Source organism: Sporolactobacillus laevolacticus DSM 442, from assembly GCF_000497245.1.
GTDB lineage: Bacteria > Bacillota > Bacilli > Bacillales > Sporolactobacillaceae > Sporolactobacillus > Sporolactobacillus laevolacticus.
Genome location: NZ_AWTC01000001.1, coordinates 1 through 57,671, shown reverse-complemented (window position 1 = coordinate 57,671; position 57,671 = coordinate 1). Strand labels below are relative to the sequence as shown.

At 40.0% G+C, this 57,671-nt stretch carries 53 protein-coding genes, 3 pseudogenes and 1 riboswitch (1 of these 57 running past the window's edge); of the genes and pseudogenes, 31 read left to right on the top strand and 25 right to left on the bottom strand.

Features of this window, described 5'->3' with window-relative positions; genetic code table 11:
• On the top strand, positions 1-645 hold the 3' portion of the coding sequence (locus P343_RS19635; RefSeq protein ID WP_023508384.1) for a 3-oxoacyl-[acyl-carrier-protein] synthase III C-terminal domain-containing protein. Its footprint begins 342 nt before the window's first position; the window shows 645 of its 987 coding nt (coding positions 343-987); its start codon lies off the left edge, out of view; the stop codon is at positions 643-645.
• A gap of 112 nt (positions 646-757) precedes the next feature.
• Here the strand turns inward: P343_RS19635 and P343_RS19630 are convergent, their stop codons facing one another.
• Positions 758-1,666, bottom strand: a complete 909-nt coding sequence (locus P343_RS19630) for an AEC family transporter (RefSeq protein WP_023508383.1) — start codon at positions 1,664-1,666, stop codon at positions 758-760.
• Positions 1,667-2,491: 825 nt separating this feature from the next.
• On the opposite strand from P343_RS19630, the gene P343_RS36545 reads away from it, so the two are divergent.
• Together P343_RS36545 and P343_RS19620 are read left to right on the top strand one after the other, a co-directional pair.
• Positions 2,492-3,046: a class I SAM-dependent methyltransferase gene (locus P343_RS36545; RefSeq protein ID WP_168371013.1), complete on the top strand. Its 555-nt coding sequence runs from the start codon at positions 2,492-2,494 to the stop codon at positions 3,044-3,046.
• A 90-nt stretch (positions 3,047-3,136) separates the two neighbouring features.
• The gene (locus tag P343_RS19620) at positions 3,137-4,009 is read left to right on the top strand and encodes a PhzF family phenazine biosynthesis protein (RefSeq protein ID WP_023508381.1); all 873 of its coding nucleotides are present in this window, start codon (positions 3,137-3,139) and stop codon (positions 4,007-4,009) included.
• Positions 4,010-4,156: 147 nt separating this feature from the next.
• Here P343_RS19620 and P343_RS19615 read toward each other — a convergent pair whose 3' ends face one another.
• Both P343_RS19615 and P343_RS19610 read right to left on the bottom strand, forming a co-directional pair.
• A complete protein-coding gene (locus P343_RS19615) occupies positions 4,157-4,636 on the bottom strand; it encodes a flavodoxin domain-containing protein (protein ID WP_023508380.1) in 480 nt (159 codons plus the stop codon).
• A 13-nt stretch (positions 4,637-4,649) separates the two neighbouring features.
• Complete coding sequence (locus P343_RS19610) at positions 4,650-5,261, bottom strand: TetR/AcrR family transcriptional regulator (protein WP_023508379.1); 612 nt, start codon at positions 5,259-5,261, stop codon at positions 4,650-4,652.
• 218 nt (positions 5,262-5,479) lie between these two features.
• Here P343_RS19610 and P343_RS19605 point away from each other — a divergent pair, with 218 nt between their 5' ends.
• A complete protein-coding gene (locus tag P343_RS19605; protein ID WP_023508378.1) occupies positions 5,480-5,752 on the top strand; it encodes an IDEAL domain-containing protein in 273 nt (90 codons plus the stop codon).
• Between the two features lie 106 nt (positions 5,753-5,858).
• Here the strand turns inward: P343_RS19605 and P343_RS19600 are convergent, their stop codons facing one another.
• The gene (locus tag P343_RS19600) at positions 5,859-6,476 is read right to left on the bottom strand and encodes a LysE/ArgO family amino acid transporter (protein WP_023508377.1); all 618 of its coding nucleotides are present in this window, start codon (positions 6,474-6,476) and stop codon (positions 5,859-5,861) included.
• 277 nt (positions 6,477-6,753) lie between these two features.
• On the opposite strand from P343_RS19600, the gene pdxR reads away from it, so the two are divergent.
• A complete protein-coding gene (gene pdxR, locus P343_RS19595; RefSeq protein WP_023508376.1) occupies positions 6,754-8,190 on the top strand; it encodes a MocR-like pyridoxine biosynthesis transcription factor PdxR in 1,437 nt (478 codons plus the stop codon).
• A gap of 97 nt (positions 8,191-8,287) precedes the next feature.
• On the opposite strand, the gene P343_RS19590 is transcribed toward pdxR, so the two are convergent.
• Complete coding sequence (locus tag P343_RS19590; RefSeq protein ID WP_023508375.1) at positions 8,288-10,195, bottom strand: acyltransferase family protein; 1,908 nt, start codon at positions 10,193-10,195, stop codon at positions 8,288-8,290.
• Between the two features lie 333 nt (positions 10,196-10,528).
• Between P343_RS19590 and P343_RS19585 the strand changes: the two genes are divergently transcribed.
• The 3 genes from P343_RS19585 (at position 10,529) to P343_RS19575 (ending at position 12,757) form a co-directional block, all read left to right on the top strand.
• Positions 10,529-11,380: a DUF2785 domain-containing protein gene (locus P343_RS19585; RefSeq protein WP_023508374.1), complete on the top strand. Its 852-nt coding sequence runs from the start codon at positions 10,529-10,531 to the stop codon at positions 11,378-11,380.
• Positions 11,381-11,447: 67 nt separating this feature from the next.
• The gene (locus tag P343_RS19580; protein WP_031263476.1) at positions 11,448-12,236 is read left to right on the top strand and encodes a class I SAM-dependent methyltransferase; all 789 of its coding nucleotides are present in this window, start codon (positions 11,448-11,450) and stop codon (positions 12,234-12,236) included.
• A 98-nt stretch (positions 12,237-12,334) separates the two neighbouring features.
• The gene (locus P343_RS19575) at positions 12,335-12,757 is read left to right on the top strand and encodes a DUF2000 domain-containing protein (RefSeq protein WP_023508372.1); all 423 of its coding nucleotides are present in this window, start codon (positions 12,335-12,337) and stop codon (positions 12,755-12,757) included.
• A 63-nt stretch (positions 12,758-12,820) separates the two neighbouring features.
• Here the strand turns inward: P343_RS19575 and P343_RS19570 are convergent, their stop codons facing one another.
• Positions 12,821-13,615 carry an AraC family transcriptional regulator gene (locus P343_RS19570; protein WP_023508371.1) on the bottom strand — a complete coding sequence of 265 codons (795 nt, stop codon included), beginning with the start codon at positions 13,613-13,615 and terminating at the stop codon, positions 12,821-12,823.
• 116 nt (positions 13,616-13,731) lie between these two features.
• Here P343_RS19570 and P343_RS19565 point away from each other — a divergent pair, with 116 nt between their 5' ends.
• Both P343_RS19565 and P343_RS19560 read left to right on the top strand, forming a co-directional pair.
• The gene (locus P343_RS19565; RefSeq protein ID WP_023508370.1) at positions 13,732-14,307 is read left to right on the top strand and encodes a GNAT family N-acetyltransferase; all 576 of its coding nucleotides are present in this window, start codon (positions 13,732-13,734) and stop codon (positions 14,305-14,307) included.
• A gap of 59 nt (positions 14,308-14,366) precedes the next feature.
• On the top strand, positions 14,367-15,065 hold the full coding sequence (locus tag P343_RS19560; RefSeq protein WP_023508369.1) for an aspartate/glutamate racemase family protein: 699 nt from the start codon (positions 14,367-14,369) through the stop codon (positions 15,063-15,065).
• A 17-nt stretch (positions 15,066-15,082) separates the two neighbouring features.
• Here the strand turns inward: P343_RS19560 and P343_RS19555 are convergent, their stop codons facing one another.
• The 3 genes from P343_RS19555 to P343_RS19545 all read right to left on the bottom strand — a co-directional run bounded on the left by P343_RS19555 (position 15,083) and on the right by P343_RS19545 (position 17,582).
• Entirely contained in the window at positions 15,083-15,442 is a 360-nt protein-coding gene (locus P343_RS19555) for a response regulator (protein ID WP_023508368.1), read from the bottom strand.
• 65 nt (positions 15,443-15,507) lie between these two features.
• Positions 15,508-15,595: riboswitch (cyclic di-GMP riboswitch) on the bottom strand.
• A gap of 119 nt (positions 15,596-15,714) precedes the next feature.
• Positions 15,715-16,938, bottom strand: a complete 1,224-nt coding sequence (locus tag P343_RS19550) for an MFS transporter (protein ID WP_031263474.1) — start codon at positions 16,936-16,938, stop codon at positions 15,715-15,717.
• Between the two features lie 68 nt (positions 16,939-17,006).
• Positions 17,007-17,582: a DUF2087 domain-containing protein gene (locus P343_RS19545; RefSeq protein ID WP_023508366.1), complete on the bottom strand. Its 576-nt coding sequence runs from the start codon at positions 17,580-17,582 to the stop codon at positions 17,007-17,009.
• A gap of 170 nt (positions 17,583-17,752) precedes the next feature.
• Between P343_RS19545 and P343_RS19540 the strand changes: the two genes are divergently transcribed.
• Together P343_RS19540 and P343_RS19535 are read left to right on the top strand one after the other, a co-directional pair.
• Positions 17,753-18,328: a nucleotidyltransferase family protein gene (locus P343_RS19540; RefSeq protein ID WP_023508365.1), complete on the top strand. Its 576-nt coding sequence runs from the start codon at positions 17,753-17,755 to the stop codon at positions 18,326-18,328.
• Positions 18,329-18,489: 161 nt separating this feature from the next.
• Positions 18,490-18,696 (top strand): DUF6366 family protein, encoded by a 207-nt coding sequence (locus tag P343_RS19535; protein WP_023508364.1) that lies wholly within the window; start codon positions 18,490-18,492, stop codon positions 18,694-18,696.
• Positions 18,697-18,779: 83 nt separating this feature from the next.
• On the opposite strand, the gene P343_RS19530 is transcribed toward P343_RS19535, so the two are convergent.
• From P343_RS19530 to P343_RS19520, 3 genes are all read right to left on the bottom strand, one after another.
• On the bottom strand, positions 18,780-19,184 hold the full coding sequence (locus P343_RS19530; protein WP_023508363.1) for a YkvA family protein: 405 nt from the start codon (positions 19,182-19,184) through the stop codon (positions 18,780-18,782).
• Positions 19,185-19,267: 83 nt separating this feature from the next.
• Complete coding sequence (locus P343_RS19525; protein WP_023508362.1) at positions 19,268-21,382, bottom strand: heavy metal translocating P-type ATPase; 2,115 nt, start codon at positions 21,380-21,382, stop codon at positions 19,268-19,270.
• On the bottom strand, positions 21,375-21,749 hold the full coding sequence (locus P343_RS19520) for an ArsR/SmtB family transcription factor (RefSeq protein WP_023508361.1): 375 nt from the start codon (positions 21,747-21,749) through the stop codon (positions 21,375-21,377). Before P343_RS19520 ends, P343_RS19525 begins: the two co-directional genes overlap by 8 nt.
• A 393-nt stretch (positions 21,750-22,142) precedes the next feature.
• On the opposite strand from P343_RS19520, the gene P343_RS19515 reads away from it, so the two are divergent.
• Complete coding sequence (locus tag P343_RS19515; RefSeq protein WP_023508360.1) at positions 22,143-22,517, top strand: hypothetical protein; 375 nt, start codon at positions 22,143-22,145, stop codon at positions 22,515-22,517.
• Between the two features lie 166 nt (positions 22,518-22,683).
• Here P343_RS19515 and P343_RS19510 read toward each other — a convergent pair.
• The 4 genes and pseudogenes from P343_RS19510 to P343_RS19495 all read right to left on the bottom strand — a co-directional run bounded on the left by P343_RS19510 (position 22,684) and on the right by P343_RS19495 (position 26,384).
• Positions 22,684-23,309 (bottom strand): annotated as a pseudogene (locus P343_RS19510) (LysE family translocator).
• Between the two features lie 141 nt (positions 23,310-23,450).
• Positions 23,451-24,023, bottom strand: coding sequence for a histidine phosphatase family protein (locus tag P343_RS19505; RefSeq protein ID WP_023508359.1), 573 nt, complete (start codon positions 24,021-24,023; stop codon positions 23,451-23,453).
• Positions 24,024-24,089: 66 nt separating this feature from the next.
• A complete protein-coding gene (locus P343_RS19500; RefSeq protein ID WP_023508358.1) occupies positions 24,090-25,001 on the bottom strand; it encodes a PhzF family isomerase in 912 nt (303 codons plus the stop codon).
• A 225-nt stretch (positions 25,002-25,226) separates the two neighbouring features.
• Entirely contained in the window at positions 25,227-26,384 is a 1,158-nt protein-coding gene (locus P343_RS19495) for an MFS transporter (RefSeq protein WP_023508357.1), read from the bottom strand.
• A gap of 137 nt (positions 26,385-26,521) precedes the next feature.
• Between P343_RS19495 and P343_RS19490 the strand changes: the two genes are divergently transcribed.
• Complete coding sequence (locus tag P343_RS19490) at positions 26,522-26,884, top strand: winged helix-turn-helix transcriptional regulator (protein WP_023508356.1); 363 nt, start codon at positions 26,522-26,524, stop codon at positions 26,882-26,884.
• Positions 26,885-27,069: 185 nt separating this feature from the next.
• On the opposite strand, the gene P343_RS19485 is transcribed toward P343_RS19490, so the two are convergent.
• Positions 27,070-27,831, bottom strand: a complete 762-nt coding sequence (locus tag P343_RS19485; RefSeq protein WP_023508355.1) for a metallophosphoesterase family protein — start codon at positions 27,829-27,831, stop codon at positions 27,070-27,072.
• A gap of 212 nt (positions 27,832-28,043) precedes the next feature.
• Here P343_RS19485 and P343_RS19480 point away from each other — a divergent pair, with 212 nt between their 5' ends.
• Positions 28,044-29,570, top strand: coding sequence for a glycoside hydrolase family 32 protein (locus P343_RS19480; protein ID WP_023508354.1), 1,527 nt, complete (start codon positions 28,044-28,046; stop codon positions 29,568-29,570).
• Between the two features lie 75 nt (positions 29,571-29,645).
• Here the strand turns inward: P343_RS19480 and P343_RS19475 are convergent, their stop codons facing one another.
• The gene (locus P343_RS19475) at positions 29,646-30,485 is read right to left on the bottom strand and encodes an alpha/beta fold hydrolase (RefSeq protein ID WP_023508353.1); all 840 of its coding nucleotides are present in this window, start codon (positions 30,483-30,485) and stop codon (positions 29,646-29,648) included.
• Positions 30,486-30,752: 267 nt separating this feature from the next.
• Between P343_RS19475 and P343_RS19470 the strand changes: the two genes are divergently transcribed.
• A complete protein-coding gene (locus P343_RS19470; RefSeq protein WP_023508352.1) occupies positions 30,753-31,172 on the top strand; it encodes a CBS domain-containing protein in 420 nt (139 codons plus the stop codon).
• A gap of 67 nt (positions 31,173-31,239) precedes the next feature.
• Here the strand turns inward: P343_RS19470 and P343_RS19465 are convergent.
• Positions 31,240-31,639, bottom strand: a pseudogene (locus P343_RS19465) (cytidine deaminase).
• Positions 31,640-31,736: 97 nt separating this feature from the next.
• Here P343_RS19465 and P343_RS37645 point away from each other — a divergent pair.
• Both P343_RS37645 and P343_RS19455 read left to right on the top strand, forming a co-directional pair.
• Positions 31,737-32,373, top strand: a pseudogene (locus P343_RS37645) (VanZ family protein).
• Positions 32,374-32,484: 111 nt separating this feature from the next.
• Positions 32,485-32,784 carry a DUF5316 domain-containing protein gene (locus tag P343_RS19455; protein WP_023508351.1) on the top strand — a complete coding sequence of 100 codons (300 nt, stop codon included), beginning with the start codon at positions 32,485-32,487 and terminating at the stop codon, positions 32,782-32,784.
• 19 nt (positions 32,785-32,803) lie between these two features.
• Here the strand turns inward: P343_RS19455 and P343_RS19450 are convergent, their stop codons facing one another.
• Positions 32,804-34,051, bottom strand: a complete 1,248-nt coding sequence (locus P343_RS19450; protein ID WP_023508350.1) for an MFS transporter — start codon at positions 34,049-34,051, stop codon at positions 32,804-32,806.
• Between the two features lie 119 nt (positions 34,052-34,170).
• Here P343_RS19450 and P343_RS19445 point away from each other — a divergent pair, with 119 nt between their 5' ends.
• Both P343_RS19445 and P343_RS37585 read left to right on the top strand, forming a co-directional pair.
• Entirely contained in the window at positions 34,171-35,118 is a 948-nt protein-coding gene (locus P343_RS19445; protein ID WP_023508349.1) for a helix-turn-helix transcriptional regulator, read from the top strand.
• A gap of 142 nt (positions 35,119-35,260) precedes the next feature.
• On the top strand, positions 35,261-35,395 hold the full coding sequence (locus P343_RS37585) for a hypothetical protein (protein ID WP_023508348.1): 135 nt from the start codon (positions 35,261-35,263) through the stop codon (positions 35,393-35,395).
• A gap of 15 nt (positions 35,396-35,410) precedes the next feature.
• Here the strand turns inward: P343_RS37585 and P343_RS19440 are convergent, their stop codons facing one another.
• Positions 35,411-36,088, bottom strand: a complete 678-nt coding sequence (locus P343_RS19440) for an HAD family hydrolase (protein WP_023508347.1) — start codon at positions 36,086-36,088, stop codon at positions 35,411-35,413.
• A gap of 136 nt (positions 36,089-36,224) precedes the next feature.
• Here P343_RS19440 and P343_RS19435 point away from each other — a divergent pair, with 136 nt between their 5' ends.
• From P343_RS19435 to P343_RS19410, 6 genes are all read left to right on the top strand, one after another.
• Complete coding sequence (locus P343_RS19435; RefSeq protein WP_051384687.1) at positions 36,225-36,560, top strand: NUDIX domain-containing protein; 336 nt, start codon at positions 36,225-36,227, stop codon at positions 36,558-36,560.
• Between the two features lie 136 nt (positions 36,561-36,696).
• Positions 36,697-37,146 carry a GNAT family N-acetyltransferase gene (locus P343_RS19430; RefSeq protein WP_023508346.1) on the top strand — a complete coding sequence of 150 codons (450 nt, stop codon included), beginning with the start codon at positions 36,697-36,699 and terminating at the stop codon, positions 37,144-37,146.
• Positions 37,147-37,223: 77 nt separating this feature from the next.
• A complete protein-coding gene (locus P343_RS19425; RefSeq protein WP_023508345.1) occupies positions 37,224-37,562 on the top strand; it encodes a carboxymuconolactone decarboxylase family protein in 339 nt (112 codons plus the stop codon).
• A 21-nt stretch (positions 37,563-37,583) separates the two neighbouring features.
• Positions 37,584-38,339, top strand: coding sequence for an FAD-dependent thymidylate synthase (gene thyX, locus P343_RS19420; RefSeq protein WP_023508344.1), 756 nt, complete (start codon positions 37,584-37,586; stop codon positions 38,337-38,339).
• Positions 38,340-38,417: 78 nt separating this feature from the next.
• Complete coding sequence (argC, locus tag P343_RS19415; protein ID WP_023508343.1) at positions 38,418-39,362, top strand: N-acetyl-gamma-glutamyl-phosphate reductase; 945 nt, start codon at positions 38,418-38,420, stop codon at positions 39,360-39,362.
• A 286-nt stretch (positions 39,363-39,648) separates the two neighbouring features.
• The gene (locus P343_RS19410) at positions 39,649-41,616 is read left to right on the top strand and encodes a methyl-accepting chemotaxis protein (RefSeq protein WP_023508342.1); all 1,968 of its coding nucleotides are present in this window, start codon (positions 39,649-39,651) and stop codon (positions 41,614-41,616) included.
• Between the two features lie 96 nt (positions 41,617-41,712).
• Here the strand turns inward: P343_RS19410 and P343_RS19405 are convergent, their stop codons facing one another.
• The 3 genes from P343_RS19405 to P343_RS19395 all read right to left on the bottom strand — a co-directional run bounded on the left by P343_RS19405 (position 41,713) and on the right by P343_RS19395 (position 46,880).
• Positions 41,713-44,937, bottom strand: coding sequence for an MMPL family transporter (locus P343_RS19405; protein WP_023508341.1), 3,225 nt, complete (start codon positions 44,935-44,937; stop codon positions 41,713-41,715).
• Complete coding sequence (locus tag P343_RS19400) at positions 44,934-45,383, bottom strand: MarR family winged helix-turn-helix transcriptional regulator (protein WP_023508340.1); 450 nt, start codon at positions 45,381-45,383, stop codon at positions 44,934-44,936. Before P343_RS19400 ends, P343_RS19405 begins: the two co-directional genes overlap by 4 nt.
• Positions 45,384-45,611: 228 nt before the next feature.
• The gene (locus P343_RS19395; protein ID WP_023508339.1) at positions 45,612-46,880 is read right to left on the bottom strand and encodes an APC family permease; all 1,269 of its coding nucleotides are present in this window, start codon (positions 46,878-46,880) and stop codon (positions 45,612-45,614) included.
• A gap of 143 nt (positions 46,881-47,023) precedes the next feature.
• Here P343_RS19395 and P343_RS19390 point away from each other — a divergent pair, with 143 nt between their 5' ends.
• Positions 47,024-47,917 (top strand): LysR family transcriptional regulator, encoded by an 894-nt coding sequence (locus tag P343_RS19390; protein ID WP_023508338.1) that lies wholly within the window; start codon positions 47,024-47,026, stop codon positions 47,915-47,917.
• An 89-nt stretch (positions 47,918-48,006) separates the two neighbouring features.
• Here P343_RS19390 and P343_RS0118330 read toward each other — a convergent pair whose 3' ends face one another.
• The gene (locus P343_RS0118330) at positions 48,007-48,975 is read right to left on the bottom strand and encodes an acrylyl-CoA reductase family protein (protein WP_031263472.1); all 969 of its coding nucleotides are present in this window, start codon (positions 48,973-48,975) and stop codon (positions 48,007-48,009) included.
• 173 nt (positions 48,976-49,148) lie between these two features.
• Here P343_RS0118330 and P343_RS19385 point away from each other — a divergent pair, with 173 nt between their 5' ends.
• The 4 genes from P343_RS19385 (at position 49,149) to P343_RS19370 (ending at position 57,631) form a co-directional block, all read left to right on the top strand.
• Complete coding sequence (locus P343_RS19385; protein WP_023508337.1) at positions 49,149-49,634, top strand: Dps family protein; 486 nt, start codon at positions 49,149-49,151, stop codon at positions 49,632-49,634.
• A 638-nt stretch (positions 49,635-50,272) separates the two neighbouring features.
• On the top strand, positions 50,273-52,897 hold the full coding sequence (locus tag P343_RS37640) for a winged helix-turn-helix domain-containing protein (RefSeq protein ID WP_023508335.1): 2,625 nt from the start codon (positions 50,273-50,275) through the stop codon (positions 52,895-52,897).
• Between the two features lie 156 nt (positions 52,898-53,053).
• Positions 53,054-56,065, top strand: coding sequence for an InlB B-repeat-containing protein (locus tag P343_RS19375; protein WP_168371012.1), 3,012 nt, complete (start codon positions 53,054-53,056; stop codon positions 56,063-56,065).
• 237 nt (positions 56,066-56,302) lie between these two features.
• The gene (locus tag P343_RS19370) at positions 56,303-57,631 is read left to right on the top strand and encodes an IS3 family transposase (RefSeq protein ID WP_031263471.1); all 1,329 of its coding nucleotides are present in this window, start codon (positions 56,303-56,305) and stop codon (positions 57,629-57,631) included.
• Positions 57,632-57,671 lie beyond the last annotated feature (40 nt).

The following is a 57,671-nucleotide window of genomic DNA, read 5'->3' as shown; positions in this document are numbered from 1 at the left end:
CTCAATGGGGACTGTGCGGGCATGATCTTGTCTCTTGAAAATGTAACAAAATACATGTCCGTTACTAAAGAAGTGAAACGAGCGCTGATCGTTGGTTCGGATTACATCAATTCCGTAGTGAATCCGGATAATGAATTTTGCCACGGACATTTCGGTGATGCCGCATGTGCCATTATTTTGGAGAAAACGACGGATGAACGCGGACTGCTTGGATCAAAATGCAGGATCAACTCAGAAGAGCACAATAACATTCTTTTTCCGGGCTGCGGTGCCTCTAACTTGAAAAATGCGGATAAACGCGAATGGCTGCTCGATTGGAAACCATTCGAAAATGTGTCGCTTGAATCAGCTGCAAAAAATATGCTGGATCTGCTTCAAGAAAACCAGCTCACTGTTGCTGATATAAGCATGTTCTGCTTTTCTCAATATGCGTACGCAAATATCGTTGATCTTCGCAAGCTGATGGACATTGATGAAGCTCACTCGATTTTCATTGGTGGCAAATATGGGTATACCGGTACCAGCAGCCCTTTTATTGCATTCTATGAAGCGATTGCCAACGGAAAAGTGAAACGCGGTGATTATGCGATGTTCTGGACAATCGGAGCAGGTTCCCAAAACATTGCCGTTCTCTTCCGTTATTGATATTGTCTTAATCTTTTTATCTAAAAAAGTTTATAACGAATAAAAATGCAGGCTTGCTTTTTGCCTGCATTTTTGTTCGGGTATACAAATTATTGTTCATGTCGTAAATCAATTAGCCGATGTATACCAAAAGAGGGAGATAAATAAAACTGAGAATAGTTGTAATCGACACAATAAGTGAAATCATCTCTGAATCCCCATCGAATTTCTCAGCAAGCATAACGGTGTTAATTGCAGCCGGCATGCTGATTTCGACAAACAATACGGACGCTAACAGGCCATGAATCCCGAGAGTAAACAAGACTACTTTAGCAATAACCGGAACAATGATTAAACGGAGAAAGACACCAATCCACACCTCTGGACGGCGTAAGCCAGAACGTTTGGTATTCGCTAATTTTATCCCGAGAATGAGCAGAACCAATGTCGGATAAGCAGTACCAAGCATTTGTACAGCAGTGGAAATTCCTCTAGGAAGCTGGATATGGGTTAGAGCCAGAAGTATGCCGGCAAGGCAGGCATAGATGAGTGGCGATTTCAGAATATGATTGGCTGCCTGTTTGCCGCTCATCGAAGCGCGCGACGCGATATACATGCCTAGGATATTTACAAGAATGATCTGTCCGATGACATAAACTGCACCTAAGGCAAACCCTTTAGGCCCGAATGCTAAAAGTAGAACTGGCAGTCCATAATTGTTTGAGTTGCTGAATATGGTTGTTAAGGTCAATGCTCGGCTGCTGCGCTCGGAGAAACGGGCAATTTTTGCGGTCAGGATTGCTGTCAGCCACAAGACCGCAGTCATTATAATTGAAAATAAAAAAATATGAATGACATTGTTCTCATGCATATGTGACTCAGACAGGGCGGACAGAATAAGTGCGGGCGCCAGTATGTACAGAGCAATGTCTGCAAGTAATTTTGTATCTACAGGACGATTTTTTTGCAGGATTGCGCCGCAGGTACAAATGATTAAGATTGGAACACTGATCGACATCAGAAGATGCAAGTAAGCGGTCATGAATATGCCTCCAGGAGCAAAGCGATCTATCCCCTGATTCGAGATTTAATAAGAAAATTCAGCTCTATGTAAAAATTTATTATCTCGATATGTGTACGTCAAAATCAGGAGTGATCACTTAAAATTAAGTAACGAAAATATTTTTCTCTATCATACCATGAGATGTCCTTTCATTGATCATTTTGTCGTAACTCATGCATGCTCTTGAAATTCTAAGGGTTTATTTATAGAGGGTGTTCGAAAAGTCCGGGAAAGGGTAAGAAGGATCTTCTGCTAATTACATGCACGTCCTGTGCATAACGCAGAAGTCACCGCATCCTGCGGAAGTNTCCGGGAAAGGGTAAGAAGGATCTTCTGCTAATTACATGCACGTCCTGTGCATAACGCAGAAGTCACCGCATCCTGCGGAAGTTCTCTGTGTCAACTTGCTTCTTCGCTCCTCACGTTTTCATAATAGTGGAACTTCAACTAAGAACGCGTACGTCCTGTACGTAACGTTGAAGTCACTACATCCTGTAGAAGCACGCTCCGGTGCTCGAAACTGCGTTTCCTTGACCTTCTTGGTCCTTTTTGTCCTCCTTTTCGAACAGACTCTTATAGTATAATAAGGTTAAAATTTCATAGATTCATTGTGAGCTAAGATCCTTGCGGAATACATAGGTTAGCATTTAGATAGATGAAAAAATTTAAGCCCGATTGGTCAGGTGATCCATTATTTTTAGGGAGCATTCAAATGTCGTATGGGGAACATTATGCAGCAAATGCGGTTATGCATGTAGCGTGTTGCAGAAGGAGCATCATCCTTGGAATGAGACATCTTTCACTTTGAAGATTAGATGCCCAAGATGCGGCACAGAGAATGTTGTCGACCAGAAAGCTGCTGCTTATTATTACAATCATCGAATTCATAGCTATTTCAATGATCTCTCAGGTACAATACTTGACTTGGGATGCGGAGGGGGATTCCTGAGTAGGTACTTGATGGACAATAAACGTATTAAGGTCATCTATGGACTTGATCAGGACGAAGCGTGTAATGACCAGTTGACGGATATGACAGTTCTTAGCAAGTTTCAGTTTCTTCATTCTGATATTGCTCAATTAAGCAAGGTGTTTGCTGAACAGACTCTGGATTTTTTAGTCAGTCGTGATGTTTTTATGTTTATTGAGGATACAGATCGATACTTTGACGATGTAACCAATCTAGTGACTTCAGGCATTCGACAAATGGGCTGGTTCATCAGTCAAAATGAGAGAATGAAAAACCAACTCACTCCGGAACAGATTGTTGAAGAATACCGAAAGAGAGGATGGAACGTCTACCTTGAGCCTCTCGAGTGGTATAAAAGCGGTTATTTTATTCGTGCGGACCGGCAGTGATAACTTCAACAGGCAAAAAGATGCAATAATCTTATATTTTTGAGTTTCGAAAAATTAGATTAAAAGCGAAAAAAAGGAACGTGATAAAAAATGGATGTCGAGGTATTTACCCTAAATGCTTTTTCAAGTGAGCCTAATGGTGGAAATCCGGCAGGTGTTGTCTTTGGTGGAGATACTTTGAAACCGAATGAGATGCAAGAGATTGCACGCCTTGTCGGTTTTTCGGAAACGGCCTTTGTGCAGAAATCAAAAGTTGCTGATTACAAAGTCAGCTATTTTACTCCGAATGCCGAGGTCGATTTGTGCGGACATGCTACCATTGCCACCTTTTACCTGATGCTGCTGCAAAAGAAAATCGGTTATGGCGTCTATAAAATTGAGACCGGCGCGGGAGTACTGGAAATTACGGCTGAGGAGGGCAACCGAATTTTTCTTTCCCAGGCTTTGCCTTTATTTTCGGATCAGCCAGATCGAAATGAAATTGCTGACTCCCTCAATATTCCCATAGCAATGCTGGATGAAAAGTTGCCGGTCGAAGTTGTCTCCACAGGACTTAGAGATATATTCGTTCCAATTAAAAATCAAGATACACTGAACAGGATCGTGCCTGATTTTAAAAAAATTGCACAAGTAAGCCAAAAATATAAAACAATTGGCTATCATCTATTTACCTTGGATGCTGAGCAAGGTGTTATAGCTTATTGCCGAAACTTTGCGCCTTTATATGATATTCCGGAAGAAAGTGCGACTGGTACATCAAATGGAGCACTGACCTGCTATCTGCATAAATATAAAAAAATAGCCAATCCAAGTGTCCAGCCATATATCTTCAGGCAGGGAGACAGCATGAACCGGCCATCAACTATTTTCACCAAAATCAAATGGAGTGGTGATCATATTCAGAAAATCGAAGCAGGGGGGACGGCTTCAAACATCCAGAAACGCTTGCTTTCCCTTTCGTAAACGTGATCCAAAAATCCGGGCATTTGCCGGATTTTTTTAAATGACAGGAAAGTATAATTTTTTGAGGGGATTACTCATTCAAAAGCGAGACCCCGCAGCGACATGAACTACGGATCAACTAAGGATCGGGCGCTTCTTGTCTAAAATTCATTTATTAAATGCTTGAGAAAATGATGCAATACGGTCATCATACAATTCTGATGTACTGACACTGTCGCCCTTAAAAGCACGTAAAATCAATTTATCAAAGAATCGAAGCTTTTCAAAGTTAAAGACATAACCAAGAGTATCCTTAACTAAAGCATGCTTATATAAGTCTTCTGGAAATGCATTTCTAAACTCGTTAAGCACATAATCTTTGTCAGGATGTCCAGCGCAGATGTAAAGACCGACATTTTTCTTTTTCAGCTCTTCTAAATTTTTGTTGATATAGTTGGTGAGTTGCTTTTGTATTTTGCCCATGTAAATGGAACCGCCAAGAATCACAGTATCATAATGGTTGGGAGTCGGTGCTGGATCTGTCATAACATTAATTAACTCAGTGTTGCCATCCAATTGGTTCTTAATTCTTCGTGCAACTTCAGCAGCGCTTCCGTATTTGGTTGCGTAAATGATTAGTGATTTCATGAATCATTCTCCTTTAACGAAACATTTTTAATATAAGTTCTGCTGCCTGCTCAGCGAGACGTTCTTTCTGGTCTTTGTCTACATCTTCAATAATGATTCTTGTCGCCAATCCGAATAAGGTGCTCCAAATGATTTGCGCGGCAAGCTCAATATCCGCATCGCTTTGGTTCGCGAATGCCGGGCATACGCGAAGATCGCTGCATAGCGCTTCGAGCGCCGGTCTCTCTTGTGCAGCACCTTTATGAAGCACAGATGTACGTTGAAGTATGCGTGGTAAATCGGAAATCATCACGTTTTTATAAAAAGCGCCCATGTCTGTAACAAGCCGGATGTAGGCGACAATTCCATTTTTAAAATCCTTTTTTGAATAGTATTCTGCAGTCGTTTTAACAACCTCAACAATTTTTTCGTAATCCTCTTCTAAGAGCGCGTCAATAATTTCTTCCTTATTATTAAAATAATGATAGACAATCGCCGGAGAATAATCGATTTGCTGCGCAACTTTTCGAATGGATAGATGTTCTATGCCGTTATGCGTGAGTAGCACACGAGCAGATTGAAGAATAGCTGCTCGCATCTCTGCTTGCTGCTTGTTTTTTCTTACAGGAGTGCTGATAATAATCACTTCCCTTTTTATTAAACAGTGTTTAATATAATCTGAATATAATTGTTTTCCGTTTACCTGTCAACAGAAGGAGACCTTCTTAAGTGGCAAAAAAATGAGGATCAGGCAAATGATGTGTGGCATAGAAAGAAAATGATTCATATGCTATTAACAGATCTTCTGATCCTTGGGAGTGTGATGATGGCCAGGCAACCTGAATCATAGTGAGGCGATCAGCCATGAAAGTAGGACAATGGGTTCGTACAAAGTATATGGGGAAACATGATTGCGTTGGGTTTGTCACATCGAATTATCCGGATTTCAAAAGATGCAAGATCAGAGTCACGAAGTGTGAAAACCATCCGCGGATGAAATGGCTGGAGATTTCATACTCGGATGTGATTCCAGACAGTCCTGATTTTACACGTGTAGAATTGGACAGTTTAATTGATCTTGCATTAGCTACTTACGATAGAGACTGGTTCGAAGAGTTGACGATGCAAAATGAATAATAATCCTCTAATTAAGCATTTTGACCTTTAATAATGAAAACACTTACATTATCCCTTGTTAAAGGTCGGAGTGTTTTTTTCTGTGATTCAGCACGTATCCGTTTCATCATTTATTGTGAAGAAGAGCCCAACACAAGTAAACGGCAACGCTCCAAATCATCAAAGCGGAAATTTTGTTGATAAAAAGCATTGTTCTGCTGCTGTTTGCTGCTCTGCCGGTTAGATGCCCTACAAGTGCCAAACAAAAAAACCAGATCCATGATACAGATATACATGAAGCGGCAAACAACCATTTTTCAACACCTGAATAGTGGATGGCATTTGTCCCAATCACGCCTATAGTATCGAGAATGGCATGCGGGTTAAGCAATGAAACAGAAAGAGCAAAGAGTACTTGCTGTTTTGCCGAAAGACGTTCGGACCTTTGATTTTTTTTAGTAGTTGACTCCGACCAAATTGTCCATCCTATGTAAACGAGAAAGACAATGCCAATAATGAACAAAGTTGTAATCAACCATGGAAAAGTTAAAATTAGAAGTGAGACGCCACCTACCGCAAGTACAATCAGTAATGTGTCGGAAAGTGAAGCTGTAATGATTGCAGCCGATACGTCGACAAAACGTCTGGAACGGGCGCCTTGATTAAAAATAAAAACATTTTGCGCACCAAGGGGCAAAATAAGACTGATCGATAAAATAAAACCGTGAATAAACGCTACAAACATCAGTATTCCTCCTGTAAAAAAATCACTTCTCTATTTTTTCGTAAAAATCGTATGCTGTCACCAGCCAAACGAAAAATAACAAACCAGCCAAAATAGTATTGGAAATCATTCATCAGAATGGAAAAGTGCTGAACACCACGACGGATACAGGCTTGATGCTATAATTGCAGTTAAGTTATGTTATATAGGTAATGGTTTACTGCAATGGACAAATCAATATTGATATCTTTTCGACGATTGTGCCATTTTCGTTATTAACCTTTAAGGAGACAGCCTATTGATATTAGACCGAGGTTCATCAGTTCCGCTACATCAACAAGTTGCGGAGTACATAACGAGTCATATCACAAATGGAGAATGGGTGACTGGTTCGCGCCTGCCTTCACAAAGAAAACTGGCAGATCAGCTTCATGTCAACCGCAGCACGGTGACTGCAGCTTTCGAAGAGCTTACGGCACAGGGCTTGATTGAGGGAAAACGAGGCGGAGGCACAAGGGTTGTCAATAACACCTGGGGCCTTATGGCAAAACGGAAACCGGCTGATTGGGGTGCCTATGTTGAGGCAGGTCAGTTCAAACCTAATCTTCCTATGATTCGGACGATTAATGAAGCGGAATTTATCCCAGATATCATTCGGTTAGGGACTGGAGAGCTGAGCCCCGATTTGATTCCAAGTGAAAAATTGATTCATCTTTTTACAAAATCCTCATTTAAGCCAAGATCACTGGGCTATTCTGAGCCTAAAGGAGATCTACAGCTTCGGGAACAGATCTCATACTACCTGAAGAAGAATGGAATCAATGCCGAGCCTTCATCTATATTGGTTGTTTCCGGTGCATTACAGGCTTTGCAGCTTATTTCAATCGGGTTGCTTGATCGTGGGTCAACAGTGCTGCTGGAAAAGCCATCATACCTCTATTCGATCCATGTCTTTCAATCGTCAGGGATGCGGTTTTGCGGATTGCCAATGGATTCAGAGGGATTCATGCCGGACCAACTTTCTGAATTTAAGAAAGAAGTGGATTCTGCAATCGTTTATACCATTCCATCTTTCCATAATCCTACCGGTACAGTGATGTCCTTATCGCGAAGAAAAGAACTTTTATTTGCTTGCGAGCAGGAGCGCATGCCGTTGATCGAAGATGATGTTTATCGTGATCTATGGATTGAAACTCCGCCGCCTCCCGCGTTGAAGAGCATCGACCATTCGGGTAACGTGCTCTATATCGGTAGTATGTCAAAGACCTTGAGTCCGGGATTGAGAATCGGCTGGATTGTTGGGGCAAAGCCGGTCATTGACCGACTTGCCGACATTAAAATGCAGAGTGACTATGGCTCAAGTTCTTTATCACAATGGGTCGCTGCCGAATGTTTGAGAACAGAGATATATGAGGAACATTCCTCATATGTTCGTAATCGGCTAAAGATAAGGCGAGATCATTTATTAAGCCTACTCACAAATTACTTAAAGGATCTTGCAGAGTGGCACAAGCCCTCGGGTGGTTTTTATATTTGGCTGAAACTGATTCCGACGATTGATCCGCGTGTTTTATTTGAGCGTGCTCTCCAGCAGGGTATTCTCTTAAATCCAGGTGTTTTGTATGATCGCAACGCTCGGCAATACTTGCGCCTGTCGTATGCTTATGCCTCATTCAAGGAAATGGAGCAAGCCATACTAGTCCTGAGAAATTTAGTTCTCGAATTGGGATGGTAGGACCTGCATTTCTTTACCTATGGGCTTATTGGCTCCGCTGTGCAATAGAAATAAAAGGAATCCTCATTTCTCGGTATTTTTTACGATTAGCTGAGGCTCAGTTCATGGATTCGATGGTTTTTACGATCAGTTCAGTATACTTTTTGGCACCGGTCACCGTTAAGTGAACGCCGTCATTTGAAAAATAGTTGCCGTGTTGCTCACTGGCGCTATGCCAGTCTATAAAAATGACATTGTTATGCGTGTCGGCTGCTTTTTTAATGACCTGATTAACAATTGATTCCCATGGACGAGGAACACGTGTGTTTACAAGAATAACCTTTCTTTTATTGCCAATTAACTCAATCAAAGTATTAACTTGTTCAGTAGTAAATGAGCCGTTTGTGCCAAGTTCAACAAGTACATATCGACCTAACTTTCCTTCTTGTTTAAGTTGAGCCACTTTGCTGAATGCTTCACGAAACTGCCTGCCTATCTTGCAATCAATATCTAAATGAGTAATCGACTTTTTTAAGTATGGCTCAGCACCGAGCATCACCGAATCTCCTATAGCCGTAATCTTCTGTTTCGACAAACGACTAGATAAAGCTCCAGAGTTCTGGTCATTTGTTGCCTTGATCGGTTTCTTTTTTGTCGGTTCTGCTTTATGGGCAGGCAATTTATTCTGAGTTGACGTCTTTGAATGTTCGGAAACGCCCGATCCATTTAAAAGGCTTGCAGTGGATTCTGTTTTCTGCGTATTCTTTTTTGTACTCTTGGATCCAGTTGTTTCTTTGTCGGCATTACCACTGCTCTTTACTTTTTCAGAAGCAATCGGATTTTTATTCGGTTGTTGAGCGATCACCGATGTAGAAAAGATAAGGAAGAGAACGGATAAACCGATCCCTGCTTTTTTGATCACGTATACCCCGTAATTCTTTTGTGATTTATTTACTAACCTGCGAATTGGGTTCTCAATGTAACGCAAGGATAGTGTTGAAACGGTAAAAATGATTGCCAACTGTAGAACAATACGCAGCGGGTGTACCTCATTAACTTCACTAGCAGGGGTGGTTAACAGAATAATAGGATAGTGCCACAGGTACATTCCATAGGAACGAACGCCGATCCAACGCAGCGGTTTTACACCCATCCATCTTCCAAGGAAGGTAGAAGGATGTGCAAGAACAGATATGAGCATAACAGTGACTAAAGAAAAAAGTGCCAAACCACCGGTATAGAGAAAGTCTTCATACTGATTGACGAAATAGACGGCCAAAAGAAGAAGTATCAGTGAAAATAGGCCGACACTATCTAAAAAGTTATGGACAATCTTTGAACCCGCGTTTGAGAGGTGTTTACTGGGCCAAATGTATGCCAAAATTGCGCCAAAGAGCAAAGCAAAAGCCCGCGTATCTGTTCCATAGTAGACACGGCTTGGGTCGGTATCAGGCTGATATAGGAATCCCATGAAAAGGATAGAACTTGCCGCAAACAGCATGGTGAGTAGATATAAGACTTTAATGCTTTTGCCAAATCGTAATCCAATAATCACAAATAATGGCCAGATGAGGTAAAATTGTTCCTCAACAGCAAGTGACCAAAAATGCTTTAAAAGTGAAGGGTTGGCGAAACTATCAAAATAGGATTGCTGATGAAAAATTGACCACCAGTTGCTGAAATAAAAGAGAGCCGCCGTTGCATCCATCCGTGTCGTCCGAAGCAACGATTGGTGAAAAAAGAGGACATAACCCATAACGACAATCAATAGACAAAGCATTGCAGGAAGAAGCCTCTCCGCACGCCTGATCCAGAATTTCTTTAAATCAATCGTTTTGGTTTCTTCCCATTCTTGAATTAATAGATCTGTAATTAAGTAGCCGGAAAGCACGAAGAAAATACCTACACCAAGGAAACCTCCCTTTGCCCATGGAAGATTCATATGATATGCAATAACTGCCAGAACAGACAGTCCTCTGAGGCCGTCCAATCCGCCCATATAGCGGTGTTTTTGATCGAATGCCAATTGAACTCGCCCCTCTATAATTGTTGTGAAATGCAAAGATGCTGACCAGTAGGCGAGTACTATGTATGTAAATGTGAATTACTGTTTGTAACAAACCATTCAAGTCGAGCAAACATTTATACACTTAGTGTAGCGCACCAAATTTGAAAAGAGTTTGCAATCTAGTTAAATGTTGATTGTAAATATTGCCAATACCTTAATCTGAATGGAAAAATCCAGAATTTACACTAAACTTAATCATTTTGTTCTTGAAACGATCAGATGTGGAAGATTTCACCATCATTAACGTGCTAAAATGAATTAAATCCATTACATAAAGAAAGCTGGAATGAGATGCAATCTAACCAATTAAAAGAAGAGTTGCTTGCAATAAAAAACAGCAACTATCAATTACCGGATGGGATGACTGATGAACAAGCTGTGAAACGAGTAATCACGGCCTTAGGCTCGTCCGATGGAGAACTCCGTGATGACTTAGCTTATACGATTTTGTTAAAGTGGCTATTGCTTGAGAAGCAGTTGCTTGATGGAAGACAGCTAAATGATTTATTATGGCAAGCCGTATCTGAAGAAATGCTTTACTTTAAAATTGGCGAATCAGAGAAAGACAGTGTTTTTCAAAGAACTTTTTCTTCATTACTTATTGCACTAATTCTTGTTCGGGATAATAAGGAACACTTTTTAAGCAAGGAGAATTACCAAGTAACACTAAATCGTCTTATCGGCTATTGCAAGCTTGAAAAGGATTACCGAAGTTTTGTCCCCGGAAAAGGATGGGCACATGCGCCTGCTCACATCAGTGATGCACTTGATGAGTGTGTTAGAAGCCGCTTTGCAGATCTCGACACATGCACGGCATTATGGAAAGAAGGCTTTCTGAAACTGCTCACCAATGCGCCGAATGTTTTTGATGCTGAAGAGGATGAGCGGATAATAACTCCTGTAATCGCAATGATTGAACTGAAAAAAGTGCCTTTTAGTGTTATTCATGAATGGCTTCAAGAAATTGACATAGATCAATTAGAGAGCCAATCAGAAAGACCAAAAGTGAAAAGGATTACTTTCAAACAGTTCATTCGATGCCTTTACATGAGACTGAAGGAAAAAGCTTTACTCGAAAAAGATGAGGAGCAGCAACTATTCACACTGGAACATAAGTTTAATCCGAATTTTTTTGATGTGTAAAAATCAACATGAGGCATTAAACCATCTGGTAAGGATGCTTAAAAGCAATTTAGGAGGGACCCGTTATATGGAAGAGGTAGGCAAACAATATCGAGACTCATCAAATTTGGATATTAGGATAAAGATTCACGAGCAATATAGTACCAATAAAAAGGATTGGCATGAATGGCTTTTTGAACACTATACAATAGAACCTGGCAGCAGAATTCTTGAACTTGGTTCCGGTGATGGAACTTTTTGGATGAAAAACAAAGATCGTGTACCAAAAGATTGGAAGGTCACGCTTTCCGACTTCTCTTCTGGCATGCTTGCTGATGCGCAAGGGAAATTAGGGGACGACGTAAACGTAACATTCAAGGTTATCGACATTCAGGCTATTCCATTTGAGGATGATCGTTTTGATGCCGTCATCGCAAACCATATGCTCTATCATGTCCCGAATAGATCGCAAGCGTTAAAGGAGGTCCGCAGAGTTTTAAAGCCGGGTGGTGTTTTTTACTCGTCAACAATTGGAAAACAGCACATGGCAGACTTTAATGAACTCCTGAAGCGCTTTGATCCTGATCTTGGTTTTGATCTAACCAATGTTCAAGCGGATGCCTTTGGCTTGGAAAATGGAGCGAAGCAACTTGAGCATTTTTTTGATCAGGTAAAGCTAACCTGCTTTCCAGGCGGACTTCAAATTGATGATGTTCAGGCAATCGCTGACTATATTTTGTCATCGGGTACCAAAGCAAAGGCTGTTTTATCCGGAACAAAACTTGAACAATTCATAAACTATCTAGAAGAAGTAAAAAAGAAAAACGGGGGCTTTATTGAGATCACAAAAGCTACCGGGCTCTTTGAATCAAGATAATCAATAGGCAACTTCCAACGGCTGTCCATCAATTTTTTCCTATCCTTGTCTGGTCTTCATCACTTAGAATAGCTGAGAAGAAACGGGGAGGGTACAAAATGACCGATTCAACAAAGAAATGCGTGATGGTGATTGATCATGAATTACCGGTTGGTGTGATTGCTAATACAGCAGCGATTCTAGGCTGCACCTTAGGCAAAGATTTTGGTGAGGTGGTTGGAAGCAGTATTGAGGATGGCAGCGGTTTTTTACATAAAGGGATCGTCAATCTCCCCATTCCGGTATTATCATCGACCAAAGAAGGATTGATGGAGCTGCATCGTGAAGTCAGAGAACAGTACAGTGAGAAGATTGAAGTGATCAGCTTTACCACGACTGCTCAGAGAAGCAAAGACTACGAGGATTATGCAACAAAACTTTCTGCTCTTTCAACAAGTGATCTGAACTTTCTCGGTCTCTGCTTATATGGGGAGAAAAAGGCAGTGAACCATCTGACAGGAAGTCTTCCAACACTAAAGTAATTAATGATTATGTAATTGAAAGGACCGATTTCCTCAATTATCAGGCAATCGGTCCTTTACAATTCATGGCTGATGGAGGCAGTAGTTCATAGGCACGACCCCTGTATAAGCCTTAAAATATTTGTCAAAATGGCTTTGGTCGTAAAAACCGCAGGTAACAGCGACATCTGCAATTGGTCGATTATTTTGAAGCATTTTCTTCGCTTCATTGATGCGCAGATTAATCAAGTATTTCTGCGGAGTCAGCCCGGTACACAAATGAAACTGGCGAATCAGCTGATATTTATTGATGCCGAATTGCTCCGACAAGTCATCTATTGTTATTCTGCTCAGATAATGTTTATTGAGATACTGAATGATGCTACCAATTTTTTCAGAGTTTGGTGGTTCTGAATTCTGTTTGATGGAGCCTTTTTCATGCAGATCCATGACGTTCATCAGATCAATCAGCACTTTTGGTTCTGTTTCCTGGTTCAACAAGCTTTCCTCAAACAGCTTAAATGTTTTAATGACGTATTGAAATGTGCTTGACTTTAGCTTCGGATAGATACTTCCATTACGGACCATGTCACCGAAAATTTTAGAAAACAAAGAGTCACCAAGATAGATCATTTTAAAACGCCAGTTTGTAGTGTCCTTTGGTTGGCAACGGTGTACGGCTTTAGATGGGATAATGAGCAGGGTTCCTTCGGATAGATGGAATGAATGATGACCGATCTCTGTTCTGCAGCTTCCTTGCTCAATGATTCCGATCGATACTTCATCATGAAAATGCGCTCTGGATGTATGGACCGTATTGGCACATGTTTTGATCTCGATTGATTTTGCTTGGTCTGCCTGGTAGAGAATCTTATTCACTATGCTATCCCCATTTTATCCGAAATGATTTAATCTTTTCTTAAAAAGAATTATCATAGTTGATATGTACTGTCAATTGTTTTAGAAGCGAATGACTACAGGTGAGGATAACGAAAATGAAAAATATTGGGACGAAAACTATAGAGACGGATCGGCTCATCTTAAGAAAATTTACGTTGAGTGACACTGATGATATGCTACGAAACTGGATTAACGATGAAGAGATTCAATCCAATTACGGCGAACCGATTTATGAGAGCCTTGAATCCGTCAATGAATTACTTAATCGATGGATTTCAGCTTATTCTGATCATAATTACTACAGGTGGGCAGTGATTTTGAAAGAAAAAAATGAGAATATCGGCCAGATTGCCTTTTGTGCCATTGATTTAAATCATCATTTTGCAGATATTGAGTATTGCATCAGCAGAACGTACCAAGGAATAGGCTATGCAACTGAAGCGTTATCCGCTGTTATTGCTTTTACATTTGAAAAAACAGCGCTAAACAGATTGCAGGCGTTCCATAGAGGTAGAAATACAGCTTCCGGAAAAGTTTTGCAAAAATCCATGATGAAGTATGAAGGTACTTTACGTAAATCATTTTATTACACAGATGAAAATGCATACGATGATCGAATATACTACGGCATTATAAAAGAAGATTATATGAAAAATAAAGGTCTATCATGATCGGACACGATAAAAGAAGATATATGAGCATTACTAGATAATTGAAGGGGGGGTATCCAATGATTGGAATATTAGCCGGAATGGGTCCAAAATCTACTGGACCATTTGTTGATAAAGTCGTTCATTATTGTCAGGTACTTTATGGAGCTAAGAATGATATGGATTTTCCTCACATGATGATCTATTCATGTCCTACTCCGTTTCATGTCGATCGTCCGATTGATCCGCAAGCGATGGAACAGGCGATTATCGATGGAGCAAAGCGGTTGGAGGCGACCGGTATTGATTTTATTGCGATGCCATGTAACACCGCGCACATTTATTTTGATCAGATCAAGCAAGCACTGGATGTGCCACTATTAAATATTGTTGATGAAACGATTAAAACCCTGCCTCAATCCGCCACCAAAGTAGCTGTTCTCGGCACGCCTTCCACAATTGAATCTGAGCTCTATCAACAAGGGTTATTGACTTCGGGTTTTCAATACGTTGTTGAGCCTTATTGGCAAGGGAAAGTAAATCAAATCATCTCAGACATAAAAAAGCCCGATCAAGTCGACCGAGCAAAAGAATTATGGGTTGAACTGATCAACGAATTATCCGGAAAAGTGGATACCGTGATTATCGCATGTACAGATCTGAATGTAGTTACAGAGCAAACAGATAGTCATGTACATTTTGTCGATTCTGCAGACTGTTTGGCAATGGCAGTGGTCAGAAATTATCTGAGCAACTCTGAGCATTCTCCAGTACATTGATCAATGGTTTCATCGATTCAAAATAAAACCTGTTCTAATTGGTCATTGATTTGATCGAAATAAGGTTTCAATACAAAGTCCTTAGCACCATACACCAGTGCGTCAATAATTAACTGTTTGCTTCCTAATGATGAACATATAATTACATTGGCCTTTGGATCATACCCCATGATTTCTCTTAAAGCTTGAATGCCAGTCATAATCGGCATTGTTATATCCATGATAACAAGATCTGGATGAAGAGTAAGATATTGATTTAACGCTTCGAGACCATTTGATGCTTCTCCAACGACAGTGAAAATTTCATTATCAATTTTGTTCGCAATATATGATCTCATGAACTTTGAGTCATCAACAATAAGAACAGACTTATTCAAACGAAATACCCCTTTTCAATAAAAGGGCAAATTTGAAAAGAGCATTAATTTATACAGGAAGAATTCCTGGCAACCCGGCTGCCATGACATGAATAATGCTTTAGGCCCGTGGCTTTGCGTCTAATACTTTCGTAAAATTTGCCTCGATAGGTATATTATCACAGAATGATTTCTTGCTCTATATTATTTTGATAATGAAATGAAAATTTAATAAGTCCGAGTTCCTTCAGGCGTTCTTGGAACATCTTTCACAATTTAATTAGACAGGTGCTTTATATCGTTTCATCTTGACTGCTCACTTCTTTCGACTTTCTTATTAAATAAGTCATGATTAGGAAAACCGAAATACACAATAACGATGTTCCTCCCAAAAAGCCTAATAAACGTGGAGAAATAACATCTAAGGAACCGCCGGCTATAAGCATGGACAGGCCAAGAAGTGTATTTGAAAGTGACGCCATAAGGGCGAACATCATGCCCTGATGCTGTTCGGGAATTTCCCGCATCAGAACGGTATCAAGGCAGGCGTTTCCGATACCTGAGAAAAATGCGGAGCTGCAGAAAATCATCACTGCAAACAGAGTACTATAAGCATGACTGAGAAAAATCATCATGCATCCTTCGAAAAATAAACATGAGAGGCCAATCAAGAGATAATGTTTATTGATCCGGTTGGCAATAGAGAAGCTGGCCATTAATCCAATTCCAAGCGCACCATAGAAAGTGCCGACACCAACGTTGTCAAGATGAAAGATTTCTACGGCATAGACACTGATGAGTACGTTATCGATTCCATTTACAAAGGGTACGAGAATTTCACAGAGTAAAATGATCTGAAGCGGAATGGAAAGAAGGATTACGTTTTTAAGAGAGAGGGAGAGCCTCTCTTTTTTTGTGTTTGGATCTTCATGATGGCGGGTCGGATTTATAAATTGAATCGTTGAAATGAGCCATGCAGCTGCTAGGAAGGAGAAGCCGTTCAACCAGAATGTCAGATCAGGACCAAAAAAGTACGAAACCACACCCCCAGCAAAAGCGCCGCCAATCAGCACAATGCCGACGAGCACTTGTTCCATACTGTTTACTTTTACAAGCTGTTTTCTTGAAATTAAGAGAGGAAGTGTTGCTTTGCGCGTTGGCGCATAAATTGCCTCACCTGATGCGAGAATAAATGAACTGACATAGATAATCCAAATGTCTTGCCGAGTATGCACGAGTAAAAAGGATAAGGCAAATGCAATTCTTGCTAAATCTGTCACGACTAGTAGCGTTTTTCTTGAGTATCGATCAGCTAATCTTCCACCGAATGGTCCGAAAATCAGAAAGGGCAGCAGCCGGAGTGCCATTGTAACACCTACGGCGAAACCAGAACCTGTTAACTGCAACAATAAGGTTAACGTGGCAACTTGACTGAAACGATCACCAACGCCATTAATTAATCCAGCTAGAAACAGCTTTCTATACTGCTTTTCTTTAACGAGAAAAAATGAATGCATAAGATCCTCCAAATTTTTAAAAAGTACTAATTTGATAAATATCTAATTAGTTGGGTGAAAAAAACACATTATTGAAAACTCCAAAGTTCCGGTGGATTCATTTCATACTGACTGTTCTTACGGTACATAAACTGGTGGATAATGAGTTCTCTGCGAAGTGTTGCGTAATCGGGGTGGAATTTTCTCAGATACTCGCTTATTTCTTTTTCGGTATAAACTTTTCCAAATGCTAGCCCTTTAACAATATGAGAGAGAACCACCAATCTCTTTTTTCGTTGAGCGGGAATGTTTTTTAATGTACCATCTGCAGTGTAGAAATTGCTAAGTATCGCCGCACGTTCTGCTTCTGTCACGGACATCTCCATGTTCTTTGCCTCTTTTCCAAGTGTTAGAATCGCATTTGCGCAACTTTCCAATACATCTTGATTTAATGAAAAATAAATGGTGTTTTTATCACGACGTTCCTTGATTAATCCTACTTCTCGAAGTTTGGTCATGTGATGTGTAATTGTCGGTGGTTTTAATGACAGCTTTCCCGCAATCGCTTGGCCATGAAGCGGTCCCTGTTGTAAGAGTGCGATGATCCGTATTCGTGTTAAATCACCCAATGCTTTGTGGAATTCAACGATGCGATTAAGTTGCATAAAAAACACCATCCAATTTGATTAATATCTAATTAGATGATAATAAAATCAGAGTGGAAAATCAATAGCAAATTTATCATGGAGGAAAATCATTGCCATGAAACAACTCTTGCATTAAAATGAGAACACACATTTCGGTTTTGTTTTGATAATGATTGATGGAGGGACCTATGCGTCGATTAGAAACAGAAGAAGATATTCTGGCATTTATCGAAAATGACGAAGAATTAATGAAAATACTTGCATTGATTCGTGAATTAGATCTTTCGGATTCATGGTTATGTGCCGGTTTATTGCGTTCAAGAATATGGGATAACCAATCAGGTTTTTCTTTTAAAACACCGGTTCATGATGTAGACGTTGTTTATTTCGATCAGCAATTGATTAATTATGATTATGAGCAAGAGATACAAACGCTCCTAAAAACAAAAGAACCTGCCTACAATTGGGAGGTGAAAAATGAAGCACGTATGCACGTTCATCATCCTGGATCCCCCCGATACATATCAACAACAGATGCCATCTCTAAATTCCCGGAAACCGTGACGGCGATTGGTGCTCGATTAAACACAAATGATCAGGTTATTCTTACGGCACCACATGGGGTCGAAGATTTGTTGACATTGACGGTCCGTCCAACACCTTCTGCGAAAGAAACAGAGGAAAGAATGAAAGTTTATAAGAAAAGAGTGGGGCAAAAAGATTGGGGAACTGTTTGGCCGTCAATAAAGCTTCTTATGGATTGATTGAAAACTTAAGAATTTGGGGAGATGCTAGACCGAGAACTTGGAGTAGTGCTATTATTCATATAAGTGGAATGAGTGAAACACATACAATCACAGTAGATTTCATATATTATGAAAGTATAAAAAGCGCATAAAAAAGTTGTTCTTAGGGGAAGGATTTTATGAACCGAGATGACCGAGACAAAAAGCAATCAGAAGAATATAAAAAGCATCCAATGCACAATCTCTCAGACTCTATTAATCGTTCAATGGTTGGTGATTTAAAATCATTAACCAAAGGTGGCTGTCTCACAAACATTATTACTCTGGTTATAATTATAATTATTATTGGTGGAGGACTTCTTATTCTTTCTCAGTGTTCCCGTTAAATGCCATAAATTAAATAAGGTGCATTGTTTTCATTAAACACCAAAGCCTCCGCCAGACAACTAGCAGAGGTGATTTTTTTATGTCAAGCCCGCGAGGAAAGCTGATAAATTAACCTGCCAAACCATATTGCGACCAGAATCCATAGTGTAACAAATAGTATGCCTACAAACCAATTCTTAGGTTTTTCCTTATGCTTAATCTCATTAGCTTGAATCCTTAAATCTTCAATAATTGATTGTGGAATCATTTTTAGTGCTAATGAAATACCTAACGGAATAAGAATGAGATCATCAATATATCCCAATATAGGTATAAAATCAGGGATTAAATCAATTGGACTAAAAGCATAAGCAACAATTAATATAGAGAATACTTTTGCGTACCAAGGCACGCGACTATCTTTATAAGCCAAAAGTAAGACAAATAATTCTCTCTTTAATTTTTTGGCACTTCCTTTTATTCGTTCTAGTACTTTTGTTTTAACCAATGGGAGCCTCCTCGCTCAATAGTTCGCAGCAGAGTTCCGCACATTCCGCTCCAATCAACATTGAGCGTTAACATTGCGTATTATTAATCTTTAACCTTCGCGAGTCGTAAACTGTTCAGTGTGACAATTAAAGTAGCTCCTACGTCTGCTAAAATAGCAATCCATAGGGTTAGCCATCCTGGAAAAATCAGCAATATAGAAATAGCCTTAATGGCCAGCGAGAATGTTACATTTTGTTTGATAATAGCCAGTGCTTTGCGACTCAACTTTATCGTATAGGGGAGTTTCGTTAAATCATCAGACATGAGTGCAATGTCCGCTGTCTCTAAAGCAGTGTCTGTTCCAGCACCCCCCATCGCAATACCAACAGTTGCTTCGGCCAATGCTGGGGCATCGTTCACTCCATCTCCAACCATCGCAACTTTTTGTTTCCTACTATAGGACTTAATATAGGTCAATTTTTCTTCCGGTAATAATTCTGCCTTAATTTCGGAGACGCCGACTTCTTTTCCTATCGCCTCTGCTGTACTCTTGTTGTCTCCTGTCAACATCACGGTTTGTTCAATACCGGATTGATGAAGTTTCTGAATGATCGTTCTCGCTGAATCTCTCAGTTTATCAGCCACAGCGATAAGTGCTAGAACTCCATTGTCCGTTCCAAATACCATAACCGTTTTGCCTTGCTTTTGAAGGCTAATAATCTGATTATGGATCGTCTTTTCAATACCATTTTTAAGTAGTTCTTCAAAAAGGTTTGGGCTGCCTACATAGTACATCGTCCGTTTAACTCTACCCTTGACACCCTTACCAGTAATGGAGTGAAAATCTTCAATTCCAATATCGTTAAGTCTCATTCCTTCTTTCTCAGCCTTCCTAACAATAGCTGAGGCGAGTGGGTGTTGAGATCCTTTTTCAAGAGCCGCTGTTAAGGCGATAACTTGCTGCTCATTTCCATTAAAAGTCACGATGTCTGTAACCTCTGGAACTCCTCTTGTTAATGTACCGGTTTTATCAAAAGCAATGACACTGAGAGAACCAGCTTCTTCTAGGTGAATCCCACCTTTGATAATAACACCGTTTTTGGCGGCATTCCCTATTGCTGTAACAATAGCGACTGGTGTAGAAATAACAAGAGCACACGGGCAACCGACAACGAGCAAGGCTAACCCTCGATAGATCCAATCTCCCCAAGACGCGCCCATGAAAAGAGGAGGGATCACAGATAACAGAACAGCGAAAATAATAATTGCTGGTGTGTAGACTTTTGCGAAACGATCAACGAACGTCTGAGAATGGGCTTTTTGTGCTTGTGACTCCTCAACCAAATGAATGATTTTAGAAAGCGTTGTATCTTCAACCCTTTTTGTGACTTTGACTTCTAATAAACCTTCTTCATTCAAAGTCCCAGCAAAAACTTCATCATCAATTGTTTTTGTTAATGGGACAGATTCGCCAGTAATGGCTGACTGATTGAGTGTTGAGGTACCCTTAGACACAACGCCGTCCATGGCTAGTTTCTGCCCTGGTTTCACAATCATTGTGTCACCAACTTGAACAGCTTCAACAGGAACCATCAATTCTTGACCGTTCCGACGAATCAATGTTTCTTTTGGTGCAATGTTCATTAACGATTGAATAGAGTGTCTCGCTTTATCTGCTGAATAACCTTCTAACGCTTCACTGATCGCAAAGAGAATGACAACCGTCGCGCTTTCTTCCCATTTACCTATCGCGGCCGCTCCTATAATAGCAATCGTCATAAGAGTATCCATATCAAAATCGAGACGAATCAGATTTTTAAATCCTTCAATGAACAACGAGTTGCCACCTATGATAATAGCCGCCAAAAATCCAATCGTAGGAAAAATATGCTGTTCCCCGTACTGGTTCCCAAGGAGCCAACTAATGATCAATAAAACTGCTGAAATGTAGACTTTAAAATTCTCTTTTTGCTTCCAAAATGGTTCATGCTCAATTGTTTGTTCCGATTCGTTCCTTACTTTTAAGTTTTCAAACGCTCCTGCTTTTTCCAATGCCTCAATCGTGGTGCTTCCAGTGACCATAATCTTTGATGCGCCAAAATTCACTTTAGCATCAAGCACTCCATCTAACCGTTTTACATTTTTTTCAAACTTATTCGCGCAATCGATGCAGTCAAATCCTTGAACACGATATGACTTAACTCGTTGTTCAGACATGGGTTTTCTCCTCCTGTCTGTGTGTCATTGAAATAAAAATTAATTGCTTTATGTGTTCATCATCAAGTGAATAAAACGCCATTTTTCCATCCTTTCGATAGTTGACAAGGCCTTGCTTCCGGAGCGTGCGGAGATGATGTGATGCTGTTGCGATGGAAGAACCAATGATATTTGCAACATCACAAACACATAACTCTTTATCTTGGCATAAGGCATAAACAATTTTTGTCCTATTTTCATCAGCAAGCGCTTTGAATAAGTGCACAATACGAGAAAGGCCATCATTTTCCTTCTTTAAAAGAGCTTGTATGCGATTAACCTTTTCTTCGTCATAGCAATAAATGTCGCATGTCTCTTTTTCGACCACTATAAGTATCCTCCTGGTCATTCAAATGTTCATTTGATTATATTATACTTTGTTGTGCATTTTATTCAAAGGGAAGTTTGAATGTTACTTGAAAAGAGGAAAAAAACGTATAAAAATCCAGCAAGTAGACAGCATTGTAGTTTCTTCTCATGATACAGAATATGTTCTCAGAAAAAGTACGAGCGATATATTTTGATGACGAGCGGTTTTTTCGTGATAACCGGGATCACTATGAGCCGTCTTTTGCTTTTGCTATGAATTTATTTAATTCTCAACACCAAAAACCCCGCCAATCAAGCGAAATTCTTTTCGTAAGAGATTGTTGTTAAATAGTATAGATTGGGATACAATAACCAAAGAACAGGAACATACGTTTGCTTGGGGGCGTGATAAATGAACTATTATGGAATAGTCATTGAACAATCATTAAAAAATCCTGATATTATCAATGAATTTGATTTAGTTGCACAAAAGCAAAAAGGCAGTTGGAGGTTTTTGTTGCTATCAATCCCTGAGATTGAACTGGAAAATCAGTTGAAAAAGTTACAAAATAGCATGATTCGTATCAATGATGAATGCTGGTATAGTCATTTTTTTAGGGATGAAACAATGATTGTCGTTTATCAGGATGCTCTATTTAAAACTACTGTTAATCCAAACGATTGGAAAGAAGTTATTACTTATGGTATCAAACATGGCGTGCCAATTGAACAATTGGATTTTGATCCACACACGAAGAAAGAAGCTTTTAATTTGTTCGAACTTTAAGATATATATACTAAGCCATATACGGTTTATATTGAACAATGACCATAGTTATGGATTGTCGCTGCTGTAAATGTTTGTAGCAATTTGTGAAGCACACTCGCGGCGTCCTCTGTGAAATTAAATATAAAAATTAACCTCCGCTTGATTGGCGGAGGTTTTGTATTGATTAAGCCTTTTCTAATGCAAGCTTAACACCAAAAGCAATTAAAACGATTCCGGAGACACATTGAATGGCTTTCTGAGTCGATTCCTTTTCCATAAACATTTTTATACGATTAATGAGCAGTACATAAACGACGAAAAATGTGAAAGTAATTAAAATATAGATTACTCCGAGGAGGTAAAAGAAATTAATGTATTTTCATTCGGATTTACAAACTGTGGCAAAAACGTAAGGAAAAAGACGGCGACCTTTGGGTTTAGTAGATTTGTAAGAACCCCTTGTCTAAAATTTGGTTCTTGCTTAGTGTTCGTTTCCTTTTCGGTTTGTTGTAAAGAATTCGCACTTATTTTTCGCATTGAAAGTAATGCCTTCACACCAAGATAAAAGAGATAAACAGCACCAATGATTTTAAAAGTTGAGAATAAGAAAGCAGATTTTACGATAATAGCAGAAAGTCCAACGACAGCGAATGTTGTATGTGCACATAAAGCGGTACATGTGCCAAAAAGCGTTCTCATCCCGGCTTGAGTCCCATCTTTTAAAGTATTCTTGGTTATCATGACATAATCTGGACCGGGGAGTAAGACAAGTAGGAAAGCTAAAATAACAAATGTGAAAAGATGTGTCATTGATAGTCACCTCGATAAATAAAATTATGGACATTGTAGCACGAAGCGGTTTAGAAATGAAGATAGGTTTGGCGGCTGATCCTCATTAATTTTTATGACAATGTACTACACACATTTTTTACCGTTTCAAGAGTTATGAAGCTAACGGTTCCATAATCTTTTAACATCCACCAATTCTTGACCATTAAATTCCATTCTGTATATATCTGGTTTTGATGTATTTAGTAAAAAGTTCAAACCGTATTGACTGTTAAAAAAGCCCATCATCAAAGTCATAACGGCTCCATGAGTTCCTAGTACTACTTTCTGTCCTCGATAAGTCTTTAATAATCCCTTTAAAACTTTTATTGCCCGGATCTGACAATCTGCATTAGACTCTGCTCCCCTTAAAGCAAAGTTTGGATCAGCAAAGGATTGCGTTAACAATGGGAATAATTCCTCATCAGGCATTCGCTTGTTGTCAGTAGAAAAGATCCTCTCTTTAAGATCTTCAAATACGATTAATTCTTGTCCTGAACGTTCAGCTAACTCCTGGATAGTGAGAATTGATCGCTTGTATGGACTGGAAACAAAAACATCAATATCCTCTCCGTGTAATAGATCAGTTATGCGATGCGCATCGCATTTACCCCGAGCAGTTAACCCTCTTGTTCGTTCAGTTCCCACTGTTTTCGGTGAATCTCCATGTCTCACCATGTAAATATAAGTGTTCATATTTCCCTCCAATATAAGCTAGAAGAGCTGTTTCAAAAATAAAAGGTCGAGGCGTGGAAATGTATTTTACTCCAATAATAATTCCGACTTAAATGCGATCACGGCTTGTCCTGATATTTTAACTTCTTCAGGTTCATTATTTTTAATTTTAACTTCGACATCCATGGTACCCGGACGTTTTATCGCTTCTCCTTGTTTCGCTTTAAACTTAAATAATGAATGATTTTGATTAACCAAATGATGATGGACCAGATAAGCGCCTAATGGACCATTCGCATTTCCTGTTACCGGATCTTCAGTAATACCAATAGCAGGAGCGAACATTCGACCGTGAACTAAAGTGTCACTATTGGGGGAATCATCAATGGTAAAAACATAATATCCGTTACACCCAATCATCTTGCTCAGATTAGCCAGACCGTCGTAATTAGGTTGCAGTTTGTTCAAATGGTCGTTGCTTTTAATGCCGATCATGACCTTGGAATGGCCAGTTGAAACAATTTGAATCGGATAATTTTCTAATAAGTCATTCTCACTCATATTAAGAGAAGAGACGAGATGAGCTTTATGTTTTCCATCAATAATATCGCCGAATTCAATTTTTCCTTGAGTCATAATCATTCTGTAATCATCGTGTTCTTTAATGAGATCAACGGGTAAAATTCCCGCTCCAGTTTTTTGATATACTCTGCAAGCGTCAAGATTGTTCTCAATGGCACGAGCAAAATGAGCAGCAATAGTGGCATGTCCGCAGATCGGAACTTCATTTGTTGGTGTGAAAAACCGAACATGAACATCATAATTGTTTTGATCGGATGAGAAGATAAAGGCTGTTTCAGAGTTGTTTAGTTCTCTCGCTATTTTTTGCATCTCACCCAGTGTTAACCCATCCGCATTTGTTACCACTCCTGCTGGATTTCCAGTGAATTTTTCTTTTGTGAATGCATCAATTTGATATAATCTTAATTTTTTTACCATGTTATCGCTCCCTATGAATCGAGACGTATTTTTAGTTTTGTGTTTAGAAACGAAGAGTGCTAAAGCAATGGGTGACGAATAAAAGAAAAAGAGTTCTTTAATCACGTACTTCCTATATTTTCGCACATCTTTTTGCATCTTTGGTTAATCAGTTGGTTCAAAATTATTTCAATAAGCTTTTTGTACTTCGGTTATGACTCCGAGCAATTGAAATTTACCTACTATTTAATCAGCATGTTGTATTTGCATATGATGCAGTCCCCACACGAGGATCATGGCTGCGGCAACACCGACAGTCCCAAACCAGGTGATTGAGTGTAAGGAGAACTTGTTAATTGTAACACCGCCAACGGCTGCACCAATTGCCATAGCAAGTTGACTGGCAGACTGATTTAAACTAAGCATAATCCCTGATTGTGACGGGGATAGTGTGACAAGATTGTATTGTTGTGTGGGTTGGGAACTCCATACTGAAGCAGACCAAATGAACAGAGAGATGAAAAGGAAGACAGGTGATCCAGTAGATAGTGAGAGTAGGGTAAGTGACACTACATTTATTCCCATACCAATAAGCAATGTAGCCGTTATACCAAATCGATCTGCACAATACCCGCCGATCGTTGTACCGATCAGACATGCGATCCCAAAAACGAATAACGCTGGACTCAATAATCCTTCGGGCAAATGCAATCCTTGCAGCAAATAAGGGGATATGTAAGTGAACACAATGGCATACCCGCTTAGCCAAAAGAGAGTGATGATTAGGCCGGTCAACACATTTGGATTTTTCAGCAAGGCGAATTGTTTCAAAAGTGGAACGGGATCATCTCCCTTTGCGTTTGGAACGACTGCAATAATCACAAGCGTTGCAAGCACCCCAAAGAGAGCAATGTCCAGGAAAACACTTCTCCATCCAAAAGCAGAGGATAATAGCCGCCCAATCGGAACGCCAAGAATAAGTGCCGTTGTAAAACCTGTTGTGACAGCAGCGATTGAGCTTGCCTGTTTGCCTGCTGGTGCAATTTTTGTGGCAATAGTAAGTGTGGTAACAATAACCATTCCAGCTCCGAGAGCAACGATCATTCTTGATAGAATAAAACATCCGTAGCCTGGGAAGAAGTAGGACAGTAAATTTCCAAAGACGAATACGGCAAGCGACCATAAGATGAGTTTGCGCCGGTCGATGCTTACAGTTAATGTAATGAGAATAGGCGTGGCAATGGCATAGGTGAGTGAATACACGGTAATAAATTGACCGGCATTAGCAACAGAGATGCCCATAGTGGTAGCGATCTGATCGAGAAAACCGGAGATCACAAATTGTGAGGTTCCGATCAGAAAACTGATTACTGCTAAGGCATAGATCTTCCACATCGGTTTCAAACGTAATCAATCCTTTCATAAAGCCGCCCACAGCGTCAGGCTATATCCTTGTATTTTCTCTAATCAGTGTATATAGTGATGATAGAAAAAGACAGTATGCACTTTATTGTTAGATACTATATGAAAGGAAAGTAAAGATGAAAAAATGGTCCGTCGATGAAGGAAACTGCTCAATCTCTTATACGTTGTCAGTTGCAGGGGGAAGATGGAAATGGCTTATTCTCTATAAATTGTTTAAAAATAAGGTCATGAGGTATGGTGAACTAAAAAGAAACCTCCCATCAATAACCCATAAAATGCTGAGCCAAGTTTTAAGTGAATTACGCAATGATGAATTAATTGAACGCATAGACTATGCTCAAGTCCCGCCAAAGGTAGAGTATCGTCTCAATGAGCGTGGGAACAGCCTGATCCCAATCCTTGAGTTAATGGCGCAATGGGGGAGAGAAAATCGTCTCAGTGAAATTCTTGAGAATGGTTCAAATGATAATCTTGTGTAAGACATGAGGTGCTCAAGCAAAACATTCGTCTGATCTTGCTGTAACGGAATGCTGACGCGAATTTGACAATTGTATGACGGTTGTCTGAAATTGGAGGAAGACTTTCCATTATGCCACTTAATCGAAAACCATAATCGAAATCTATTATAATCTACGCTGTAAACACTGACTACGTAATAACATACTCATCTATTTTTTGTGATTTTGTTTAGCAATGCCATGGCTTCATCTTCAGTGGGAATGTGAAGTAAATTATGATTGATGAAATCATCCACATATGGATCGTTACTTTGTCTAAATAACTTTGCTGCTGCATTCAAATCATAAGATGTTCGTTTAAACTGGATCCCATCTGGATCAATAAAAAGCCAGTAAGCCCCAGGCTGTTTAGCAAAGGGCATCCCAACACTTCCAGAGTTAAAAATAATCTTTTTTTCAAATTTTAACTTGAACTGCATATGAGTATGTCCGCACACAATAATGGGTTGCTTGACATTCTCAAATATTTTCTCCAAATGTTCTTTACTTGATTTAGGGGTGAAAATATCAGAATCACTGATTGGTGTAGCATGACAGAATAGCAAGTCACCGATGTATTCCGCATGAAGACTTGTAACGCTTTTTAAATTTGAAAGAAACTCAATATGCCTGTCAGTCAATTGTTCAGCAACCCACTGTTGTGTTTTGTGCCCCTGTTCTGATAGATTTTCTAATCCGAGTCCCCTCGATGCTTCGACAACTTCTCTATCCCCATTACCTCGAATGAATGTGACTCTTACATTTTTTTGTAAATTAAAAAGACACTCTAGCGTTTGAACAGGCATTGGTCCTGAAACAATATCGCCACCAATTACAATCCAATCCGGTTGTAAGAAATTAACTTCGTCAAGCACTGCTCTCAGTGCAGGAAAATTACCGTGGATATCATAAAGTGCAGCAATTTTCATTTTTGTAAATCTCCTTTTCCATATATATACTAAACAACGTTTTTTTTCTTAAATCGTTACATTGTTATGTTAACTACATAATAGAACAATTAAAAAATTGAAATATTTTCCTTTTTTGTCCGATAAAGTTTATGGCTCCATTACCATAATTGTATTTTTATTCCAAAAATTAATGAAGATGGGGTACTTTATGATCAAAAAGAGGGAATCCATTGAAAGTAACGCAAAAACCTGTAAGTTGGTTGGGTTTGTTTTTAACATTGTTAGTAGTTGGAATAGGTGTATCTACAGTAAGTGTACCTGATAGGGTACTAGCAGAGTCATTCAGGCCGTTGTATCACGTAACGCCGTCGACTAAATGGATGAATGATGTACAAAGACCGCTCTACATCAATGGCGTTCATCACCTTTATTATCTGTATAACAAAGATTATTCCTGGGGCGGGAACGGAACTGAATGGGCACATGTAGAATCTACTGATCTTGTGCATTGGAAGAGAGAGCCCGTAGCGATTGAAAAATATAAAACGCCAAATGGGGATCCATGGACCGGGAGTACGGTAGTCGATACAAATAATACGGCGGGTTTCGGGAAAGATGCTGTTATTGCACTGGTCACTATGCCTGTAGAAGGGCAGTCCACACATCTTTGGTACAGCACTGATGGAGGAAATACGTTTAAATATTATGGTTTGGTGCAGCACAATCCGACAGGCAGCGCGGATTTTCGCGACCCGAAAATCATTTGGTATGAACCGACAAAAAAATGGGTAATGGTGATGGCGGAAAAAGACAAGGTTGGGTTTTATACTTCATCTGATCTGAAAAATTGGACCTACACTTCATCGTTCGTGAGACAGGATATAGGTATTGTTGAATGTCCTGATTTGTTTCAGTTGAATGAGGATGGCAATCCAGATCAGAAAAAATGGGTACTCATGGTTGGTGGAAATGGATTCAATTATGGTCATACGACTGGTTCCGCTTATTTTATTGGTGATTTTGATGGAGAGAGTTTTCATAATCAAACAAATGTTAAATGGCTGGAGGATGGCCCTGATTCATATACCGGTGTAACATGGGACGCTCCGTACACAAATGAAAATTATCGATACTTTATATCTTGGATGAGTAACTGGAATTATGCGCGTCAGGTTCCCTGGGAGAACTATATCGGGAACACCAGTGTTGTACGTGAATTAACTTTAAGAAATACATCTGAAGGTCTTAAATTAGTACAAAATCCTGTATGGAATTTAAAAGATAATTTAACTGAGCTTGCTTACTTCGGTGATCAGGTAATTTATACAGGGCAGGATAATCTGCTTAAAAATATTCATGAAACATCTTATTCCATTGAATCAACGTTTACAGTAGACGACTCCACCAGTGCAAAATTCGGTTTATCATTGAGAGATGGAAATGACGAACATACAGATATAACGTACGATAAAAATATTCAAGAACTCGTATTTGATCGGACGCACAGCGGTATTGTCAGTATGACTGACTTCGCAAAAGCATATAAAGTTCATATACCTCCGAAAAATGGAAAAATTAAACTCGATATCTTAGTGGATCGAAGTACTATAGAAATATTTGTTAATGATGGGGAGTATGTACTTAGCAGTTTGATTTTCCCTCAACTCAGCTCTGATGGACTAAGATTGTGGACGGATGATCATGTTCATATCGATTATTTAAAAATAAGAAAAGCCGATAATTCAACCATAGATTAAAATAATGTCCCTCTTGAGTGTTTTTTTAATAAAACATTTAAGGGGGATTATCTGTTAGAAAGTAACGCCATATATTTAACTGAACGTTCTTTTAAGAAATTCATCGAAATAACGATAAAATTCCTCTTTATTTGATAAATGAACGTTATGGTTGGGATTAGACATTTCGCGTGCGATGCAATTTGGAAGCAGAGATTGCATTTTTATAAAATCTTCGTCTGAAACGGCGTCATTGCCTTTTGCACGAATGAGCAATACGAGACAATTGATGCTGGGCAACAGATGAAACCAACGTTCATAATATGCGATGTTAGCAGCTATCGCCTGAGCGCTGAACATCATATCGTATCCATCTACAGTTTCAACTAAACTATTCATGAAATACTGATAGCTCAAGTCCGAATCCATAGCTTGATGAATGAAAGCCTTGGCTTCACTTAAGCTGGCAAAAGGTAAAGGCCAATTGTTCGTTACGGGGTCAATTGCTGGAATTTTGTCTAATGGCAACGTGTTCGGCTGATCAGGCCCGGAAGCAGATTTGTCAAGGAGTGCTGTTGCTGTTACATACTGAGGGTACTTAACAGCCAAGTATCCGGCAATTGCACCACCCATTGAATGACCAACGACAATGACTGAATCAATCTTTAAGAAATCCAGTAGTTCGATCATGTCCTCAGCCATTTCCTCAGTTGTATATTTAGCAATCGGCTTATCACTCAATCCATGCCCTCTTTGATCGGGAGCGATAATTCTGTACCGATCCCCATAGTGCTGGATAAAATCAACCCACGTTTCTGCTCTTCCATATCTTCCGTGAAGACATAGAATAACTGGCCCATTGGTTTTTGTGTCAAAGTAAAACAGGTTAATCGTCTTCAACTTAGCCACGCTTCTGTGAACCTTAACTTTTTCCATAATGATCTCCTTTGATTTGAAGAGTGTAAAATGTATCGTCGTGATCACAGGATAAGTGTACCATTTATCCACAGAAAAGAACATACGTTCTTGAAAGACGCGTTATTTTATTAAACTTTCACATAAAAAATATCAAATGGGACAATTTTTATGGCAAAATAATAGAGGAAAGTAATAAGCGATTTCATCTTCAATGGTCATAGAGTGTTTGGTAACAACGAACAGAGATAGATGGAATGTTATGTGTAAGCGAGGAGCGGATAGTTGATGAATGCAGCTTTTTTGATTACGCCAAAAAGTGATGTTAAGTTTGTGTATGATCATTGGACGATAAGGCAAGCTCTGGAGAAAATGGAGCATTATCGTTACTCTGCAATTCCGATTTTAAATAAAAAGGGCATTTACGTAGGAACATTGACAGAAGGAGATATTCTCTGGAATTTAAAGAAGAATGAAGATCTTGATTTTTGGGATACCGAAAAGATGTTGCTGAAAGATGTTCCAAGATACAGGGACATAAAGGCTATTTCGATTGATGTAGAAATTGAAGACATTATGGAAAAGTCTTTGTCCCAAAACTTTGTGCCTATTGTTGATGACAGTGGCGTATTTATAGGTATTATTCGGAGACGAGAAATTATTTCGTATCTTTTGAAATTGCGGGAAGAAGCACAAAGTAAAGCTTAATCTAATTATGTTGAGAGATTCACTGAAAATTCAGGCTTGATCTACTAAAAAAGGTATACAAAAGTAACTATTTTCTGTATGCTTGATACCAATGATACGGTTGAATTTCTTCTAATGTTTTAAATTCCAGTAAGCCCTGATCGTTCGTGACAGCCGCTTTAACTTTTGGTCCCCAGTAATAAAGGCGCTCCTGGCAGATACCGCAGGGCGTCAAAACTTTAAATGCACTATGTTCATTTTCTCTTGCAATGCACAATGTATGTGTGATTTCCGTGTTCAACTTAAATGCTTCTAAGAGCGCCTGTTTCCATACAAAGTTAAGAGGAAGCGTTGATAACGTCAGGAGCAACACTGGTTAGAATGCGTTTGTCGGAAGTGTACATTGCCGCAGCGCCACCCCAACCTTTTGGATACCTACTATAGACTAACTCGGCAGCTGCTCGATACAAAGCTTTTCCTAAATCTATTTTAATAATTCGCCTCCATTACATCACGATTTTCTCTATCCTAACATAATCCATTATTGATAAAACGTTATTCTAAGAGTATAAGGTGGCTAAGTGTATGTATTATGCATTAATTGACAATTGTTTTTTTGCTTTATTTGGTACAGGCATCTATTGTGCAGTGCGTAGTATTTTTCTTTATATCAGACACAAAAAGCATCTACCTATCCATTGGTTGGCAGAAACCGTGCAGCTTTTCTTTGTTTTTTACATAGTTCTTGTTGTGTCCGTAACCTTATTCCCATTGATGTTCAGGATTGGCGCTCCAATGTATCTCGACAATATCAGGCATGGGATAAATATCATTCCTTTGATTTCAATTATTAGAGAAGTTGGATCGATCGGTACGGCCTATAGCGGAGATTCATTATTCATGATCGAATTAATTCTCAAAAATGTCGGAGGCAACATTCTTTTGTTTGTACCATTAGGCATCATTGCCCCGATTTGGCGTGGGAAATTTCAAACATTTCGTGCGACAGTTTTTTTTCGGACTGCTGGTCTCCGTTGCTATTGAAACGCTTCAATTCATTGAAATTCTTTTCGGTACTTCTATTCGAGTAGCTGACATTGATGATGTGATCTGTAATGGGGCAGGAGCTGCACTTGGTTATTTAATCTATAAAATTCTGATCAAATTAGTTCGAGTGTTTAGAGTGAAATTATCGCATCAATCAGAATCGGCAAGCATGTAATGAATAAGATGTGGCTAGTGTGAGCTTGCGCATGTAGTATGTAGTTCGAGAAGTAATTGAATGAAATCAAGTTCATCTGAAAAAGGCTAATCTGATTGGGGGATGATGGTAATGAAAAAAAGAACGTATTTCTTTATTGGCTTTGTTTTGGGATTAGTGCTGTTTATTATCGGTGCACTGATTAGTAATCATAAGCTTGTTGCAAATATTGCAGGAATAGTTGCAGGGATTAGCTTTTTCATTTCCGCAGCATCAGTCGGTGCTCTTGTTAGTGGAGATCGTGTCCGTGCTAACTTCTGGGCGGAAACGAAAGAAGGTAGGCAAGAAAGGATTGACATGGCTTTAAAAACCGCTTTTTTGGGTATACCCATCCTTGCAGCAGCTATTGGTTTATATATTTTGTTCACTTAATATCAGCGCTGTTTAAGTCTCATGTATCTCTGTTTAATTCGATTGGTATAAGTGTTTCTAAAAAAATCAAGGATGGAATCAACAACATTAATATAAAAATATAGCCGAGAAATAACGGGATAGCAAGATGCAGCGTCAATCCTGAACCAGCTAAGATCGGCCCGAAAATGGAACCAATTTGCCAAGCACCGTTAATTACACTATTAAAATGATTTTTTATTTTTCCCCTGACAAGATCATTTACTAGCGCTGGTAGGCTTGAGAATAGAAAGATCTCGCCAAAAGCTGTGACAGCAAATGATAGGATGAGTGCAAGAGCTGAACATTCAGATTTCAGGAATCCTGCAATAAGCATAACAATGTATCCAACAGTAAATAGTAAGGCTGCGAAAGCGATAACACGTGTACGCCGCGTCCTTTTGATCCATTGAAGTGAAGGAAGCTGGGCGGCTAGTATCGTTAAACTATTGATTAAAAATGCATCACCGATTACTTGCAAAGATACATGTGCTTGAACTATAGCCCATTGTGGGAATAATGTTGTGGACACACCTGTCATAACAATGGCAAAAAGAGCATAACAGGAAGAAAGAAAAATGAGAATTTTGTAGTCATTCTTGATTATGTGGTCCGAGAAGAGGTACATGTGTTTTTTCCGCTGAGATGTTACTGTTCTGGTTGAGATGTTCATTACCCATTTTTCACTGAATAGCGCAAAAATGATAAAAGTAACCGCGTCTAAAATAAATATAAGTTGAAATGAACGTGTAGATTGTGAACGAACAAGAACACTACCTAGCATTGCTCCTAATCCTGAACCAAGATTCTGTAGTGCAAATGCAACGCCAAATATACTGCTTTTTTGACTTTTTGCAACAGATAGACTAAGGATTAAAGACAAAGCATTCCATGATGCTGCCGTTGCTGCACCGGATACAATTGCTGCGCAAATAGCTATTTTTTCATTAATCGAAAGAGCAAAAAGTAATCGCCCTAAAGAACCGAGAAACAGTGAGAAAATAAAAATTTGCTTTGTACGGATCCAATTATTCAATAGTCCTGCTGTTGGAATTGCAATAACACCTGCTAAACCACTGGAACCGATAATAATCCCTGACAGTGTGAGAGAGATGTTCCGTATGTGATGCAGATAAATAATAAGGTAAGGTTCTGTCATACCCGTTCCGATTAATGAGACCGTATATCCTAATAAAATCCACCAGATTCTCCTATCAAAAGAGGGCAAGAAGTGTTTTAATCGCTCCAACTTTGTTCAATCTTCTTTCATGCACTATTTCATAGGTTAATATATTTATTTTATTCGACAATCCTGACATCTACTGTCATGTATGCGTGCTATACTAAAAAAAAACAAGGAGATTGATCATGCGTGCGGACAGGCTTGTGGCAATAATATTGCTTTTGCAAACGGAAGGTACTGTTTCTGCGAAGATGCTCGCAAGCAGATTAGAAGTTTCTGAACGCACCATTTATAGAGATATTGATGCGCTTAGTTTCGCAGGAATTCCGATTATTTCATTAAGAGGATCATGCGGAGGCTTTACCTTGGATGAGCACTTTCGTACGAATGTTTCTGGAATCAATCTGACAGATATAAAAAAATTACTTGTTAGACAATCTGCAGATCCACTTGCTGATCTTGGTTTAAACACAAATTACAGAATAATTTATAAATTGTTCCCAAGCCTTTCAAGTAATCAACGCAAGCAAGCTGATCAATTCAGTAAACGTATCTATCTTGATTCCACTACTTGGTTTAATGAGCAAGAAGCTGTTCCTTTTTTGAAACTTATATACGAAGCTATGTATAGCAACTTATGGCTTTTGATCGATTATGTAAAAAAGAATGGTGATGTGATTTCAAGACAAGTGGCTCCTTATGGGCTTGTTGCCAAAACGGATACTTGGTACATGGTAGCTAGCCATGGTGAAGATATAAGAGTGTATCGTGTTTCCAGAATTCATGATATAAAAAGTGTTGCTAAGAGCTTTTTGATTCCCAAAAGTTTTGAACTTGATCAGTTTTGGAATAAATGGTGTCACTATTTTGAAACAAGCCGTCCAAAATATTCTGCTACATTACGTATGAGTTTGGAAACCTTGCATGAATTTCTTGTGAGTGAAAATCGGAATTTTCAACAATTGAGTGAAGAGAAAGATGGTAAGCAATTGATCTGCATTCAGTTTGAAAATTTTGCTCATGCAGTCCGAGAGATCTTAAGCTTGGGTTCTGAGGTTGAAGTAATCAAACCAAATGAGTTGCGAAAAGAAATCAGCAATCAGATCAAGCGTTTATATGAAATCTATCAGTAAACATTTCTCTTCAAAATTCGAGTTAGTCCATGGCAATGAATTATCAATTATGTTTCGAATAATCGAACGAATCGCAAGTTCAATGAAATTTTATTTGTGATAAAATAAAAAAATACATAGCAAAATATTGGAGGAAAAACCAGTGGACAAGAAAATTAAAAGTGAAGAAGGCAAAAAAAAGAAAGTAAACATTGTACTCATCATTGCTGTAATCTGCGTGATCGACGTGATTGCGACTTTGATTTACTATTACTCTTCAGGTGCTTTTCATTTTTAAAGAAAATGATTTAATTTATTGAATGATGTTGAGCAAATCATCAAATGAATGAATGATGTATTCAGGTTTTTTGTTGTGCACATTTATTTTTCGGGTTCTATTCAGCCATACTGTTTTGATGCCGGCACTTTGCGCGCCTGCCACATCACTTGTTAAAGAATCTCCGACATGGATGACGTCTTCAGCAGATAGATTGCTTTTTTCTAAAGCTTTGTGAAACATCTCAGTCTGCGGTTTATAGGATTTGACCGACTCGCTCGTAATCACATCCGTAATATGATTCAGTTGATGATAGGCGATTGCTGCCTTTAGATCGGCTGTGTCAATATTCGATACGATATAAACCGGAACCAGGTTCTGCTTTAAAAAATCTGCAGCATCTGCAAAAATTTCTGGCTTTTTCCAGTAATCGAACTGAAGCTGACACAATTCGGTTTCATTCAATGGTGAATGGAAAAAGTTTAGTGTCTGGCGTAGCGCAAGCAGTTCAATTTCTCTTTGCGTTTTGAAATTTGCTTCATAACTGTTGTTACATAACTTCTGAAATTTTGTATACCATAAGTGGCCAATGTCCGATTGAGAGATTTCTGAATGCAAGCTTTTCTGAATTTTACTTAAAATGATGCTGATGATCTTTCCATCTTCATGAACCACTGTTCCGTAAAAATCGAGAAATAGTGCTTTAATAGACATGATTCTCCACCTATTTTAGTAATCTTTTTTTATTATAATCCAAAGTAACACAGATCATTATATAATGCCCCATTGTTTTATAGATAAAAATTCAGTTTTTTAGTCTAGTATTTTCCTTATCATGGAGGTGTTGACTATGGGTTATATTGAACAAATACGGGCACTTGTCGGACATCGTCCGATTATCTTAAATGTTGCCGGTGCTTTAATAGTGGATGAATTGGGTAGGGTGCTGCTGCAAAAACGTACCTTTCCCTCAGAAACATGGGGTATTCCCTGCGGCATGATGGAGCTTGGCGAGTCTACCAAGGAAACGGCAAAGCGTGAAATCTTTGAAGAAACCGGATTGACAATTGCCCATCTGCATTTGTTCAATGTGTACTCAGGATCAAGCTTTACCAAGCGGAGAACGGCGATCAATACTATACAGTCAGTACATTATATACCACAACTGACTATAAAGGGACGTTAAAAATTGATCCAAGTGAATCGGACACATTTGAATTCCGCTCCTCTGATCAATTACCAGAAAAGATGTTTCCAGAGCATCGTCGTATCCTAACTGAATTTTTCGATCTGAAGCACAGCAATCAAAAGAGGCAAATAAAATGAAAATCCTCAAGAGAGATTCCAATGAACCAGAAGCACTCGAATTAATGAATGAGCTTTCACAGATCCTTGAGAAGATCACAGGGAGCAGCGGACGCGGGTCATTCAACATCGAGGATGTACGTTCTCCACGTTCACTTTTTGCAGTCGCTTATCTTCAAGAAGAAGCTGTGGGATGCGGGGCGATTCGTCCAATTGACGAGACGACAGCAGAAGTTAAACGCATGTATGCAAGATTAAGCGGTAAAGGCATAGGCAGCGCTCTGTTAAACTATCTGGAAACGGAAGCTCGAAAAATGGGATACACGAAATTAATTCTGGAAACAAGAGTAATCAATCGAAAAGCAGTTCTCTTTTATGAAAGTAAATCATACAAACGAATTCAAAATTACGGAAAGTATGCGAACAGGCCTGAATCCGTCTGCTTTGAGAAAAAATTAGTGGACTAAGTTCTCTCAAACAATAGAACATCTTGTAGTGTTCTTCCTCATTAAGCAAGAAAATTTTAGGGGGAGGTGCGATTCAATTGACGGCAGAACAACTTAAACAACAACGTATGACTTATAATCAGAAATTAATTGAAACGGATTCTTTTTTCAAGAGTTTTGGTGAACTCGATGCAAATGCATATGCTGATGGTGCAATTAGTAAAAAGAATAAAGAATTAATGGGTCTTGCAATTTCCGTAGTGACTCGCTGCAACGAATGTGTGCTCTATCATTTAGAAACGTCAATCAAGGCGGAAGCGACAAAAGAAGAACTCATTGAAGCGATCAAAATCGGTGTTATCGGCGGAGGTTCTATAACATATCCGAACGCAAGATTTGCGATTAAGATGATCGAAGAATTGCTAAACGATAAATAATTAGGAAGAGGAGGAGATTTTTTGGAAGTATCGTTGCTGGCGCATACGCAATTAAGCAAAACATTTCGTAAGAAAATTAAGCAGGAAATGGATCAATTGAAGGAATTGGACTGTAACCCAACGGATGGACAGGTTATCGCCTTATCTGCAATAAGAAACTGCTATTCTTCTACATACCCGAGCGAAATTTTCATAAAAGAAAACAAGAAATATTTCAGCCGAAAAGCATCGGATGGAGAAAGGGGATCTGACGCTGAGCGGTTATTTCGCCAGATTGTTCATAGTGGTCACCTCAGTACAATGGAACATCTTAACTTTACTTTTTCCATCCAAGACGTGAGCAGGGCACTTCTCGCTCAACTAACCAGGCACAGGGTTGGTTTCTCATTTTCAGTAGAGAGCCAGAGGTATACAAGACTTGGCAGCAAAGACAAATCAGGCGGATTTAACTATGTGATCCCCCCGTCGATTGAGAAAGCGGGTGCTGATGCTGTGTCTATTTTTGAGTCCACAATGCGTGTGCTTCAAGACAATTATGATGCACTTCGCGAAAAAGGTGTTCCGCCGGAAGACAGCAGATCTGTATTGCCTAATGCAGCTGTGACCAATATTGTCATGACAGCAAACTTGAGAGCGTTGCTTGACTTCTATGAAAAACGCAGACACGGTCATGGTGCACAATGGGAAATCGCAGATATGGCTGAAGAATTGAGAAGATGTGTTATCGAAGTGGAACCTTGGACAAATCAATTTTTTGCTCCAGAAGACAAACAATGACTTTTTCTATGGAGCTCGGATACTTGTTGCTGAATGCTACTTTATGATAGGAGATCATCATTTGGAAGGCGGTGTGTCATGTTTAATGTATATGTGGACGGTCAATATGGAACAACAGGTTTAAAAATTCAGGAATATTTGTCTAAGCATGAAAATGTTGAATTGTTAACTATTGACTATGAAAAGAGAAGAGACCTTCAAACGAGAAAGAAATACATGAATGAAGCAGATTTAGTCTTTTTATGCCTTCCAGACCAGGCTGCCCGTGAAGCAGTTAAATTGGTTGAAAACAATAAAACGAAAATTATTGACGCCAGTACCGCACATAGAACTAACGATGACTGGGCTTACGGCATTCCCGAACTAGATCCGCAGCAAAGAGAAAAAATTAGAAATTCTAAGCGAGTGAGTGTTCCAGGTTGCCATGCAACGGCATCCATACTGGCACTTGCTCCATTAGTTAATAAGGGGATTGTTCCATCTGATTATCCAGTGTCTATTTTTTCCGTTACAGGCTATAGTGGCGGAGGTAAAGATACGATTGCACGATATGAAACAAGTAATAGAAAAACCTATCTAGAAATACCCAGACACTATGCATTGAACTTAAACCACAAGCATTTGCCAGAAATTATGAAATATACAGGACTCAAAGATAAACCTCTTTTTACGCCTATCATTTGTAATTACTATAAAGGGTTGGCGGTGAGCATCCCGCTTTTTCCTAAGTATCTAACCGGAAACAAGTCACCTGAGGATATACGAGACTTTTTAGAAGACTATTATTCCGAAGAAAGATTCGTAAAAGTAATAAATTCTGATAATGAAAGACTACTTGAAGATGGGACTTTTGACATAACGGGATGCAACGATACGAATAGAGCAGATATTTTTGTGTTTGGTAGTTCAGAGAGAATACAGCTTATGGCAAGATTAGATAATTTAGGCAAGGGAGCGTCCGGTGCAGCGATCCAATGTATGAACCTTATGCTTAATATCCCTGAGGAGACAGGCTTGGTTTAAAAATGGGTTACCGATCGTTAAGGCACACATGAAACAACTACAAATATATATCTAGGTAAAAATACCTGTTTTTCCCTATTGCATCATAATTAACTTCATTTCAGTGAAAAAAGTCCGATATTTAATTTGCGGGCTTTTTTGTGTACATGCAAACGAAAGAGAATCCAATTATCTTAAGACGCAACAAACGCCGAAAAAACAAGATAATTGGTTATTTTTAACTTTTTAATTCTGCAATGAAAAAATTAAAGCAACTGAAGGGACAAAGCAGCTTATGAGAGGGAATTTGGGGTCGAAACTAAGTCTTAAAGCTATTGAAATTTTGCTGATTGTTTTTGTTGTAGTTGTGCCTGATTTAATTATTTTTTCTATTGTCTACAATGATGTTGGAACCTCGCTTAGCAATCAGTTATACGCTGATGCTAAGAATAATGTTCAGATGTTAAATGACAACATTACCCAATTCATCAATGAGGACACCTATGCTATTAATGCGGTGAGTAAACAGCTTTCCGGTGGTGATCTGAGCAAAAAGCAGAGCGTGCAAGATCTGTTGTCTCAAGTACCGAAATCACATGCGAGCATAAATGCTGTGACAGTAGGTAATAATCAAGGACAATATGTACGTTCACCCCAAGCTGTATTGGCAAATAAAGTAAATCACGAAACATGGTACAAACAGGCTATGGCGAATCCGGGAAAAATAATTATTACTCCACCATTTATATCGACTCTTGATCATAAATTAACCATTGTTATGGCCAAATCAACACCTGACGGAAAAGCGGCTGTGGGGATGGATGTCGATATCAGTTCACTTCAAAAAATCGTAAAAAAAGTATCGGTCGGCAAAAACGGATACGCCTTTTTACTTGATGCTAAAGGAATTTGGATTGCAGATCCTATTGCCAAAACAGGATCAAAAGCAAATCCCGATCTGATCAATCCTTTATCAAAAAACAAAGCTGGAATGATGCAAGACCCTGAGAAAGGGAAAAACAATACCATTTTTTACTCAACCAATTCATTAACTGGTTGGAAAATCGGCGGGGTTATGGCGAATAAGGACGTGAGTGCTGTTGTTAATCCGCTATTATATAAAATTATTTTAATTGCAGCAGCTTTGCTCATCGTTTTCTCAAGTCTTGCCCTATATTATATTTTAAGACGCATTATCAAGCCGCTTGAACATTTTGTTGTTCTATTTTCAAAGATTAGTGGAGGCGACTTGACTCATAAAATTGGTGATGAAATCAATGTCAATCGTGAATTTGCAAAACTAGGCTTATTCGCGAACCAAATGATTGATAAATTGAAAGTACTCATGGAGAAAATTACCCAAAAGTCGGAAATGCTGGCTGCTTCATCCGAGGAACTTTCGGCATCAACTGAGGAAAATAAAGCCACTTCAGATGAAATTGCGAACTCCATTCAAGCCATCGCTTCTGAAGCAGGTGAATCTTCAGCAAAGATTGAAGGCACGAAAAAATCCTCATCAGCGATTAGTAAGGAACTTGTAGTGATCTCTGATAAAGCAATCACGCTTGATCAAGCTTCAGTAACTACAGTACAAAAAGTGGGTAATGGGCAACAATCATTAGAGAAAGCAAGTAACCAAATGAGTCATATCAAGGAAACCCATTCACAGGTGTCTGCAACTTTGGATGAACTCATGAATCAAGTAGATAACATTGGCAAAATGAATAGCTTGATTGATGAAATCGCTGCACAAACCCATTTACTTTCTTTAAATGCAGCTATTGAAGCAGCACGTGCCGGTGAGGAAGGTAAAGGCTTTGCGGTTGTTGCCGATGAAATCCGTAAATTGGCAAAAGAGTCGGCGGATTCCACGAAACAGATTTCTGAAGTCGTTCATTCGATCCAGGAAAAATCATCAGCTGTTTTGAAGTCAATGGAAAGCGGCACAATTGAGATTGAAAAGGGAATCAATACAGTTCATCAAACTGGGCAGTCATTTGTTGAAATTCAAGATTCAATGAATACTGTATCGAGTGAAGTCACTGATGTCACACATTCAATAAAAACAATAACCGGTGAAGTAGAGAACGTGAATGTTGCTCTAGTTAGTATTGCAGAGCTGGCATCTGTTGCAAGTGAAAACTCGGAAAATGTGTCCGCAGCTACAGAAGAGCAATCAGCAGCAATGGAAGAGGTGGCAGGAAGCGCAACAACTTTATCAACAATGGCAGATGAACTGCAGCAGCTTGTTGCCGTATTTAAAGTTAGTGATTGAACGAGTAGACCTTCATTCTGAATTAGACACCAATAAATAAGCACACAAAAAAGTCGGACCTAGGTCCGACTTTTTTTGTATTTATAAAGCAACAGTTTATAGTGATTCGTTTTGGTCAAGCTTGAGTTCATTAGGCTTTTTAGGAATGAATGGCCACCAGTTACCTCGTCCAAATAGTTTTACCATTACTGGGACGAACAATGGGATGATAACCGCTGCATAAAGGACCAAGCCGATGATGACGACAGCTGAAATCTCTACAAGCGATAACATACCTGAAGGCATCATTGCAGCGAAGGTTCCGCTTAGGATAAGCACAGCGGAGAAAATGACGCTGCCCATGTGCCATAGGGTCAAAAGCAGCCGCTCTTTAATTGCTAATCTCGCATATTCATTGAATCGCGTCATAACAAAGATTGAATAATCAATACCCAATGCAACAAGAACAATAAATCCGAAGAACTGGGTCGTCCATGTCAGACCTGAATAATGGAGCAGCTTCGTGAAAATGAGTTCGGCAAAACCCATTGATGAGAAATAAGTTAAGAGCAGGGAAGCCATCAAATAGGTTGGCATGCTTAGTGAACGCAAGACAATCACGAGTGCGATAAAGACACCAATGATGACAAAGGTGACAGCCTTTTGGTAATCCGACCCGGAAAGCTGTTTCAAATCACTGTTAAAGCTGGCGATGCCGTTGATACCGACGTGCGCATTTTCTAGTTTTGTTCCTTTTAATAGTGAAGGTAGTTCTTTCTTCAGAGCTCGGAAATGGGCAATCCCTTCATTTGTATAAGGATCATCTTTCATTGTGACGCTGATGCTGGTAATTTTTCCATCTTTGCTCATGTACTGATCGAGTGCTGACTTAAACGATTTATTGTTGAAAATTTGATCTGGAACATAAATACCCGATTGTGCGTAAGACACTTCGGTCCAATTGCCGATAAAATCATTGGCTGAGTTGACACCATTTTTTATTTTCTTAGCTCCGTCTGCCCCTTTAGCCAATCCGCCGGACAAGCTCTTCATCTGGCTTTGGACGTCACCGAAGCCACTTTTTAATTGATTTTGTCCTGAAGCAATTTGATCCAGTGCGTTAGTAATTTGCGGTGTATTTTGTACAACCTGATCCTGACCGCTGCTTGCTTTATTTAACCCATCTTCAAGCTGACCGAGACCGGTGTCTAATTGCGATAGCCCAGATTTAAAGGCGCTCATACCGTTTGTAACCTTTGTAGACTGACTGTTCAGCTGATTCATTGCATCTGCCAATGACTGAATGCCTTTGTTCAATTGAGTGATCTGTGTCTGGGCACTCTGCGTTTGTTTTGTGATGGCAGATTGTATTGCTGTTTGCATATTCTTCATGTCTGCAGGTAATTGCTGTAATCCTGCGGCGAGTTGACGGAAATTTGGATCTTGCATCGCTTCGGGATGTGCAGCCAGATAAGCTTGCATACTCGTTTGAATCTGGCCAAGCGTTTTTTCTAATGCAGTTGTATCAATTGCCGGCTGTGCGCCAGATCCTGTTGAGAATTGGCTAAGCTGATCCGAAATGGCCTGCAGATTTTTGGCAACCTGCTGATACCCGTTTTGGATTTGCTCTTGCCCTGATTGAAGCTGGGTCAATTGTGTTTCTGCACTTTGAACATTCTTTCTGATCTCTGCTGTTCCGGCAGAACCGGATTTAATGCCGTCGGAAATTTGCGTAAGCACATCCTGCATCTTCTGAACACCATTTTTTGTGTCATTGGTACCCGTTTGCAGATTGTCTATTCCTGTGAGAGCGGAATTAAGCTGTAGCTGTGATGCATTGATTTTCTTGCTCGTGTTTTGAAGACTGTTCTGTAGTGTTCCCAAACCATCTGTTGCATCCGACAAACCTTTGTGAATGGTATCCGATTGTTTTGTGACGTAAATATCATCTAAGCGATTCCCAAGCGGTCGAGAAACACTCATGACTTTATCAACGTTTGGATCCTTCTTAATAGCGATGGAAAGTCGCTCAATCAGTGCGACATAATCTGTCGTTCGCATGTTATCGTCGTTTTGCAGGTAAATGGTTGCCGGAGAAATGTTGCCTGCCCCGAAATCTTTAGAAACCACATCAAATCCGGCTTTCGCTGCGTACTGATCAGGTAGCTCTTCTGGAGAGTTAAACGAAAGCTGACCGCTATATGTGATAATCGGAGGAATAGTAAAGAGTGCAACAATCAAAAGGGCAATGATTGGACGTGTAAACGCAAGTTTTCCTGCACCTGCCCACAGATTACTTTTTGGCTCTCTGATTGTACCGTTCATTGGCCAGAATAATTGCTTGCCTAAGGTCACCATAAAGAGCGGGAGCAGAGTAAACAGTGCTAGAAGCAGGAAGATAACCCCGACCCCGACAGCCATTGCGCTGCGATACAAATTAAACTGCACAAAAGCGAGTGACAGAAAAGCGATAAAAACAGGAATACCACTATGCAGAACAGTAGTACCAGCAGTTTTAAAGGTTGTCAGGGCTGCTTGATATTTATCCTTACCCTTAGCAAGTTCTTCTTTGAATCGACTCAAAAGCAAGATGCAATAATCCGTACCTATGCCGAACATAATCGCAACCATGAAGATTTGTGTAAAATTAGAAACGGGAAAGTTCATGTATTTTACGAGAAAAGCGACGACAACCTGAGCCACCATATAACTGAGCCCGACCGTAAAGAGAGGTACGAAAGGTGCGACAAACGAACGAAAAACAAGAAAAAGAACGACAAGGATGAAGACGACCGTAATGCCTTCGGTTTTATGAAGTCCACTTTCCGCTGAGGTACTCATATCATCATTAATTAATTGCTGGCCGGTTAAATACGTTTTGACGCCTGATGTCTTAATTTCGGCATCCATTTTTGTGCGCAATGCATGCACACTGGCTACACTAATATTTTTTACCTGGAATGCTGCGATCAGTGTTTTCTTGTTCTTGGAGACGAATTGGTCTTTAAGATCCTTGTGATCAAAACTATCAATAATGCTTTCGATTTTTAGGCTTTTTTTATGATCTTTGACCTGTTGCAGTGTTTTTTCAATGTCATTCATATTTTGTTCAGTCAAGCCTTGGTTAGCGTGGAACACTGCAACATATGTGGTTGTATCCTGCTTACCGCTGAATTTCTTTTCAATTTTCCCGGCTACACTGGTTGAATAATCCTTTGGAAGTGCATAGCCGCCTTTATCACGTACTAACTCATTCATATTTGGAGAAGTAAAGATGAGCGCGGCTAGCCCAATAATCCATAAACCAAGTAAAACCCATCTTAATGAAATAATCTTTCTCATTTTTTCGCCTTCTGTCGCATAATAGTTTCGTTGATCTTCAAATAGATTCGGATAAATTCCTTGCTGTCTTTCTCGCCGACTTCTTTAATCCATTCTCCGACAAGCTCATGAATCTTTCGTTCACCTTCGAGATAGATTGATGTTCCTAAGGCCGTGTTATATAATCCGAAGCTTCGATTATCGATCATCCGTTTTTCAATATAGCCTTTATCCACCAATCGATTGACACGAATGCTGACGCCGCTTTTGTTGATATCTAGCAGGCTCGCGATTTGGACAGGGCTAGTTCCCGGTTTTTTTTCCAACATCCGGAGTAAACAAAGCTGCTCATAAGTGATGCCATGTGCTTTGATAATCCCTTCAACAGCTTCATGAACCTTATTAGATGTATAGATGGACAAATCTTCATAAGCACTTATCAGGGATTTGACCGAATCTAATTCCATGTAACATACCTCCATAAATAGATAACTGTATTAACTGTTTACCATGTTAACAATTAATAGTTAATACTGTCAACCAAAATACATTTCTTTTACAATTCGTATGTATCAAGAAAAAATAATTTTCATTTGAATTGGGATTCGAGCAAAGAAGAGAGCAAAATGAGCATATAAAAACACATTGTTGAGAGAAAATCCTCAGTACAATGTGTTTCTTAATGACAAATTTTATTATCGTTTCGAAATGATGCTCTGTCTGCCTACTTTCATTGGTTTCCCTAAAAAAACGAATAGGGCAATGGCAGCTGGATAGATGATTGCCCAGCCAACGAACAGAAACATGATTGATGTTGTAACTAGTGAAATCAAGCTAGTGATGAATGGCTTTTTATCTTTTCTAAAAAGCTTAACTCCTGCCGCACATCCTCCGAGATAGGTAAGCAGAAACGTTGCGTTTGGCAGTTGGATTAAGGTGCCAAGATTTACGGCATGCATACCGTACAGGCTCATGATGATGATAAAACATAGTGACAAAAAGGTAAGTCCGCCAGATGGTGTCTGATATTTGTCGGAGACTTTTCCAAACCATCGTGGTGCGTGACCGTTATTTGAAAGTGATAAGGCTAGCCGTGATGCAGCGCCTATATAGGCCACAACCGTTGCGAGACAAATCAGCAGGGCAGAAACACCGATCAAAATCGCGCCAATGCGACCAAAAGCATGTTCTGCTACGACGACAAGTGCTGCCTGGGCACTCATTTTATAACTATTTGTTCCAATAACGGCTGCAGCGCTTAAGAAATAAAGGATACCGATCAAAGCGGCAGAAATAAGCGTTGCCTGAGTGACATCTTTTTCAGGATGAACAAATTCTTCGGACAAATGGGATACTGCCTCCCAGCCGATAAAGCACCAGAAGAGAATCGTCGAAGCTGCGCCGATACCAAGCGCACCGTGAGTCATAAAAGGTTCAAAATTTGCTGCTTTCACATTCGGAACAGCCCCAATGATCGCAGCGATAAGAATGGCAAGTATGCCGCAAACAACTGCAACCTGAACTTTACCGGCCACGCTCATCCCGATATAGTTCAAAGATAAAGCCAGTAAAAGAATGAGGCAGGCAATCAGTATTCTCATGTTCTCAGTCAGACCAAGAGAAGCGCTTAAATAACCTGCTCCGGTTATTGCCGCCACAGGAGCTCCGATCGGAACGGACATTAGGAAAAACCAGCCGATCAAGTGGCCCATTTTTTCCCCAAAAGCCTTGGTCACAAAATAGGACACCCCTCCAGAGTTTGGATAACTTCGTGCTAGATAAGCCATACACATAGAAAGAGGGAACGCAAGCAGCATTAATAGTGCCCAATCCACAAGTGAAGCCGGACCAGCAATCTGAGCTGCCATTCCCGGTATGATTAAAATCCCCGCACCGAGAACAGCACCGATATAAAGCGCGATCGCTTGAGGTAGTCGGATAGTGGGCTTAACAACATTTTTCATGTATTTCTCCTCCTGTATTGATTCTCTGTTTCTTTCCTGTATCATAGAAAAGAAAGAACGATCGGTAAAGATGATTATTCCGATTGGTACCATCAGCAAAACCGATTGATCGTTTGAGCAATACTCTGATAGGAGAGATAATCTTGGAATTTAAACAACTAGTTACATTCCAAAGAGCTGCCGAACAACTTAATTTTACACGTACCGCTGAACAGTTAAATTTTGCTCAATCCAGCGTTACCGCCCATATTAAGGCACTCGAAGATGAATTTGGTGTCCCGCTTTTTGATCGGCTAGGAAAGACACTGGTGCTTACCGAGGCTGGAAGAAAGCTTCAGCGTTATACAAATAGAATTCTTGCATTAACTTCTGAAGCACAAAGAGCAATTGCGGTGGACAAAGAGCCAACTGGAACGCTTGTGATCGGCGCAATTGAGAGCTTATGTACTTATCGGCTGCCTCCAGTACTTTCTGCATTTAAACGTCAATGCCCAAAGGTTCAATTTCAATTTTCACCAGGTGTTTCGGATAAAGACATTCTTGACCAGCTAATTAAAGGGAAACTGGATGCTGCTGTTCTCATGGATGCGTGTGCGTCGCCTGATCTATTCATGATTGAATCTCTGAGAGAAGAATCATCCTGTATTGTCGCCTCTCCCGAACATCTATTATCAATGAAAGATTGGGTGAGTCCTGAAGACCTTTATCAAGAATCTCTGCTTCTTACTGAAAAGGACTGCAGCTATCGGCGCAAGTTTGACGCTGTTTTTTCCAGTAGAGGATTAAGAACAGAACATATCTTTGAATTCGCGAGTGTAGAAGCAATAAAACAATGTGTGATGGCCGGCCTTGGGGTCGCGGTATTGCCGGAAATGACAGTTAAGAAAGAAATTTCTGAAGGCAGTATTAAACCACTTCCTTGGACTGGGAATCAGATAACCGTTCATTCACAGCTCGTTTGGCCAAAAGATAAGTGGGTGTCACCAGCTCTTTCAGTATTTTTGGAGCTGACTCAACAGTATTTAAAAGAGGAATAGAAAAGCCTTGATGCACCCTTTTAACATCAAGACTTTTTACCGCCATCATTCGATTGTCATGCATTAATCTTTATAATGATTCTTCCCACTTATTTTCCCTTTAATAATTGGGGTAGTACATTCGGAAGTTCACGAAATAAAATCTCTTTTTTTATTAAATTGAGTTTCTTTTCATCCTTCATTTCAGCAGCGATACGTTGCCAAATGATTGATCTCTTTTCTGGCGGACAATTCACGGAGTCAACCCCGAGTAGATTAATCCCTCGCAATATGAAGGGAAAGACCGATGTGGGGACTTTGGCGCCGCCGGTAAGCCCGCTAAAAGCAACAGAGCCTCCATAACTGATTTTGCTCAAAATAGCTGCAAGCTGAGATCCTCCAACAGGATCAATCGCTGCGGCAAATTGCTGTTTGTCCAGGCTTTTTATGGTTCCATCATAAACGTCACTTCGGGAGATAATCTCAGAAGCACCAAGTGCTCGTAATAAATCATGCTCTTCAGTTTTTCCCGTGCTTGCAACGACGTGATACCCAAGGTTTGAAAACATGGAAACCGCCAAGCTTCCCACACCGCCGGTCGCTCCGGTTACCAGAACTTTCCCATTGTTAGGCGTAAGGCCGTTTTCTTCGAGCTTATGGATGGACAACGCTGCCGTAAATCCTGCAGTACCGAAAATCATTGCTTCTTTTAGCGTCAATTTTTGCGGAAGTGGAATGAGCCAATCACCAGGAAGCGCAGCGTACTCACTATACCCGCCGAAATGAGAAACACCTAGCTCATATCCGGTTGCAAGCACCGAATCTCCTTCTTTAAAACGTACATCTTTCGAGGATACAACAATGCCAGCCAGATCAATACCGGGAATGAAAGGGTACGCTTTGACAATCTTTCCATCTGGTACGCAAGCTAAAGCATCCTTGTAATTAATAATTGAATAGAGAACCTTTATTAAGACATCTTCTTGCGGCAATTGCTTAATGTCCAGCTTTTTTATTTCTACTGAAAACTGATTTGCCTTTTTATCAACAATTAAAGCGGAAAATGTTTTGTTGCTCATTATTTTAACCTCCACGGTTTGAATCATTAATATTAGGATAAAATTAATTCGTGGTCTGAAATTGAGTATGAAATAGTTTCTCATATAGATACGTTTTGCTAGACATTCAACAAATACCAAATTATAATAATTATAGAAAAGAAATGATTTTAATTAATGGAGGAGAGATTCTTATGGCAATCGCACAAGGAAAAAACACGAAAACCTTTTTAAACCAACAGGTGGCTAACTATGGTCTATTCTATACAAAGCTTCATCAATTGCATTGGTATGTGAAAGGTCACAACTTTTTTACGCTCCATGTGAAATTCGAAGAGCTCTATGATCAAACGACCGCTATTCTTGATGAAGTAGCTGAACGTTTGCTACAAATCGATGGTCAACCCTATTCTACATTACAGGAATTTCTCGAACATGCAAGTTTAAAGGAAAAACCTTACACAACACCATTGACTGAAGACGAAATGGTTCAGATTGTTATTAACGATCTTGTCCTGTTGCGAGATGAACTTGCAGAAGGGATTGTTCTCTCCGACGGTGAGGGAGATGCAGTAACTAACGATATGCTCGTATCAGTAAAAAACAAACTTGATAAAGAAATCTGGTTTTACAGTGCTTTTCTTGGCAAAGATCCAGTTCCTCAAAACAATCTTAAATGAGATTGCTTTATAATAATTGAAAATGATATAGCTTTTTGAGAGATGCCATTGGCATCTCTTTTTTGCGTGATAAGGAAGTTTAAAAATCATGGCGTAATTACTAGGATGATCGGCGTTCCATCGCAATGATTTAGGTTCAAACACGAAAGTGCGAGACTCCTGCGGGACTGCCATTGTTGATGCGAGCCAAGTGAGACCCCGCAGATTACTGCTNTGATTTAGGTTCAAACACGAAAGTGCGAGACTCCTGCGGGACTGCCATTGTTGATGCGAGCCAAGTGAGACCCCGCAGATTACTGCTTTTATGAGGAGGCTCACGGATCGCCCGCGGTCGCACCAGTTGTTGCCAGCAACTGAAGTGTCGTCGAAGCACAAGTTTGGTGAATTAAAGCCGCATAAAAGCGATAGTCAAGGACTGGGCTTGCATGGTTTTTCTGAATGTAATGATTTTATGCATTCGGTAACAACTGCACAAAGTAAACCTGTTCCAACAGAGTAATGAAAACAATAGATAGGGCAGTGGCATATTGTTGACGCAATGAGTTTTTAGAGAATATTAAATATGAAAGCGAATTGCTTGCATCCGTCTCGTTAATCAGTTTATAAAGAGAATAACTAAGTGAACGGAGGATAAGCAGATGCCGCTGCCTGGTCAGAATATAAATGCTTCATTAATGACATCAATTCTTGTTACAAAATGCCACATTCCAAAAATGAAAACAGAAACGCTTCTCCGACCAAGATTAGCTACACTTCTAGATCAAGGGATACAAAAAAAATTGACTTTTGTAAGTGCGCCAGCAGGCTACGGAAAATCGACGTTGCTTGCTGAATGGGCACTCCGGCTGGAACTTCGTCCGGGTTGGCTCTCTTTAGAACAGGCAGATAACAATCTTGTTCGCTTTTGGCGTTATATGATCGTGTCTATTGATGTTCAAAACTTTGGTTTTGAAAAAAGAACACGTCCTTATTTAAATATGCTCTATCCGACTGATTTTGAGCAGGCGCTTAATATGATCTTAAACGAGCTGCAGAAGATCGATCGGACACTTGTGTTAATCTTGGATGATTTTCACTTTCTGATCGAAGAAAGCGTGATCTCGTCTTTTTCCTATTTTATTGAACATTTGCCGGAACACGTTCATCTTTTTGTGGCTAGCCGAACAGAACCTCCTTTTCATTCAGCGAGGCTTCAAGCGAATCAGGATATGCAACGCATACACGCAAAAGAGCTGTCCTTTACCAATGAAGAGGGGGCTGATTTTTACGTTCGTTGCATGAAGCTGCATTTGGATCAAAATGTAGCTACGGACTTGGTGAAGCGAACGGAGGGGTGGGTAACCGCTCTGAAATTGGCAGGAATGGCATTGCAGTATCCAGATCAGATGCTTACGAATATTAAACACTTTTCTGGAGATTTTCACCTGCTGGAGCAATATTTGCTTGAAGAAGTTTTTCATCTGCAAAGTGAAGCTGTCCAAAGTTTTCTCATGAACATTGCCGTTTTAAAAAGGATGAATGCCGCTCTATGTAATGAGCTCACCGGAAGTGATGATGCTCAGAAAATGATCGATTATCTGAATCACGCCCAGCTTTTTCTAACTCCATTGGACGAGAAAAATGGTTGGTATCGTTTTCATCATTTGTTCTCTGAATTTTTACAGCGCAGACTTAATCGAACGAATCCTGGAAAAATCACATCCCAGTATCTGAAGGCAGGAGAATGGTGTGAAAAGCAGCATTTTCAGGAAGAAGCATTAGAATACTACATAACCGGAGAACATTTTGGACCTGCTTTACGTTTGTTGGGAAATATGACAACGAAAATGCTGCGCATGGAATGGTCACTATTAAAATCATGGCTGTCCAAGATACCTAGGGCGATGCTTTTGGAGTGTCCATCACTCTACTTTTCCTACGCACTCTCCTTACTGTACGGTGATAAAAAGTACATTTTAGTCGAAAAAATGCTTAGTGAAGCGGAGAAACAAATTGATCGTTTGGCAGGCAGTTGGACGACGGATGAAAAGAATAATTTTTGGGGCAGCTTTTATTTTGTAAAGGCGTATTTCTCCGCGGAGGCATTACACGACATGAATCTGGTCGTTCAGAATATGAAGCGTTCCAGACAATTTAATCCGTCGGGACCGAAACTCGTTTTCGCCCAGAAAAATACGGGCACGCCTTCCATGGTCAAAGATCATGTTGCGCCGCCTGAAGGTCAATTGCATCGTTCACTTCTGACTCCCTTTTACCAAAATATAATCGCAACGGTTGATGATCTGGATTTGGGATCTCCGGCAAGGGTCGGGCTCTCTGAGTTTCTTTATGAATGGGATGACCTTGACGAAGCTGAATCTACATTAAATGTTGTTTTTGAATCAACAGATTTTAATAATCCGGTTGCTTCCGAAGCGTTGGTACCCGCGTGGCTATTGCATTCCCACATCAAAAAAGCTCAAGGATTATTGGTTGAAGCCGAGCAAATCTTGCTGCAGGCAAAGAGGAACTGTATGGTTCTAGGGGTTCCGTCCGCACTGATATATTTCGATGCAGAGCTGGCTGATCTTGCTCTAAAGCAGGGGAATATGGAACCGGCGGATGAATGGATCAAGCGCTATTCGCTGTCCATCAATGATGAATTATCAGTCGCTCGGCTGTTCGAATATCTTTTCTTGCTTCGCATTTTAATTATGAAGAACTGCTTTGAAGAGGCGCGGACACTTTCTGAAAGGCTTAGGACTGTCTCCTATAATGGAAAACGTGTTTTCTATTGGACAGAAGTCATGATCTTACAATCGCTTCTTCTGCAGAAGACGGGAAAAACAGAGTTCGCTCTTGAAAAATTGAGAACAGTATTAAATCGAACTGAACCCGAAGAATTTATACGCATCTTTGTTGATGAAGGCAGGCCGATGGCAGAATTACTTTCCCTGTATGTCCGGATGCCGAAGGGCATACAAACCGGAGGCGCGCCATCTCTGAATTATATTCGCTTACTCCTGTCTCGTTTTAAAAACAAGACAGGTGAGTTTGCGGAGGATCAGCCCTCTGTTTTAGTCAATCCGTTGACTGACCTTTTAACGAAACAGGAAAGTAATGTGCTGCAATTGATTGTACGAGGAATGACGAACAAAGAAATGGCTGAAAAACTGAACATCAGTTATGGCACGGTCAAAACGCATATCAATAATGTATACAGTAAACTCGACGTTCACAGTCGATTGACAGCAATTCGAAAAGGAAAAGAATTGGGACTTTGAATTTATTCACGAAAGATCCACCCCTGTCTCTACCCGGGGGTGGATCTTTTTTTTTACATTTTTAGATATAATTTTATGCGAAAGAACGATGTGATGTATATCACAATGAACACTATTTATGAAATTTTCTATAAGGAAGGAGATGATTCAACAAACATGCATTCGAAAAAATACCCTTTTATTTTTCTCGCTTTTATAGTATTGCTATCACCAATTATTCAATTATTTACCTATCCCCAAGTAGGGCTTGCTGCTGCCTCGAGCTTCGCCGGGGGCACCGGAACAGCAGAAGATCCCTGGATAATCGCAACACCGCAGCAATTGGATAATGTACGTAATGATTTATCTGCCCATTATCAATTGGTAAATGATATTGATTTGTCATCGTATGTATCATCAGGTGGTGCAGGTTATCATGGCGGTGCCGGCTGGGAACCGATCGGAAATGATTTAACCTCTTTCACAGGTACATTTGATGGGCAGGGGCACAAGATCATCGGACTTCAGATCAATCGTCCTTCGAGCAATTTTATTGGGCTGTTTGGTGATGTGGGCCTTGGTGGAAAGGTTGAGAATATCGGAATAGAGGGTGGCAGTGTCAGTGGAAATATGCACACTGGCGGATTGACAGGAGCGAACGATGGGGGAAGTATTGTTAACTCCTATTCTTCGTGTATCGTATATGGTGATCGCGGTACAGGAGATCTGGTGGGACGTAACTTGGGTAATATTACCAATTCTTATACGACGGGGGATGTAAACGGCCGCGATGGTGCCGGCGGACTTGTCGGCTTTGGTTATGGTGGTAGCATTAATAACACCTACGCAACAGGTCGTGTGAACGGTACATCCTCTGTCGGCAGCCTGGTAGGTATTAATGCCGGATCCACAATTCTGAACAGCTTTTATAATTCTGAAACAACTGGACAATCCGATACTGGCAGGGGGACACCGAAGACAACAGTAGAGATGAAAACCATCTCAACCTATACAGATGCCGGTTGGGATTTTGACAATACTTGGGGGATTAATTCGGCAGTTAACGGTGGTTATCCATTTTTTGTTTCACATTATTCAGTGACCTATAATGACAACAGCGGTACAGCAGGGAGCGTACCGACGGATGGGAATGATTATAAAGAGAACGACACTGTTACTGTAATGAATAATATAGGTGATCTAAGAAAAGACGGTTTTACTTTTGCCGGTTGGAATACAAAACCGGACGGGAGTGGAACGACATATACTCCTGGTGCTCATTTAACAATAGGCGCATCGAATGTGACCTTATACGCCAAGTGGACAATCGACGTGTATTTAATAACGTATAACGGAAATGGCAGTAACGAGGGCAATATAACGTATACTACTCCTTTATCAGAACCGGGAACACAATTTGAAATTGCGGTTAATCAGTTTACCCGATCTGATTACAGTTTTACAGGATGGAATACCAAAGCAGATGGAAGCGGCACAACTTATCAGCCCGGCGACAAATATACTTTAGGCGCGTTCAACGTGACGATGTACGCCCAGTGGGTTCCGGTTGCACGATACCACGTAGCTTATAACGGGAATGGCAATGATGGAGGCTTTGCTCCACCTCAGTCGATGCTTGCCGCACCAGGTGATACAGTGACTGTACAAGGAAATCCCGGTGGACTTAGCCGAGCAGGCTATACATTCGAGGGGTGGAACACCGAATCAGATGGAAGCGGCACGACTTTTCATGTTAATGACCATTTAACGATTAGTGAGTCAAATGTCACACTGTACGCAAAATGGAAGATTAACAGTTATACCATTAGCTTCAACAGTAACGGAGGCAGTGTAGTTCCCAATAAAAACTCCGATTATGGCACAACAATCAGTGCCCCTTCAGCTCCTACAAAAGAAGGCTATACCTTTGACGGATGGTACAAGGACAAGGACTTGACGGAGACCTGGGATTTCAATAAGAATACTGTTGTAGGGGATACGATTCTCTATGCGAAATGGACGGCCAATCGGTACGCGGTACATTTTGACAGTAACGGGGGTAGTGCTGCAGCAGATGTAGGCACAGATTATGGAAATATGATCACCCCCCCTGCCGCTCCGACAAAAAAGGGTTATACGTTTGTCGAATGGTACAAAAATAAAGATTTGATGAAGGTATGGACCTTTGACAAAGATACCGTCATACAGAATACAACACTCTATGCGAAATGGGCGATCAATAGCTACTCTGTAACCTATGACGGAAACGGCAGCGATGGAGGTAGCGCACCAGCTGAAGAAACGTATCCCTATAATAGCGACGTGACCATACCAGAAAATACGGGGTTACTAAGCCGAACCGGCTTCGCATTCGCGGGTTGGAATACGAAAGCGGATGGAAGCGGCACTTCTTATGTAGCCGGTAATCGGATCACGATGGGTTTGTCAAATGTGACCTTGTATGCCCAGTGGAAGATTAATCACTATATGGTTGACTTTGACAGTAATGGAGGATCGTCAGTCGTTAACCAGACTGTGGACTACGGTGCTCAGGCAAGTCGACCAACTGCACCAACGCGAATCGGCTATACGTTTGCCGGTTGGTACAAAGATAAAGACTTGATAAAGGTATGGACCTTTGACAAAGATACCGTCATACAGGATACAACGCTCTATGCGAAATGGACGTTCAACCAGAACACCGTAAATTTTGACAGTAACGGTGGCAGGACGCAACGGGTCAATCAGGTTCCAACCAATCAGGCTCAGGTACGGACCGAATTAACGGCTCAGACCGTCGACAAGACGAGACTTCAGGCGAAATCCGACACCATTGATAAAGAAGGGCTGACGTCCAACGACTTCACAGGAAGCAGTTGGAATGCACTTCAGTCGGCGCAAAAGGCGGCCAAAGTTGTTCTGTCCGATCCAAATGCGACTCAGGTAGAAGTAGATGCTGCTTACGCCAAGCTGACCAGAGCCTATGAGGCGCTGGTCGAAGAATCGAAAGTTGAACAAAATGCTCCGGTTGTTCACCAAACCGTGGATCAATCACGCGAAGAAAAAACCGGCAAACTGCCGACCACCGGAGACGGCAGCGACTTCTTCGCGATGCTAAGCGGGTTGGCTCTGTTCATATTTGCTGGGTTGATCGCCTTCATTACCAGAAGACGTAAGAAGAACAGCTGACCGGTAAATTATTTTCAAGTTCAATCATATTGGGAGAGAACCTATTTCTAAACTGGTACCTGTAATTAGGACACTTGAAAAAGAGTGTTTTACCTACAGGTATTTTTTTATATACTTGAATTTCAAGGATATGGGANTAAACTGGTACCTGTAATTAGGACACTTGAAAAAGAGTGTTTTACCTACAGGTATTTTTTTATATACTTGAATTTCAAGGATATGGGATTAGGAGACAACATGAGTAAACTAACATTTTCGACTAAAGAGATAAAAGCACTTCAAAAGAATCCAAATGTACAACGTGTTAGCGATCGAGCGATTACATATACAGACTCCTTTAAAAGTAGATTCATGGATGAGTATCTGGCTGGCAAACTCCCTAGACAAATCTTTACAGAGAATGGCTTCGATTTGGAGGTTATCGGAATAAAGCGAATGGAACAATCCGCTTATAGGTGGAAGAAAGCCTATGAAAAGAATGGATTAATCGGGCTGACCGATTCGAGGAAAATAGGTTCAGGCAGACCATTAAGACGGGAACTTACATCGTCTGAAGTGATTGAAAGGCAAGAGGCAAGAATTAAGCTGCTCGAAGGGCAGGTGGAGCTATTAAAAAAATTAGAAGCGACAGAAAGGAGGCTGCTAAACGCAAGCGAAAATTTAGATCCAAGTAGTATCTATAAGTTGATTTATGAGACGATTGAACACAATCAATTTAAGCAAATGACCAAGTATTTTTGTGACCTTTTGGAGGTGTCCCGTTCTGGATACTATAGTTATCTAAAGGCCTTCGCTAGCCGAGAAGCAAGAGAACTATTGGACTTAGAAGCGAAAGAAATTATATTAAAGGCGTTTAATCGTCGGGGATATAAGAAGGGATCACGTTCCATAAAAATGATCGTGGAGAATGACTATAACCTGATCTTTAGTCGCAAAAAGATACAGAGAATCATGAGGAAATACGAAATTGTCTGCCCACATCGAAGGGCGAATCCTTATAAAAGGATCGCTAAAGCAACCAAGGAGCATCAGGTCGTTCCAAACAAATTAAACAGAGAATTTAAGCAAGGAGTTCCCGGAAAAGTATTATTAACGGACATTACTTATTTGCCGTATAACGGGAATTGTATGGCTTATTTGTCCGCCGTAAAAGACGCTTCAACTAATGAGATTCTGGCTTATCATGTTTCTGATCGAATCACTTTGGAAGTCGCAACCCAAACCATTCATAAATTAATCAACAATAAGAGAGTTACACTGCATCGTGAGGCTTTTATCCACTCAGACCAAGGGAGCCATTACACAAGCCCAAGATATCAACAGTTATTAAAAAAGTATGGTCTAGGTCAATCGATGTCTCGAAGAGGAAACTGTTGGGATAATGCCCCACAGGAGTCTTTTTTTGGTCATTTAAAAGATGAAATCGATTATCAATCCTGTAAAACATTAAAAGAACTAAAAGCGAAAATAAATCATTATATGGTTTATTATAATAACTATCGCTATCAATGGAATTTAAAAAAGATGACCCCTATTCAATATAGGAATCATCTTCTAGTAGCTTAATCTCTTTTTTTATAGTGTCCTTGACATAGGTACCAGTTTA

What these genes read in the sequence shown, in the direction of transcription:
- argC (WP_023508343.1), top strand. Translation starts at nt 38,418, where the DNA reads ATGTTTAATGTATATGTGGACGGTCAATATGGAACAACAGGTTTAAAA.
- P343_RS19500 (WP_023508358.1), bottom strand. Translation starts at nt 25,001, where the DNA reads ATGGTAAAAAAATTAAGATTATATCAAATTGATGCATTCACAAAAGAA.
- P343_RS19385 (WP_023508337.1), top strand. Translation starts at nt 49,149, where the DNA reads ATGGCAATCGCACAAGGAAAAAACACGAAAACCTTTTTAAACCAACAG.
- P343_RS19535 (WP_023508364.1), top strand. Translation starts at nt 18,490, where the DNA reads ATGAACCGAGATGACCGAGACAAAAAGCAATCAGAAGAATATAAAAAG.
- P343_RS19545 (WP_023508366.1), bottom strand. Translation starts at nt 17,582, where the DNA reads ATGCAACTTAATCGCATCGTTGAATTCCACAAAGCATTGGGTGATTTA.
- P343_RS19470 (WP_023508352.1), top strand. Translation starts at nt 30,753, where the DNA reads ATGAATGCAGCTTTTTTGATTACGCCAAAAAGTGATGTTAAGTTTGTG.
- P343_RS19395 (WP_023508339.1), bottom strand. Translation starts at nt 46,880, where the DNA reads ATGAAAAATGTTGTTAAGCCCACTATCCGACTACCTCAAGCGATCGCG.
- P343_RS19540 (WP_023508365.1), top strand. Translation starts at nt 17,753, where the DNA reads ATGCGTCGATTAGAAACAGAAGAAGATATTCTGGCATTTATCGAAAAT.
- P343_RS19605 (WP_023508378.1), top strand. Translation starts at nt 5,480, where the DNA reads ATGAAAGTAGGACAATGGGTTCGTACAAAGTATATGGGGAAACATGAT.
- P343_RS19405 (WP_023508341.1), bottom strand. Translation starts at nt 44,937, where the DNA reads ATGAGAAAGATTATTTCATTAAGATGGGTTTTACTTGGTTTATGGATT.
- P343_RS19560 (WP_023508369.1), top strand. Translation starts at nt 14,367, where the DNA reads ATGATTGGAATATTAGCCGGAATGGGTCCAAAATCTACTGGACCATTT.
- P343_RS19615 (WP_023508380.1), bottom strand. Translation starts at nt 4,636, where the DNA reads ATGAAATCACTAATCATTTACGCAACCAAATACGGAAGCGCTGCTGAA.
- P343_RS19435 (WP_051384687.1), top strand. Translation starts at nt 36,225, where the DNA reads ATGGGTTATATTGAACAAATACGGGCACTTGTCGGACATCGTCCGATT.
- P343_RS19400 (WP_023508340.1), bottom strand. Translation starts at nt 45,383, where the DNA reads ATGGAATTAGATTCGGTCAAATCCCTGATAAGTGCTTATGAAGATTTG.
- P343_RS19375 (WP_168371012.1), top strand. Translation starts at nt 53,054, where the DNA reads ATGCATTCGAAAAAATACCCTTTTATTTTTCTCGCTTTTATAGTATTG.
- P343_RS19630 (WP_023508383.1), bottom strand. Translation starts at nt 1,666, where the DNA reads ATGACCGCTTACTTGCATCTTCTGATGTCGATCAGTGTTCCAATCTTA.
- P343_RS19455 (WP_023508351.1), top strand. Translation starts at nt 32,485, where the DNA reads ATGAAAAAAAGAACGTATTTCTTTATTGGCTTTGTTTTGGGATTAGTG.
- P343_RS19475 (WP_023508353.1), bottom strand. Translation starts at nt 30,485, where the DNA reads ATGGAAAAAGTTAAGGTTCACAGAAGCGTGGCTAAGTTGAAGACGATT.
- P343_RS0118330 (WP_031263472.1), bottom strand. Translation starts at nt 48,975, where the DNA reads ATGAGCAACAAAACATTTTCCGCTTTAATTGTTGATAAAAAGGCAAAT.
- P343_RS19505 (WP_023508359.1), bottom strand. Translation starts at nt 24,023, where the DNA reads ATGAACACTTATATTTACATGGTGAGACATGGAGATTCACCGAAAACA.
- P343_RS19550 (WP_031263474.1), bottom strand. Translation starts at nt 16,938, where the DNA reads ATGCATTCATTTTTTCTCGTTAAAGAAAAGCAGTATAGAAAGCTGTTT.
- P343_RS19575 (WP_023508372.1), top strand. Translation starts at nt 12,335, where the DNA reads ATGACCGATTCAACAAAGAAATGCGTGATGGTGATTGATCATGAATTA.
- P343_RS19490 (WP_023508356.1), top strand. Translation starts at nt 26,522, where the DNA reads ATGAAAAAATGGTCCGTCGATGAAGGAAACTGCTCAATCTCTTATACG.
- P343_RS19565 (WP_023508370.1), top strand. Translation starts at nt 13,732, where the DNA reads ATGAAAAATATTGGGACGAAAACTATAGAGACGGATCGGCTCATCTTA.
- P343_RS19370 (WP_031263471.1), top strand. Translation starts at nt 56,303, where the DNA reads ATGAGTAAACTAACATTTTCGACTAAAGAGATAAAAGCACTTCAAAAG.
- P343_RS19620 (WP_023508381.1), top strand. Translation starts at nt 3,137, where the DNA reads ATGGATGTCGAGGTATTTACCCTAAATGCTTTTTCAAGTGAGCCTAAT.
- P343_RS19525 (WP_023508362.1), bottom strand. Translation starts at nt 21,382, where the DNA reads ATGTCTGAACAACGAGTTAAGTCATATCGTGTTCAAGGATTTGACTGC.
- P343_RS37640 (WP_023508335.1), top strand. Translation starts at nt 50,273, where the DNA reads ATGCCGCTGCCTGGTCAGAATATAAATGCTTCATTAATGACATCAATT.
- P343_RS19430 (WP_023508346.1), top strand. Translation starts at nt 36,697, where the DNA reads ATGAAAATCCTCAAGAGAGATTCCAATGAACCAGAAGCACTCGAATTA.
- P343_RS19440 (WP_023508347.1), bottom strand. Translation starts at nt 36,088, where the DNA reads ATGTCTATTAAAGCACTATTTCTCGATTTTTACGGAACAGTGGTTCAT.
- P343_RS19515 (WP_023508360.1), top strand. Translation starts at nt 22,143, where the DNA reads ATGAACTATTATGGAATAGTCATTGAACAATCATTAAAAAATCCTGAT.
- P343_RS19600 (WP_023508377.1), bottom strand. Translation starts at nt 6,476, where the DNA reads ATGTTTGTAGCGTTTATTCACGGTTTTATTTTATCGATCAGTCTTATT.
- P343_RS19580 (WP_031263476.1), top strand. Translation starts at nt 11,448, where the DNA reads ATGGAAGAGGTAGGCAAACAATATCGAGACTCATCAAATTTGGATATT.
- P343_RS19585 (WP_023508374.1), top strand. Translation starts at nt 10,529, where the DNA reads ATGCAATCTAACCAATTAAAAGAAGAGTTGCTTGCAATAAAAAACAGC.
- P343_RS19485 (WP_023508355.1), bottom strand. Translation starts at nt 27,831, where the DNA reads ATGAAAATTGCTGCACTTTATGATATCCACGGTAATTTTCCTGCACTG.
- P343_RS19445 (WP_023508349.1), top strand. Translation starts at nt 34,171, where the DNA reads ATGCGTGCGGACAGGCTTGTGGCAATAATATTGCTTTTGCAAACGGAA.